This window comes from Clostridium sp. Marseille-P7770 (assembly GCF_902143525.1).
Taxonomy (GTDB): domain Bacteria; phylum Bacillota; class Clostridia; order Lachnospirales; family Lachnospiraceae; genus Pilosibacter.
Genome location: NZ_CABFVC010000008.1, coordinates 1 through 57671, shown reverse-complemented (window position 1 = coordinate 57671; position 57671 = coordinate 1). Strand labels below are relative to the sequence as shown.

General features: G+C 50.3%; 52 protein-coding genes and 1 other annotated feature (1 of these 53 running past the window's edge). Of the genes, 41 read left to right on the top strand and 11 right to left on the bottom strand.

Features of this window, described 5'->3' with window-relative positions; translation table 11 throughout:
• The 15 genes from rplK to FN001_RS15990 form a co-directional block, all read left to right on the top strand.
• Nucleotides 1-56, top strand: the final stretch of a protein-coding gene (gene rplK, locus FN001_RS16060; protein ID WP_015553097.1) for a 50S ribosomal protein L11. Its footprint begins 370 nt before the window's first position; only the last 56 of its 426 coding nucleotides appear in the window; its start codon lies beyond the left edge, outside the window; the stop codon is at nt 54-56.
• 93 nt (nt 57-149) lie between these two features.
• Complete coding sequence (rplA, locus tag FN001_RS16055; RefSeq protein ID WP_015553098.1) at nt 150-845, top strand: 50S ribosomal protein L1; 696 nt, start codon at nt 150-152, stop codon at nt 843-845.
• A gap of 136 nt (nt 846-981) precedes the next feature.
• Nucleotides 982-1119 (top strand) — a sequence feature (ribosomal protein L10 leader region).
• A 54-nt stretch (nt 1120-1173) separates the two neighbouring features.
• Nucleotides 1174-1686, top strand: coding sequence for a 50S ribosomal protein L10 (gene rplJ / locus FN001_RS16050; protein WP_015553099.1), 513 nt, complete (start codon nt 1174-1176; stop codon nt 1684-1686).
• A gap of 123 nt (nt 1687-1809) precedes the next feature.
• The gene (rplL, locus tag FN001_RS16045; protein ID WP_015553100.1) at nt 1810-2184 is read left to right on the top strand and encodes a 50S ribosomal protein L7/L12; all 375 of its coding nucleotides are present in this window, start codon (nt 1810-1812) and stop codon (nt 2182-2184) included.
• A gap of 210 nt (nt 2185-2394) precedes the next feature.
• Nucleotides 2395-3021, top strand: coding sequence for a D-sedoheptulose-7-phosphate isomerase (locus tag FN001_RS16040; protein ID WP_118531040.1), 627 nt, complete (start codon nt 2395-2397; stop codon nt 3019-3021).
• 129 nt (nt 3022-3150) lie between these two features.
• Nucleotides 3151-5424 carry a hypothetical protein gene (locus tag FN001_RS16035; RefSeq protein ID WP_142412509.1) on the top strand — a complete coding sequence of 758 codons (2274 nt, stop codon included), beginning with the start codon at nt 3151-3153 and terminating at the stop codon, nt 5422-5424.
• 11 nt (nt 5425-5435) lie between these two features.
• The gene (locus FN001_RS16030; RefSeq protein ID WP_142412508.1) at nt 5436-7397 is read left to right on the top strand and encodes a hypothetical protein; all 1962 of its coding nucleotides are present in this window, start codon (nt 5436-5438) and stop codon (nt 7395-7397) included.
• A gap of 126 nt (nt 7398-7523) precedes the next feature.
• Nucleotides 7524-9230, top strand: coding sequence for a hypothetical protein (locus FN001_RS16025; protein WP_142412507.1), 1707 nt, complete (start codon nt 7524-7526; stop codon nt 9228-9230).
• Nucleotides 9220-10722, top strand: a complete 1503-nt coding sequence (locus FN001_RS16020) for a hypothetical protein (RefSeq protein ID WP_142412506.1) — start codon at nt 9220-9222, stop codon at nt 10720-10722. Before FN001_RS16025 ends, FN001_RS16020 begins: the two co-directional genes overlap by 11 nt.
• Before the next feature lie 4 nt (nt 10723-10726).
• Nucleotides 10727-11500, top strand: coding sequence for a glucose-1-phosphate cytidylyltransferase (rfbF, locus tag FN001_RS16015; protein ID WP_142412505.1), 774 nt, complete (start codon nt 10727-10729; stop codon nt 11498-11500).
• 32 nt (nt 11501-11532) lie between these two features.
• Nucleotides 11533-12591, top strand: coding sequence for a CDP-glucose 4,6-dehydratase (gene rfbG / locus FN001_RS16010; RefSeq protein WP_142412504.1), 1059 nt, complete (start codon nt 11533-11535; stop codon nt 12589-12591).
• Between the two features lie 25 nt (nt 12592-12616).
• Complete coding sequence (gene rfbH, locus FN001_RS16005) at nt 12617-13957, top strand: lipopolysaccharide biosynthesis protein RfbH (protein WP_118297220.1); 1341 nt, start codon at nt 12617-12619, stop codon at nt 13955-13957.
• Nucleotides 13954-14802: a LicD family protein gene (locus tag FN001_RS16000; RefSeq protein ID WP_142412503.1), complete on the top strand. Its 849-nt coding sequence runs from the start codon at nt 13954-13956 to the stop codon at nt 14800-14802. Before rfbH ends, FN001_RS16000 begins: the two co-directional genes overlap by 4 nt.
• Entirely contained in the window at nt 14795-15772 is a 978-nt protein-coding gene (locus tag FN001_RS15995; RefSeq protein WP_142412502.1) for a glycosyltransferase family 2 protein, read from the top strand. Before FN001_RS16000 ends, FN001_RS15995 begins: the two co-directional genes overlap by 8 nt.
• 208 nt (nt 15773-15980) lie before the next feature.
• The gene (locus FN001_RS15990; RefSeq protein ID WP_118297217.1) at nt 15981-16619 is read left to right on the top strand and encodes a hypothetical protein; all 639 of its coding nucleotides are present in this window, start codon (nt 15981-15983) and stop codon (nt 16617-16619) included.
• 277 nt (nt 16620-16896) lie between these two features.
• On the opposite strand, the gene FN001_RS15985 is transcribed toward FN001_RS15990, so the two are convergent.
• Nucleotides 16897-17601 (bottom strand): gamma-glutamyl-gamma-aminobutyrate hydrolase family protein, encoded by a 705-nt coding sequence (locus tag FN001_RS15985; RefSeq protein WP_118531021.1) that lies wholly within the window; start codon nt 17599-17601, stop codon nt 16897-16899.
• A gap of 281 nt (nt 17602-17882) precedes the next feature.
• Nucleotides 17883-18872 carry a zinc dependent phospholipase C family protein gene (locus FN001_RS15980; protein WP_486463532.1) on the bottom strand — a complete coding sequence of 330 codons (990 nt, stop codon included), beginning with the start codon at nt 18870-18872 and terminating at the stop codon, nt 17883-17885.
• Between the two features lie 204 nt (nt 18873-19076).
• On the opposite strand from FN001_RS15980, the gene FN001_RS15975 reads away from it, so the two are divergent.
• From FN001_RS15975 to FN001_RS15940, 9 genes are all read left to right on the top strand, one after another.
• Nucleotides 19077-20435, top strand: a complete 1359-nt coding sequence (locus FN001_RS15975) for an alanine/glycine:cation symporter family protein (protein ID WP_142412500.1) — start codon at nt 19077-19079, stop codon at nt 20433-20435.
• Between the two features lie 397 nt (nt 20436-20832).
• A complete protein-coding gene (locus FN001_RS15970; RefSeq protein ID WP_142412499.1) occupies nt 20833-22638 on the top strand; it encodes a M20/M25/M40 family metallo-hydrolase in 1806 nt (601 codons plus the stop codon).
• 268 nt (nt 22639-22906) lie between these two features.
• A complete protein-coding gene (locus FN001_RS15965) occupies nt 22907-23683 on the top strand; it encodes an SIMPL domain-containing protein (RefSeq protein WP_182426785.1) in 777 nt (258 codons plus the stop codon).
• Between the two features lie 343 nt (nt 23684-24026).
• Nucleotides 24027-24557: a peptidylprolyl isomerase gene (locus FN001_RS15960; protein WP_021904634.1), complete on the top strand. Its 531-nt coding sequence runs from the start codon at nt 24027-24029 to the stop codon at nt 24555-24557.
• A 139-nt stretch (nt 24558-24696) separates the two neighbouring features.
• Nucleotides 24697-25401 carry a GNAT family N-acetyltransferase gene (locus tag FN001_RS15955; protein WP_142412497.1) on the top strand — a complete coding sequence of 235 codons (705 nt, stop codon included), beginning with the start codon at nt 24697-24699 and terminating at the stop codon, nt 25399-25401.
• A 237-nt stretch (nt 25402-25638) separates the two neighbouring features.
• A complete protein-coding gene (gene ispE, locus FN001_RS15950; protein ID WP_142412496.1) occupies nt 25639-26535 on the top strand; it encodes a 4-(cytidine 5'-diphospho)-2-C-methyl-D-erythritol kinase in 897 nt (298 codons plus the stop codon).
• A gap of 15 nt (nt 26536-26550) precedes the next feature.
• On the top strand, nt 26551-27261 hold the full coding sequence (locus FN001_RS15945) for a GntR family transcriptional regulator (RefSeq protein WP_142412495.1): 711 nt from the start codon (nt 26551-26553) through the stop codon (nt 27259-27261).
• A complete protein-coding gene (locus tag FN001_RS18540) occupies nt 27224-27418 on the top strand; it encodes a hypothetical protein (RefSeq protein WP_015553121.1) in 195 nt (64 codons plus the stop codon). The genes FN001_RS15945 and FN001_RS18540 overlap by 38 nt, the downstream gene beginning before the upstream one ends.
• A gap of 79 nt (nt 27419-27497) precedes the next feature.
• Nucleotides 27498-28535 (top strand): aldo/keto reductase, encoded by a 1038-nt coding sequence (locus FN001_RS15940; protein WP_243122057.1) that lies wholly within the window; start codon nt 27498-27500, stop codon nt 28533-28535.
• Nucleotides 28536-28889: 354 nt separating this feature from the next.
• Here FN001_RS15940 and FN001_RS15935 read toward each other — a convergent pair whose 3' ends face one another.
• A complete protein-coding gene (locus FN001_RS15935; RefSeq protein ID WP_142412494.1) occupies nt 28890-29909 on the bottom strand; it encodes a M42 family metallopeptidase in 1020 nt (339 codons plus the stop codon).
• A gap of 117 nt (nt 29910-30026) precedes the next feature.
• Nucleotides 30027-31427 (bottom strand): sodium-dependent transporter, encoded by a 1401-nt coding sequence (locus FN001_RS15930; RefSeq protein WP_142412493.1) that lies wholly within the window; start codon nt 31425-31427, stop codon nt 30027-30029.
• Nucleotides 31428-31647: 220 nt separating this feature from the next.
• On the opposite strand from FN001_RS15930, the gene FN001_RS15925 reads away from it, so the two are divergent.
• The 8 genes from FN001_RS15925 (at nt 31648) to FN001_RS18530 (ending at nt 37271) form a co-directional block, all read left to right on the top strand.
• A complete protein-coding gene (locus FN001_RS15925) occupies nt 31648-32376 on the top strand; it encodes a helix-turn-helix domain-containing protein (RefSeq protein ID WP_118322015.1) in 729 nt (242 codons plus the stop codon).
• 70 nt (nt 32377-32446) lie between these two features.
• On the top strand, nt 32447-32593 hold the full coding sequence (locus tag FN001_RS15920) for a CD1871A family CXXC motif-containing protein (RefSeq protein ID WP_118322016.1): 147 nt from the start codon (nt 32447-32449) through the stop codon (nt 32591-32593).
• Nucleotides 32586-33479, top strand: coding sequence for a 4Fe-4S binding protein (locus FN001_RS15915; RefSeq protein WP_142412492.1), 894 nt, complete (start codon nt 32586-32588; stop codon nt 33477-33479). Before FN001_RS15920 ends, FN001_RS15915 begins: the two co-directional genes overlap by 8 nt.
• Nucleotides 33476-34438: a TlpA disulfide reductase family protein gene (locus FN001_RS15910; RefSeq protein WP_142412491.1), complete on the top strand. Its 963-nt coding sequence runs from the start codon at nt 33476-33478 to the stop codon at nt 34436-34438. Before FN001_RS15915 ends, FN001_RS15910 begins: the two co-directional genes overlap by 4 nt.
• 63 nt (nt 34439-34501) lie before the next feature.
• A complete protein-coding gene (locus FN001_RS15905) occupies nt 34502-35302 on the top strand; it encodes a threonine/serine exporter family protein (protein WP_243122056.1) in 801 nt (266 codons plus the stop codon).
• Complete coding sequence (locus FN001_RS15900; RefSeq protein WP_118322019.1) at nt 35299-35748, top strand: threonine/serine exporter family protein; 450 nt, start codon at nt 35299-35301, stop codon at nt 35746-35748. Before FN001_RS15905 ends, FN001_RS15900 begins: the two co-directional genes overlap by 4 nt.
• A gap of 210 nt (nt 35749-35958) precedes the next feature.
• The gene (locus FN001_RS18535) at nt 35959-36690 is read left to right on the top strand and encodes a helix-turn-helix domain-containing protein (RefSeq protein ID WP_243122055.1); all 732 of its coding nucleotides are present in this window, start codon (nt 35959-35961) and stop codon (nt 36688-36690) included.
• 38 nt (nt 36691-36728) lie between these two features.
• Nucleotides 36729-37271, top strand: coding sequence for a hypothetical protein (locus tag FN001_RS18530; RefSeq protein WP_243122054.1), 543 nt, complete (start codon nt 36729-36731; stop codon nt 37269-37271).
• Nucleotides 37272-37959: 688 nt separating this feature from the next.
• Here FN001_RS18530 and sufU read toward each other — a convergent pair.
• The 5 genes from sufU to sufC are packed head-to-tail and all read right to left on the bottom strand — an operon-like array spanning nt 37960 to nt 42882.
• Nucleotides 37960-38418, bottom strand: coding sequence for a Fe-S cluster assembly sulfur transfer protein SufU (sufU, locus tag FN001_RS15885; RefSeq protein ID WP_142412490.1), 459 nt, complete (start codon nt 38416-38418; stop codon nt 37960-37962).
• Nucleotides 38411-39625: an aminotransferase class V-fold PLP-dependent enzyme gene (locus FN001_RS15880; RefSeq protein ID WP_142412489.1), complete on the bottom strand. Its 1215-nt coding sequence runs from the start codon at nt 39623-39625 to the stop codon at nt 38411-38413. Before FN001_RS15880 ends, sufU begins: the two co-directional genes overlap by 8 nt.
• Nucleotides 39612-40709 (bottom strand): SufB/SufD family protein, encoded by a 1098-nt coding sequence (locus FN001_RS15875; RefSeq protein ID WP_142412488.1) that lies wholly within the window; start codon nt 40707-40709, stop codon nt 39612-39614. Before FN001_RS15875 ends, FN001_RS15880 begins: the two co-directional genes overlap by 14 nt.
• Nucleotides 40706-42112 (bottom strand): Fe-S cluster assembly protein SufB, encoded by a 1407-nt coding sequence (sufB, locus tag FN001_RS15870; RefSeq protein WP_142412487.1) that lies wholly within the window; start codon nt 42110-42112, stop codon nt 40706-40708. The genes FN001_RS15875 and sufB overlap by 4 nt, the downstream gene beginning before the upstream one ends.
• Nucleotides 42112-42882: a Fe-S cluster assembly ATPase SufC gene (sufC, locus tag FN001_RS15865; protein ID WP_142412486.1), complete on the bottom strand. Its 771-nt coding sequence runs from the start codon at nt 42880-42882 to the stop codon at nt 42112-42114. The genes sufB and sufC overlap by 1 nt, the downstream gene beginning before the upstream one ends.
• A 504-nt stretch (nt 42883-43386) precedes the next feature.
• Between sufC and FN001_RS15860 the strand changes: the two genes are divergently transcribed.
• The 5 genes from FN001_RS15860 (at nt 43387) to FN001_RS15840 (ending at nt 51078) form a co-directional block, all read left to right on the top strand.
• On the top strand, nt 43387-44049 hold the full coding sequence (locus tag FN001_RS15860; protein ID WP_118297196.1) for a TetR/AcrR family transcriptional regulator: 663 nt from the start codon (nt 43387-43389) through the stop codon (nt 44047-44049).
• A gap of 57 nt (nt 44050-44106) precedes the next feature.
• Nucleotides 44107-45249: an efflux RND transporter periplasmic adaptor subunit gene (locus FN001_RS15855; protein WP_142412485.1), complete on the top strand. Its 1143-nt coding sequence runs from the start codon at nt 44107-44109 to the stop codon at nt 45247-45249.
• Nucleotides 45250-45264: 15 nt separating this feature from the next.
• The gene (locus FN001_RS15850; RefSeq protein ID WP_142412484.1) at nt 45265-48321 is read left to right on the top strand and encodes an efflux RND transporter permease subunit; all 3057 of its coding nucleotides are present in this window, start codon (nt 45265-45267) and stop codon (nt 48319-48321) included.
• Nucleotides 48322-48552: 231 nt separating this feature from the next.
• The gene (locus tag FN001_RS15845) at nt 48553-49791 is read left to right on the top strand and encodes a TolC family protein (RefSeq protein WP_185911969.1); all 1239 of its coding nucleotides are present in this window, start codon (nt 48553-48555) and stop codon (nt 49789-49791) included.
• Nucleotides 49792-49803: 12 nt separating this feature from the next.
• Entirely contained in the window at nt 49804-51078 is a 1275-nt protein-coding gene (locus tag FN001_RS15840; protein ID WP_142412482.1) for a TolC family protein, read from the top strand.
• A gap of 28 nt (nt 51079-51106) precedes the next feature.
• Here the strand turns inward: FN001_RS15840 and spoIIR are convergent, their stop codons facing one another.
• Complete coding sequence (spoIIR, locus tag FN001_RS15835; RefSeq protein WP_142412481.1) at nt 51107-51796, bottom strand: stage II sporulation protein R; 690 nt, start codon at nt 51794-51796, stop codon at nt 51107-51109.
• A gap of 261 nt (nt 51797-52057) precedes the next feature.
• Here spoIIR and FN001_RS15830 point away from each other — a divergent pair, with 261 nt between their 5' ends.
• The 3 genes from FN001_RS15830 to FN001_RS15820 all read left to right on the top strand — a co-directional run bounded on the left by FN001_RS15830 (nt 52058) and on the right by FN001_RS15820 (nt 54876).
• A complete protein-coding gene (locus tag FN001_RS15830; protein WP_142412480.1) occupies nt 52058-53119 on the top strand; it encodes a D-alanine--D-alanine ligase family protein in 1062 nt (353 codons plus the stop codon).
• Nucleotides 53120-53218: 99 nt separating this feature from the next.
• Complete coding sequence (locus FN001_RS15825; protein ID WP_182426782.1) at nt 53219-53671, top strand: YwiB family protein; 453 nt, start codon at nt 53219-53221, stop codon at nt 53669-53671.
• A gap of 263 nt (nt 53672-53934) precedes the next feature.
• Nucleotides 53935-54876 (top strand): AEC family transporter, encoded by a 942-nt coding sequence (locus FN001_RS15820; RefSeq protein WP_118530954.1) that lies wholly within the window; start codon nt 53935-53937, stop codon nt 54874-54876.
• 194 nt (nt 54877-55070) lie between these two features.
• Here the strand turns inward: FN001_RS15820 and FN001_RS15815 are convergent, their stop codons facing one another.
• Nucleotides 55071-55532, bottom strand: coding sequence for a hypothetical protein (locus FN001_RS15815; protein WP_118297187.1), 462 nt, complete (start codon nt 55530-55532; stop codon nt 55071-55073).
• A 438-nt stretch (nt 55533-55970) separates the two neighbouring features.
• On the opposite strand from FN001_RS15815, the gene FN001_RS15810 reads away from it, so the two are divergent.
• Complete coding sequence (locus FN001_RS15810) at nt 55971-57419, top strand: M20 family metallopeptidase (RefSeq protein WP_142412479.1); 1449 nt, start codon at nt 55971-55973, stop codon at nt 57417-57419.
• Nucleotides 57420-57671: the final 252 nt, after the last annotated feature.

Genomic DNA, 57671 nt, shown 5'->3' with positions numbered 1-57671 from the left:
CTACAAGCATGATCGCTGGTACTGCTCGTTCCATGGGTATCACCGTAACAGACTGATCGTAAGCAACTGAATGGAGGACGGACCTCCATATACAGCAACAATCACGTGGGAGGGAGGACTCCCGACACTACCACAGGAGGTTTTTTATAATGAAAAGAGGAAAAAGATACGTAGAAGCGGCAAAAGCTATCGACCGCGCTACTCTTTATGATACAGCAGATGCAATCGCATTAGTTAAAAAGTCTGCTGTTGCTAAATTTGATGAAACAATCGAGGCTCACTTAAGAACAGGCTGTGATGGCCGTCATGCTGATCAGCAGATCCGTGGTGCAGTAGTTCTGCCGCACGGAACAGGTAAGACTGTTCGTATCCTTGTATTCGCTAAAGGACCGAAGGCTGATGAGGCTCAGGCTGCAGGTGCTGACTTCGTTGGAGCAGAGGATTTAATCCCGAAGATCCAGAACGAAGGCTGGTTAGATTTTGATGTAGTTGTTGCTACACCGGATATGATGGGCGTTGTTGGACGTCTTGGCCGTGTACTCGGACCGAAGGGCTTAATGCCGAACCCGAAGGCTGGTACAGTAACAATGGACGTTACAAAGGCTATCAAAGAGATCAAAGCTGGTAAGATTGAGTACAGACTCGATAAGACAAACATCATTCACGTGCCAGTAGGTAAGGCTTCTTTCACAGAAGAACAGTTAGCGGACAACTTCCAGACGCTTATGGATGCAATCAACAAAGCAAAACCGAGCACAGTAAAGGGCGCTTACTTAAAGAGCGTTACTCTTACTTCCACAATGGGCCCGGGCGTTAAGTTAAACGTAGCTAAGTTAACAAACTAGTCGATTGTGTCATTTTAACTGTCAGACATTGATCTGGTTCTGCGCCCCAGCGGCGTACAGCCGGATTGACCGTCTGGCAGTATTTTAATGCAAAAAACTAAAAAAGTGATTGACAATCCAAATATATTATGATAAACTATTCGGGTATTGAATGCCGAAGACAGCAGGTGCCGTAAGGCGTAAGGTAAAAACACCTGCCGAGGGACGTACAAAACTCACACAGAATTTTGTAAACCTCTCGGTCTGCGGACAGAGAGGTTTTTCTGATAAGCGAAAAAATGCTGTGACGGCGAATCCAATACTAAATAAAACAGGAGGTAAACCATTCATGGCAAAAGTTGAATTAAAGCAGCCGGTAGTTGCTGAGATCGCTGAAGTCCTCAACGGAGCAAAGTCTGCTGTAGTCGTTGACTACCGTGGATTAACTGTTGAGCAGGATACTGCTCTTCGTAAACAGTTAAGAGAAGCTGGTGTTTCTTATAAAGTATATAAGAACACAATGATCCGCTTCGCTGCAAAGGGAACTGAGTTCGAAGCACTTGAGCCGCATCTTGAAGGCCCGACAGCACTTGCTGTTTCTAAAGAAGATGCAACAGCTCCGGCCAGAGTATTAGCTGAGTTCGCAAAGAAAGCTGACAAGCTTGAATTAAAAGGCGGCGTTGTAGAGGGAACATACTACGATGCAGCAGGTATCGGTGTAATCGCAAGCATCCCGTCCAGAGAGGTTCTTCTTGGAAGACTTCTTGGAAGCATGCAGTCCCCGATCACAAACTTCGCTCGTGTTCTCAACCAGATCGCAGAGAAGAACGGCGAAGGCGCAGAAGCTCCGGCAGAGGCTTAATCCTCATCCCGGTCCTGCAGGCGGAAACACGCATCGCGTGATCCCGTCAAAGGCAGCATAGATGCTGTATAAAAGTTGTGAAAAACAAACGTGAAATATAAATTATTATGGAGGTAAATTATAATGGCAAAGTTAACAACCGCTGAGTTTATCGAAGCTATCAAGGAATTATCCGTATTAGAGTTAAACGAATTAGTAAAGGCTTGTGAGGAAGAGTTCGGTGTATCCGCAGCAGCAGGCGTAGTAGTTGCAGCAGCAGGCGCTGGCGCAGCAGCAGAGGAAGAGAAGACTGAGTTCGACGTTGAGCTTACAGAAGTAGGCCCGAACAAGGTTAAAGTTATCAAAGTTGTTCGTGAAGTAACAGGTCTTGGCCTCAAGGAAGCTAAGGACGTTGTAGACGGCGCTCCGAAGGTTCTTAAGCAGGGTGCATCCAAAGACGAAGCTAACGACATCAAGACAAAACTTGAGGCTGAAGGCGCTAAGATTACTCTTAAGTAATCAACTTTTATACTTTGAATGTTTTGATCCGCAGGAAGGTGACTTCCTGCGGATTTTTTTAGTTCGAGAACAAATGTAAAAACTCTGTAAGATTCTGTATTGTAAGCAATTTGACGGTGGAAAGACCGGCGCTTATGTGTTAAAATGGATAGCATGAAAATGGCAATACCTGCCCATTATACAGGATCAGGCGGGTGAAAAGGAGAAAGAATGATTCAGGAATTAGTAAAGAGATATCCGGTCCTGGATGCCGTAAAGGACCAGATCGAAGAGGCATACAAGATCTTAGAGACATGCTATGAGAACGGCGGAAAACTTCTGATCGCAGGAAACGGCGGAAGTGCCGCAGATTCTGACCATATCGTCGGTGAGCTGATGAAAGGCTTCGTAAAACGCCGCCCGGTATCTGCGGAACTCGCAGAGGCTTTAAAGCAGACAGACCCGGAACGGGGAGCGGAACTCGCGAAGAAACTCCAGGGCGGACTTCCGGCCATCGCGCTCACAAACCATGCAGCGCTTTCCTCTGCATTCGCAAATGATGTGGACGGGATGCTTTCCTATGCCCAGCAGGTAAACGGCTATGGAAAAGCAGGGGATGTGTTCCTCGGGATCAGTACCTCCGGAAACGCGGAAAATGTGATGTATGCCGCAGTGACTGCAAAGGCGAAGGGAATGAAAGTGATCGGACTCACAGGAAAGACCGGCGGAAAACTTGCAAAGATCGCAGATGTCGCGATCATTGTACCGGAGCAGGAGACTTACAAGATCCAGGAACTCCACCTTCCGATCTACCATGCGCTCTGCCTGATGCTGGAAGACAGATTTTATGCGGAATAGTACCGATATGATAATACATGTCTGCATGATGTTGAAAAATCCTATGGATGCCTGCGGACGATATCCGGATGTACGAATGGGCAGACAGCAGGAATTATGCCGGAGAAGAACCGCAACCGGGGGGGAATTATGAAGAGACGGGAATGGGCCTCGTTAATTATTCTGGCGCTGGCGGCGGTGCCCGCGCTCTTAGTTGCGATCGGACAGGTTTATGTGACAGGAGTGGATGGGATCCGGCTTAGAAGACCGGAGACGATCGAACTTCTGGCAGAGATCATTGTGCTGTTTTTCCTATATCTGTTCGCGATATGGAAAATCGATCGAAACCGGCTCAGAGCAGGAGCAGCTCTCCTGATCACAGCCGGATTCCTCTGGATCCATCAGGCGTTCACGGCGATGTTCCTGTCCGGCGCCTATGTTCTGGTCCTTTTGATGCTCGGCGCGCGTCTTCGCAGAGGGATGGACAGAAATCATGTCTGGAGAGAGTATCATGTGATCAGCGGACTTGCGGATTTCCTTCTGGGAAGCGGATGTATGATCTTTTTATTCTGTATAGGATCCCTGCTTTTCGGGTGCGGGATCCAGAGCTTCCGTTTACTTACGGTGATCATTGCCGGATTTCTGATCGGTTTCCGGTTTATGGAATTAAGGACGGCAGGAGATGACGGAAAGCCGTGGAGGCAGATCCCGAAGGAGACGAAGATCTCTCTGGAAATGTCCGCCTGCATCGCGATCATTCTTGCGATGGTCCTCCTGCAGGCCGGAAGAATGAACATCTGCGCCGATTACGACTCGCTCCATTATGGCCTGCGGAGTGAGTATGTCCTGGATAACGGCGGCGGGATCTATGAAAATCTCGGAATGGTCAACGTGGTATACACGTACTCGAAGGGCCTGGAGACACTGCTTTTACCGATCTCCGGACTGCCGTCCTACGGCTTTTTCCTGAGTTTCCAGATCTGGATGACGCTTGGGACCCTGATCACCGCGGGCCAGATCGTGAAACTTTTTGTCGGAAGAAAGCATGCGGTGGGCTGTATGACGCTGCTCTCCTGCATACCCGGGATCATGAACATGTCCATCACTGCAAAGACAGACTCCATGACGGTATTTATGCAGCTTGTCATGCTTTTGTTTCTGCTTCTCTATATCAGGAGAAAGAAGGGCGCCTACCTGGTACTGGCGGTGGATGCCTACCTGATGACACTCGGGTTAAAGCCGACGGCGCTTGTATTTTCCACAGCGGCGGCAGGAACCGCCGGACTTTACATCCTGCTCACAAAACAGCTGAGATTTAAGTTCCGCGGAAGTGTCCTTCCATCCCTTGGCTTTATGATCCCGATGTGGCTTCTCATCTGGTACCGGACATGGCTGCACACGGGACTTCCGCTGACATCCGTGTTCAACTCGATCTGGGCGGCCCTCGGCTTTACCGTGCGGTATCCGTACCGGTTTGAGAGTCTGCCGTCAAACGGCGGGGCACTGATCTCCCTGGCGGGGCTCAAGCACATTTTAAAGAGGATTTACGGCATTCTCATGGCCCCGGTGGGCGAAGATATGGCACATGTGCGGATCGCCTGGGGATCGCCGCTGCTCCTGATCTTTCTTCTGATGGTCGGTCTGCCGGTGCTGGCGGATGTGAAGAAATTGGGACGGAAAGAAAAAAGCTCCCTGATCTGCCTGGCGCTGGTCTTTGTGACGAATGGGATCGTGAGTCTCGCGGCGCTTTATCTTTTATGGCAGGTGGATGGAAACTATTTCCTGCTTCTCTATGCACTTTCAGCGATCCTGGCGGTGATCACAGCAGGAAAATTAAAGAGCGGTTTCCTCCGCGGAACGATCTGCAGGATGCTGGTCCCGTTCCTTCTTTTTAATGTGACGATCACAGCCGTGAGCAACTGGGGTGGAACGCTGGGACTGACACCGGTGAAAATCTTCCATAAAGGATATTATGATCATATGGAAGAGTCCCATGAACTGCTCGTCTCATACGGAAATGAGAAGATCTGGGACGTGCTGGCGGAAAATCCGAGAAAACGCGTCGTCGTATTCGGGGAACAGCCGGAGATGCTGCGCTTCCCGTGCAGCACCCAGAGCTATACGGACATCGAGGGAAGCGGCGGAAACTTCAATCTGTCATCCAGCCCGGAGGCACTGGCAGAGTTCTTTACATTCGCGGGAGTGGATCATATCTATCTCGGAAGCGGATACTTAAAGCCCGGAACGGACGGATTCCGAAATGTGACAGGGCTTTTAAAACAGGGGTATCTCTCAGACCTCCTGTATGAAAATGGAAACGGGCTTGCAGTATTCTCACCAGAACCGAGAGAACTCTCCGCGGAGGAGAGCGAGGCGCTTCTGGCGGAGTTTACCGAAAAATACTGGTCCGGAGAACAGCAGTAAGGGGATAAGACATGAATTTACAGGAGAAAACCTCAGAGGCGTGGAAGAGGTGGAGCCCGGAGCTTCTGATCTTTGCGCTCCTTCTGGGATTTGGATTTTGGATCAATCGTGGAGTAGAACTGAAGGGACTTTATATGGATGATCTGTACCTCTGGTCCTGTTATGGGGACCAGTCGTTTACAGAGTATGTATTCCCGATGGGCAGCAGCCGGTTCCGCTTCCTGTTTTACCTGGCATCCTGGCTGGAACTTTTCTTTATCGGGGGACATGTGGAATGGATGGTTCCGTTCAACATCATCCTAAACGCGGGGATCGCGTACAGCATTTATCGGATGGCAGTGTCATTCAGCGATGGGAGAAAGATCTTAAGCTTTGCAGCCGGCATTCTCTACCTGTCTTCGAGAATGGCATATTATCAGATCGGACAGTTCTACGGTCTGATGGAAAGCCTGGCACTCTGGGCGGCGCTCGGGATGCTGTGGTTTCTGTACCGGTACGTGAATGAGAAAAAGGCGGGGGCGTTTCTCGCAGCCAACGTTCTGTACTTTGTGGTCAGCTTCATTCACGAGCGGTATATGGTGCTGCTGCCGCTTCTTCTCTTAACGGTGATCCTCGGCTTTGGAAAAGGTCTGGGAACGAAAACTGCAGCCGCGGAACCGGAGAAAAAAAGCGAACCGGAGCGCGCGGCAGAGCCGGGACGCAGCCGTGGAAGAGGACAGAGCCGCGGAGCGCAGGGTAAGAAAGATGCAGCAGCCCGTGCGGAAGCAACAGACACAGAAAGCAGTTTCCGCCTGCCAGGGATCCTGCTCATCTTGCTCCCGATCGTGGTATTTGGCGTGATCCAGATGATCCGTCTCCGCACGATCGGAACGCTGTCACCGGCAGGAACCGGCGGAACGGATGTGGCAGATACCTTCCAGCTCACGGATGCGATCAACCAGGCGATCAGCCAGGTGGGATTTGTGTTCGGAAGAAACTCCGGACCGGATTATCTCTGCATTGAGCCGTTTGTGGACAGCCCGGACGGGATCCGGAACCTGATCCTGGCAGCGGAAGCCGTTCTCGGAGCCGGTGTGCTGGCGGCCGTTATCGGTATGGTGAGAGATAGGGAAGAGATTGTCTGTCATTTAAAGAACACGATCCTGTTTCTTGGATTTATCGCGCTCTGCATCGGCAGCTCCAGCGTGACGATCCGTGTCGAGATGCGCTGGGTCTATGTGGCCTATGCGGCGGCGCTCCTGTTCTTTGCTTATCTGTCCCGTGTGATGGGAAAGGCGGGGATCCTGGTACTTTTATACGGCTGTCTGATATTCCCGGTTGAGACATATTACCGGGACAACTGGGATAACCTGTATTTATGGGCACCGCAGAGCCAGTACAATTCTCTGGCGGAAAAGACATACGGAACATACGGGGACGATATCTTCGACAAAGAGATCTATATCATCGGAAAAGATTTCGAGATCAGTGATTTTAATGAAGAAACATTCCTGAAAGTATACGCAAAAGGAAAAACAAAGGTCCCGAAACTTCAGTTTATCGACAGCGATATGGACCTCAAGGAGATCACGGACAATATGGTGATCCTGTGTGAGGACCCGGAGCACAATGTGTACAACGATGTGACGGAGATCGTGAAGCGGCAGCGGTTCGACACGCCGTTTGGAAGCTATGCGGACGGGTGGATCGATGAGAACGCAAAGATCGTTCTGACAAACGGGGAGAGCAGCAAACTGACCTTGAAGTGCTATTACCCCGGCAAACTTACAGGCGGCGAGACCTGTAAGATCAAGGTGAACGGACGGCAGATGGATGACCTTGTATTTACGGACAATACGATGTACTACGAAATCCCAGCCGCACCGTATCAGAGATTTACGCTGGAGTTTTCGTGCAACTTTTATGTGAAAGGTGCGCGGGAACACCGCGGGAAAGAAAATCTGGCAATGGTCGTGAAGGTAGTCGACCAGTAAGCAGCCGCGGCAGCAGCTGCGCGATATCCGAGGGAACCGCTTATCTGAAGGTTTCACGAAAAAAGTGCAGCGGCTGCCGGACATGATGATGCATGGCTGTTACGGAGAAAAAAGGAGAATCAGAAAATGAATGGACAGCAGTTGGCTCCCATGACCGTGGGATTTGCCATTGCAGTGGTCCTGATCCTCGTGATCGGATTTTTCCGGAGAAAGAGGAACATGATCGCCCATCTTGCTCCCGTAAAGCGGGAATTAAAGAAGGAAAAGCAATGGCTGCGGCGCGGGGAGTATAATGCGGCAATGGTAAAAGGCCGCCAGAATCTGGAATTGTTCTTAAAGCTTGTGGCAGAGTTTAACGGGATCGAGCTTGATAATTCCGCCCAGGCGATGGCGAATGCCCGGAGCAGTTCAGATGGAAGAGGACAGCGCGAGACTTACCGGACAAACGGAAGAAAGCGCCAGAGAGTCATGACATTCCAGCAATTTGGATGGTGGCTCGATGAGAACGGGTATCTGGACCGTGTCGGAAAGTGGGAATTAAATGAGATCCGCGTGATCGGAAACAAAGCGGTACATGAAAATTATGTTTCCAAGGAAGATGCCTGGAATCAGTATAATTACATGGAAGATCTCCTGCGGATCGTTGCGGACCGCCATGCGAACCGTCATAAAAAGCGGGGGCCGGAGATCAAAAAGAGCCAGACAGGACATTATGGGACAAATGTGAGAAAAACATACGGAGCGCAGACGAAAGCACGCGGTCAGAATCAGTCACAGGGACGCGGACAGTCAAAAGGACATAGCCAGAATCAGACTGGACGAAGCCAGTCAAAGAACGGTGGACAGGGAAGGCCGGAACGAGATCAGGCGAAGAGCGGCGAAGGAAAACATGAGCACGTTCAGACGAAAAGCAACCGTCAGGGACAGGCTCAGAGACGCGAAAACGGAAAGCAGTCCAACACAAAGCAGTCCGCCGCTAAGAATGGACAGAATATCAGAACAGGTGGAAATGCAGACTGGGATGCGAAGGAAAATAGAAAAGCGACAGATCAGCCGATGTCGAAAAAGGTTCCGGAAGAGCGGAAGGTAAAAAATCCACAGAAGAAAGAATCGCAAGTCGAAGCGAACAAACTTCAGCAGAGCAGGATTGTGAAGACCGAAGCGAACAAGCCTCAGCCAGGCAAAGAAGTGAAACCGGAAACAAATAAACATCAGCAGAATGAGAAAGCTGAGGCTGCTGTGAGTATCAAAGTACAGACAGCTGGAAAGTCAGAAGAGAGAAAGCCGCGATCCATCGTGACAGTGCAGCCGGTACAGCCGGTGACCCCAGCGGAAAAGACTGCAGGAAAACCGTTTCCGTTGATGCCGTTGGAGAAAAAAACAGAGGATGTACAGCAGGAGAAGTTAAGCTCTTCCGCAAAGAGACGCCAGAGAAGAAAGCGGGCACAGGCGGCAAGAGAGGCAGCCGGGACGTCTGGAATGAATCGTGAGTCCCGTGAGACTGCAGCACCGCAGACAAAGCCTGTCAGACCGGCAGAATCCCGCCCGGCTCGTCAGGAAGGGAACAGGACAGAACGCAGACCCCGTCAGGCCGCACCGGCGATATCCATGAGGATCGTGACACTCAGCCAGCCGGTGAGCGGACGTACAGCAGCTGATCAGATCAGGAACGAAAGTACAAGATCAGCAGTATCAAAAGCGGATAAACAACCGCAGACGGAAACACAGAAGACACAGAGTGAGAACACGGCGAAACAGGCGGCAAGACGCCGCAGACCGAGAAGAAGACCGGCAGCGAAGACCGCAGCAGGCGGAGGAGATCATGAAGAATAAGAAAAGTTATATCTACATCGGACTTCCGATCCTTGGGATCCTCTTTTATCTGGCATATTTAAAACGCTCCGCCATCGACATGGTGTATTCCGACTATATCCGGCTGATCAATTCCTATCTGCCGGACGTCTGGAATCCGGATAAGTTCTTTGTTGCGGATCTTCTCACGAGAATTCCGGTAAACTTTTTAGAACGCGGTCTGAATGTGATGATCTTCGGCTACAGCGTTACCGTGGACCGTGTGATGGGCGTTCTCGGATTCGGACTTTCCGCACTGGTGACCGGCTGGTACAGCAGGAAAAAAGAACTCTGTCCGGTCTGGTATGCGGCTATGATGATCGTCATGTTCAGCCTGAATAAGTGGGAGATGCTGTACAACGGAACCGGATGGGCGCATTTCCTGGCATTTGGATTGTTCTTCTGGAATTATGCGCTGCTTGACCGGGTATATGAAAAGGGCTTCAGGAATGCAAAGCGGTCGGAGCTGGTATTGCTCTTTGTGCTGCCGTTTGTGATCACGATTGGGGCAGCTGGTCCGTACTGCGCGATCTATACGGTGACGATCGTACTCGCATATCTTTTTATCTATGTGCGGGATGCCGTGTGTTTAAGACAGACCGGCAAACAGTCAGATCAGAAGAACAGAGCGGAAACAGGAAATGAAGAAAGCCGGAAAAAAGATAACGGAATCATCGCTGTAATATCTCCGAAACGTTCCGGGATCGGAACGGCCCGCACGATCGCCCTGATCGCGGCAGCAGTCATCCCGTTCCTCATCTATCTCTGGAGCAATTCCCAGGCGGTGTATGAGTATTCGGGTGCGGTGAATGTGCCGCTCTTTACGGCTTTCCGACAGGATCCGAAATTTTTTATTAAATTTCTGCTTAAGTCTTTTGCTTCCATGGTTTTTGGAGTAGAATTGATTGACAGGAACTTTGCGGGAATTCCGGGGAAAGTATGGTGTGCGGTCGGTGTGATCGTACTGGTTTCGTACTTCTTCGCACTGTGGATGAATTTTTATTACCGGATCGAGGAAAAGACGATCCTGCCGCTGATGCTTTTGGCGGGCGGCGGCATGAACCATCTGATGGTGCTCGTGAGCAGATATATCTTTATGCCGAACGATAAGTATGGAATGAGCTCCAGATACGCACTGCAGTACCAGATCGGTATCATCGGGATCTTCCTGACGTTTGCCCTGGCGGCAAAGTGCGGATTTTGCAGGAAAAAAGCCACACTGGCCATGCCTGCAAAGACTGTATCTATCGCTCTCGCAGCCATGTTCCTCATTGGAAACGTGATGACGACGACTGAGGAGTTCCGCTTCGGAAAATACCGGAAAGAACATAACCGGGATGAAGTAAAACAGATCTTATTAAATTTTGAAAATGAGTCAGACAACACACTGGAGGATGCGCTGGAATATCACAAACCGGGATGCCGGGCAGCGCTTACGATCCTAAAAGAAAACGGTTGGAATATATGGAGGTAGACCTATGAAAGTAGTTATCCTGGCAGGAGGATTCGGAACAAGGATCAGCGAGGAGAGCCATTTAAAACCAAAGCCAATGATCGAGATCGGTGAGAAGCCGATCCTCTGGCATATCATGAAATATTACTCCCAGTTCGGATACAATGAGTTTATCATCTGCCTGGGATATAAGCAGTATGTGGTAAAGGAATTCTTTGCAGACTATTTCCTTCACACATCCGACGTGACCTTCGATCTCGCAAACAACAGCATGAAGGTCCACAACAATTACTCCGAGCCCTGGAAGGTGACCCTGATCGATACAGGATTAAATACCATGACCGGCGGACGTGTAAAGCGCATCAGAGACTATGTCGGAAATGAGCCGTTCATGCTGACCTACGGTGACGGCCTTGCGAATATCGATCTGAAAGCGCTCGAAGAGTTCCACAGAAGCCACGGAAAGATCGCAACGATCACAGCCGTCAATATCGGACAGCGTTTCGGCGTCCTTGACCTCGAGGAGAGCGGAAAGATCAATTCCTTCCGCGAGAAGAATGATGACGACGGAAGTCTGATCAACGGCGGATACATGGTCATGAACCCGGGCGTATTCGACTACATCGAGGGCGATTCCACCGTATTCGAGCAGGAACCGTTAAGAAATCTTGCAAAGGACGGCGAGCTGATGGCATACCGCCATGAGGGATTCTGGAAGTGCATGGATACCCAGCGTGAGAAACAGCAGTTAGAGGCGATGTGGCAGTCCGGAAACGCGCCCTGGAAGATCTGGGAATAAGGAAATAAAGATCCGTAATTGGAGAAGATGAGATGAACTTAAAAGAAGTTTTTGACTTTTATAAAGGAAAAAATGTCCTGGTGACGGGACACACCGGTTTTAAGGGAACATGGCTTTCCAGGATCCTGGTAAATGCCGGAGCAAACGTCACAGGATATTCTTTAAATCCGCCGACAGATCCGGCGTTATTTGACATGGCCGGTCTTGATGGAAAGATGAATTCCGTCATCGGGGACATCCGGGACCTCGTCCATTTAAAACAGGTATTTGAGGAGACAAAGCCGGAGATCGTCCTGCATCTGGCTGCACAGCCGATCGTAAGGGATTCCTACAAGGATCCGGTCTACACCTATGAGACGAATGTCATGGGCACTGTCAATATTTTAGAGTGCGTCCGCCTGAACCCGTGTGTAAAGTCATTCCTGAACGTGACGACGGATAAGGTGTATGAGAACAGGGAGTGGGAGTACGGCTACCGCGAGGTGGACCGCCTGGACGGCTATGATCCGTATTCCAACAGCAAATCGTGCTCCGAGCTTGTGACACACAGCTATAAAAAGTCCTTCTTTGCGGACGGACACTGTGCGATCTCGACCTGTCGTGCCGGAAACGTGATCGGCGGAGGAGACTTTGCGAATGACCGGATCGTTCCGGACTGTGTCCGCGCAGCGATGGCGAAGAAGCCGATCATCGTCCGCAATCCGCATTCAACCCGCCCGTATCAGCATGTTTTAGAGCCGTTAGCGGCATATCTGATGGTCGCAAAGGCGCAGTATGAGGACGGGAAATATGCCGGTTACTACAACGTAGGACCGGATGACAAGGACTGTGTGACGACCGGTGAGCTTGTGGACATGTTCTGCAATGCCTGGGGAAACGGACTTTCCTGGGAGAATAAGAGCGACGGAGGTCCCCATGAGGCGAACTTCTTAAAGCTCGACTGTTCGAAGTTAAAGACTACATTCGGCTGGCACCCGCGTTACGGCGTGAAGGAAGCGATCGGACTCACGGTGGAGTGGTGCCAGGAGTATGAGAAGAACGGCGATGTTGCCGCTGTGATGGACAGACAGATCGCGGAGATGTTTCAGTAGAGGAATAGACAGGAAAGGAAAAATTATGTTTGAGAATAAGACAGAAGCAGAGGCAAGAAAAGAGATCCTTGACCTCGTAGCTGAATATGCCGATAAATTCCATAACCAGAAAAAGGAGTTCCATGAGGGAGACCGCATCCCGTATGCGTCCCGCGTGTACGACAGCAAAGAGATGGTAAACCTTGTGGACAGTTCCCTGGAGTTCTGGCTCACATCCGGACGCTACACGGATGAGTTCGAGAAGAAGCTTGCGGAGTACCTCCATGTGCGCTACTGTGCTCTTGTAAACTCTGGCTCTTCCGCAAACCTGGTAGCATTCATGACCCTGACCTCCCCGCTGCTCGGCGACCGCCGCGTAAAGCGCGGAGACGAGATCATCACTGTTGCGGCAGGTTTCCCGACGACCGTTACCCCGGCGATCCAGTACGGCGCTGTTCCGGTCTTCGTTGACGTGACGATCCCGCAGTACAACATCGATGTTACAAAGCTCGAGGAAGCACTTTCCGAGAAGACAAAGGCAGTCATGATTGCCCATACACTCGGAAATCCGTTCGACCTTGCGGCAGTCAAAGCGTTCTGCGAGAAGCACAACTTATGGCTCATCGAGGACAACTGTGATGCACTGGGATCCAGATATACGATCAACGGCGAGGAGAAATTCACCGGAACAGTCGGCGATATCGGAACTTCCAGCTTCTACCCGCCGCACCACATGACGATGGGCGAGGGAGGAGCTGTCTATACGGACAACCCGCTGTTAAATAAGATCATCCGCTCTTTCCGCGACTGGGGCCGCGACTGCGTCTGCCCGTCCGGACATGACAATATGTGCGGACATCGTTTCGACAGACAGTACGGAGAACTTCCGCTCGGCTATGACCACAAATATGTATACTCCCATTTCGGCTATAACCTGAAAGCGACAGACCTTCAGGCAGCGATTGGCTGCGCGCAGATCGAGAAATTCCCGACCTTCGTGGAGCGCAGAAGACACAACTTTGACCGTCTGAGAGCCGCTCTTGCGGAGACGGAAGACCGCCTGATCCTCCCGGTTCCGGCCGAGAACTCCAGACCGAGCTGGTTTGGTTTCCTGATCACATGCAAGAAGGGAACAGACCGGAATAAACTCGTCCAGTACATCGAGAGCAAAGGCATCCAGACGAGAATGCTGTTCGCCGGAAACCTGATCAAACATCCGTGCTTCGATGAAATGAGAGCGGAGAAAAAGGGCTACCGAGTTGTCGGCACACTCGAAAATACCGACCGGATCATGAGCGATACCTTCTGGGTAGGCGTTTATCCGGGAATGACAGACGAAAAGATCGACTATATGGCGAAAGTGATCAAAGAGGGGCTGTTACAGTGAGTGAAGAAAAATCCTTTGACCTGACGAAAGTCCATGAGGTCAATTTAAAACTTTTAAAGGAGATCGACCGGATCTGCAGAAAGTATAAGATCAAATATGCTCTGGACTCCGGTACACTCCTTGGCGCAGTCCGCCACGGCGGATTTATCCCGTGGGATGACGATGTGGATGTCATGTTCACGAGAAAGAACTATGAGATGTTCGCGAAGGTCGTAAGACGGGAACTGCCGGAGGACATGTCCTTCGTGGAGCCGAATGAATACCATGGAGGAAAGGCATTCTACGACTTTATCTCCCGAGTGACGTACAACAAGAGCCAGAAATTCGAGGACTCCGGAAAGATGGAGTTTTATGACGACAAGATCAGCCGCCTGAATGTGGATTTGTTCATCGTGGACGGACTCCCGGCAGGAAAGATCGCAAAGAAGCTCACAAAGCTCTCCCACTGCGTTCTCTACGGATTCGCCCTGGGACACCGCTATGAGATCGATTACAGCGACTATAAGGGCGTTATGAAGCTCTTTGTGGCGGTCCTTGCCAATATCGGAAAGCTGATCCCATTCCCGGTGATCTGGAAGCTCTGGAATGCTCTGTGCCGCTTTGACAGCAGAAAAGAGCGCCCGCTGTATTTCTACACGGGCTATGCGCCAAACTGGTTCTATGTGGAAATGAAGCGCGAGTGGGACGACGAGGTTGTCGAGATGCCGTTTGAGGACACGAAGTTCTATGTGCCGTCCGGCTGGGACGAACTTCTGACACAGCTCTACGGCGATTACATGAAACTTCCGCCGAAGGAAAAACAGATTCCGGAACATTCCGATATGGAGATCAAGATTTATGACTAAACTGCTTTCGGTCGTTGTATCGGTATACAACGAGGAGCTGGCGCTTCGTGAATTTTACGCGGAGACGGGGAAGATCTTAAAAACGCTGCCGGCGGACTGGGACTACGAGTTCCTGTTCGTGAACGACGGCAGCAGGGATCAGTCCCTTTCGATCCTCCGGGAGTTCGCGGCGTCGGACGAAAAAGTGAAGATCGTCAACTTTTCCAGGAACTTCGGGCATGAGGCAGCGATGATCGCGGGACTGGACTATGCGGGCGGTGACGGTATCGTCTGCATGGACGCGGACCTGCAGCATCCGCCGGAATGCCTGCCGGAGATCGTGGAAAAGTTTGATGAGGGATACGAAGTGATCAGCATGGTGCGCACGAAAAATAAGACGGCGGGTTTTGTAAAGAACTTTACATCCGCAGCGTTCTACAAGCTGATCAACCACCTCTCAGACGTGAAGTTTGAGGCCAATGCCTCAGACTTTTTCGCAGTGAGCAAAAATGCGGCGGAGGTCCTCCGGAACAACTACCGGGAGAAGGTCCGCTTCCTGCGCGGCTATGTGCAGAGCATCGGATTCGAGAAGACGACGATCGAGTACGAGGCGAGACCGCGGTTTGCGGGGGAGAGCAAGTACAGCATCAAAAGTCTGTTTAAATTTTCCATCAACACGATCCTCTGCTTTTCGGCCCTGCCGTTAAAACTCGGGATCTATTCCGGTGTGATCACGGCGCTTTTCGGCCTGATCATGGTGATCTATACGGTCTATACCTGGGAACTGTACGGGGCGCCGAACGGATATGCGACGATCGTTGTCCTGATCTCGTTCATGTTTTCCGTGCTGTTTGTGATCGTCGGGATCATCGGTGAGTATATCGCGATCCTGTTTGCTGAGATCAAGGACCGGCCGGTCTATATCGTGAGAGATACTGCTAATTTCGGGAAAAAACGAAAACAGGATACGGTTGGACAGGACCTTCAGTGAAAAAAGGAGATTTTCTCGGCCTGACAGGCGAAAAAGCCCCGGAAACACTGGAAAAACATTACAAAATCATGAATAATTTGTGTAAATTTGAGAAAAGGACTTCAAAAATAAAAAGGAATCGTATATAATACGTGAGTATGCCGATTTCCCGGGGGATTCTGTACAGCAGGATGAGAGACCCCGTTGAATTCAGAGGAGGAATTTTATTATGAAATTATTAAAGAGAATGGCTGTGCTGTCTTTAGTAGTTCTTGCCCTTGGCGGATGTACAAAGAGCAGCATTTCAACAGATGCACCGGTGTCCGGAAGTGAAGAGATCGATCCGGCAAAGACAGAGGCAGATGACGACGATGAGACACTGCCGAGAGACCAGAATTTCCTTGTAGAGGACGAGACAGTCGAGACAACAATGTACGACTGGGAGCAGGCACAGAGCGAGTGCGACGGACTGTTCAACGATACAACTGCATTCCCGCAGTCTGTAAAGATGGAGTTCACTTATGATGAGTCCGCTTTAAATATCGGTCTCACATGGACAGTTAAGAACGATACAACAAACGATGACGCGATGGATTACGCCGTAACTATGGTAAAACAGTTCAACGACATCATCGCAGCACAGAGCATGGATCTTGAGAACTCCAGCGCTGATTCCTTCGGAACACTCTGGAACCAGTTCTCCCTTGACGTGAAAGTCGTTACTGAGGGAGGAAAGACACTCGTAGATAAGAGCTACAAAGCCGGCGAGAAGATCGACCTCAAGAGCAGTGAGTCCGCAGCAGCAGGTCCGGAGGACGTTGCCGACGATTCACCGAAGAAGCTTGACGAGACAAAGGCTGCAAAATAATTGACCAAATAATTGAAATAATTACGAAAAGGTAATCAATTTAGAATCAGAAGACGGCGGAATGTTTTCTCACAAAGTCGGGGAAAACATTCTGCCATTTTTTATTTACACGAACAACGCGCCAAGGTCCGCGCTTGCACGAGACTTTGGCGACTGTCGCGATAACAAGGGGAAATTCGCGAAGCGTGTTTTCGCTTGTTTAAGACATGAAAAAATGACAAAGCGCCGCAGTTCTCATCATGGGAACAGATACGGCGCTTTTGGTGTGTTTGTACATTTATTTTGCACACTGCTTTACAAAATACTCGAACATCGGAAGAGAGTCCACGCACTCCTTCGGGTTCGTGACCGGACCGGTCATGCGCTCCGGATGCCACTGTACGGACCAGATCGGAAGAGATTCATGCTGGATCGCTTCTGTGAAGGTGTGACCGTTGGATTCGCCCCATGCGATCGCCTGGAAGCCGTCGCCGAGTTTGTCGAGTGCCTGGTGGTGGTAGCTGTTTACTTCCATGGACTCTCCGTAGAGGTTTCCGAGAATGGAATCACTCTTGATGCGCACCGGATGGCAGACTCCCTTGGAGTGGTCGCCGCCGAGCTGAGTCGGGATATCCTGGGTGAGTGTGCCGCCGAAGTATACGTTTAAGATCTGGATTCCACGGCAGATGCCCCAGATTGGTTTTTTGCGGTCCACGAACGCTTTGATGATCTTGTATTCGAGGTCATCGCGCTGCGGATCTGTGATAACGAAGTCAAACATTTTCTCCTGGCCATAGAGCTTTGGCTCAACGTCCTTGCCGCCGCTTAAGAGAAGACCGTCAGCAAGATCCGCATACTCCTCAGCGCAGTCATTGTTGACAGCGAGGATCGGGATACCGCCTGCGCGGCGGATATTCTCCGCATAGTTCTGGTTTAATGCCCATGTCGGTGTTCCGTTGGCTGCTGCACCGGTTCCACCGGTCAGTAAGATCAATGGTTTCATAATCTAACTCTCCTTTTTTCTTATTGCCCGCCTGCCCGCCCCCGGCAATGAAAATTTCCGGGAATATCCGGCTGTTTCATATACAGACAGGTCGGAAATTTGCTCTCCCGCAGTTGTAAAAAGTTCTGACAGCCGCGAGAAATATGATATACGGGTCAAAGAAGTCCGGTCCCGGTATCATGAGTATATGATAATTCTGCCGGTTTGGACAGAGATCATCCGCATGTATCATAAAAATTCATATCATCACGGCCGCTCAGAGCCGCCGTGGGTTTTTCGGATTATCCGACGTCGAGTCCGCTGTGGTACGAATAGTTTCCGAGCTCCGCGAGGAGCGCAGACATATCCGGCGGTCCGGCGGGGACATTCGCGATCAGGAATGCATTCAGGTAGTAGTAGACCGCATTGCATTTCTTTAAGGTCTGCTGGTACAGATCCGGGAAAGACGCCATGGAGGCGATGGAGTGATCCCATGGATTCGTCCAGACTTCATGATCCAGGTTCAGGATCTCATGGACCTTTGCGGAGAGCTTATCGGTCACCAGCTTTTTGGATGCGATCGGATGCTTTAAAAAGATGGATTCCACGGATCCGATCAGATGCGTCTTGTGACCCGCGGGATCGGACAGGATCCGGCTTCCGAAGCGGATCGCAAAGATGGACCGGGCAACCATTCCCTCCGTCACCTGAAAATTGTTCTTTTCTGTGATCTGGTAGTAGGTGCGGTTGATGCACCTGCTCAGGTATCTTGAGACAAACTGGCTTTCCTGTGTGTTCAGACAGAGAGAAGCGGCCTGATTGAATTCAGACGGCTTTTTGTGTTTGAACTTCCACAACAGGATCGCGTCGATATCATTCTCGAGCGCGGCATGGAGTCCATGACATTCGGACTTTTTCTTATCGGTCTGGAACTGGATCCTTCCGTAGACGAACGGGTGACAGATCGAATCGGCGATATAGTGGCACATGAACCCGGCGAGAAACGCCGCTGCCTCCTCTTTCTGCTGTCTTGAGCGGATCTCAGAGAGTTCAAGAAGACTGTTCTTAAAAAAGTCGTTCACCTGATACTCGTGCATATGGGAGCCAACATTGCGGTAGTCTCTGTGACGGAGGATCGGGACATTATAGAAAAAGATATCCGGTCCCTGGAGTCCAAGCTGGTACAGCCAGCGGTATTTGGATATCACATGTTTTAAATAATTGTTCGGGAGGTCATTGTAGGCTTTCACACCGAACAGATAGTGGGTCGTAAATCCCGGCACAGGGATCATCTCCTTTGAAAGAAAATGCCAAGGTCTCACGCCAGCGCGGACTTTGGCTCGTTGCCTGTGTATAAATGCTGCCAACGGCAGACACTACAGTTATTATAGCATACCTGTGTGAAAATGGGAATAAAACGTAGAGAGAAACTGAGAATGGCGTGTGATGGGAATGGGAGCAGGGAAACGTCATATCGTAGGAGACGGAGCTTTGAGATGAACATGATCGGGAAAATTCATGGGATCGTCTGGGGACCGTGGACGCCGGTCCTGTTTTTGATGGTGGGCTTTGTATACAGTGTGCGGATCCGGTTCTTTCAGATCAGGAAGATCCCGGACTGGTGGAATGCGACGATCGGGAATCTTTTGCATGACAGGAGTGAGCACAGGGGATCATTCCGGTCGGCATGTACGGCGCTGGCGGCCACGATCGGGACCGGGAATATCACCGGAGTCGCGGCGGCTGTGATCGCGGGCGGGCCTGGCGCCGTGTTCTGGATGTGGGTCTCCGCGTTCCTTGGAATGGCGACAGCCTACGGGGAGACAGTCCTGGGGATCCGGTACCGGGAAAAGGGTCGGGACGGCGGCTGGATCGCGGGGCCGATGATGTATCTGGAAAAACGGCTGGGATGTTTATGGGCGGCAGTTCTGTACGGATCGTTCTGCATTCCGGCGGCATTCGGGATGGGCAGCATGGTGCAGGCCAACGCGATCGCGGAGACCGTATCCTATGTGTACGGGATCCCGGAGGCGGCGGTGGGCATGATCGTTGTGACTCTTGCCGGGAGTGTGCTGGCGGGCGGCGGAAAGCGGATCTTTCTCGCGGCGGAGCGGCTTGTCCCATTGTCTGCCGGGATCTACACGGCGGCAGCGCTGGCGGTGATCGTTTTGTATGCAGGACGTATTCCGGGAGTCTTTTTGGCGATCATGGCGGATGCTTTTTCGTTCCGCAGTGCAGTGGGCGGGATCGCGGGGTACGGGATCTCGCAATGTGTCAGCTACGGGATCGCGCGGGGCGTGTTCTCAAATGAAGCCGGACTCGGAAGTCTTGCGGTCTTAAACGGAAGTGCGGAGACGGCGGAGGAGATCCAGGGGCAGTGGGCGATCTTTGAGGTGTTTTTTGATACGATCGTGAGCTGCACACTGACGGCGCTCGTGATCCTCTGTGTGGCGGGCAGAGGGGCGGCTTCGGAGTCTGGTGCGGAAAACGGGACGTCGCTCACGAGTCTCTGCTTCTTTACGGCGCTTGGAAGTCCGGGCGGGTATCTGGTGGCAGTCTGTGTGGTCCTGTTTGCATTTTCCACGATCATCGCCTGGTATTATATGGGGCGGCAGGCGGCGGAGTATCTTGGAGGGAAGATATCGGGCAGAATTCCGGCAATTTATACGGCGGGATATCTTCTGGCGGCGTTTCTGGGGTGCCTTGGGGCGATGGAGACGGTGTGGCAGGTGGCAGATATCTTTAACGGGCTCATGGCGGTGCCAAATCTGGCGGCGCTGGTTTTGCTTGTTGGGGAGATCGATGCGCCGGGAGAGAAGGAGCGGGATACGGGAAAGCGTGAGACGGCGGAATAAATACCGTGGTCGGCCGTGGGGCACAGCGGGAGGAGATGCTTTGGGTGAAAATAAGGGATTTCAGGTGTTCATATCTTGTTCAAAAAGTTTTCAAATTTCTTTTACACAATTCACACGATTTCTTCATGTTTTATGGATATCATATAACCATAAACAGAAAGACATCTGATACAGATGCTGCTTATAAGATTTTTTTCATAATACTCGAGCTGATAAGTGATTATCAGCTCTCCTCCCTTTTTCAAATAATCATTTTGTAGAAGAAAAGCACTCGGCGGGGTGCTTTTTTTCGTGTGTCGGCAAATCTTGAAAAATCCCGGAAAGTTTTAGTATAATGAAAGCATATTTCGTAAGAAAAACAAGACATCATATGTTCATATAAAGGAGAACGGACCGAATGGAAGAAAAGGTTTATGAATATTTAAAGGCGCTTGTGGCAGTTCCAGGAATTTCTGATACGGATGATGAGAAGATGGCGGCGGAAAGGATCGGGGAGATCTTAAAAGCGCAGTCGTATTTTCAGGTTTATCCGGAGAATTTTGGAGAGATCATGATCCCGGGGGATGCGAAAAAGCGTCCGCTGGTGTATGGACTGGTGCGGGGGAATAAGAGTTCCGGGCGGACGGTCATTTTTACCGGTCATTATGATGTGGTCGGTGTGGAGGACTATGGTCCGTTGAAACCGCTGGCGTTTTCGATGGAGGAGCTGAAGGCGGCGTTTGAAAGGGAGTACAGTGAGCGGATGAGCCGCAGGATGGCTGAGGTCCGGAGTTGTGAAGATGCGGGCGAAATGCACGGGAGAGAGGGCAGCAGTGCTGCAACGCTGCGTGCGGGTTCAGCGCATGATCCGGAGGAGGATTTCTGGAAGGATGTTGTGTCAGGGGAGTGGATCTTCGGGCGCGGTGCGGCGGATATGAAGGGCGGACTGGCGGCAGGTCTTGCAGTTCTTGACGAGATCGGAGAGCAGGTTCTTGACGGGACGGACAGATTGAATGGAAATATCCTGTTTCTGGCTGTGCCGGATGAGGAATCTTATTCGGCCGGTATGAGAGGTGCGGCAGGATTTCTCATGGATCTCAGGGAGCGGGAAGGACTTTCCTATGATCTTCTGATCGATCTTGAGCCGATGAGCCGGGATGAGGAAGGTCAGGAGGTATTTCTCGGATCGGTCGGGAAATGTATGCCGGTGGTCCTTGTACAGGGCAGGACGGCCCATGTGAGCAGATGTTTTGATGGGATCAATGCGGTCGGCGTTCTGGGGCGGATGTTTGAGAAGACGGAGCTCTCAGCGGAGTTTGCCGAGATGTTCGACGGGGAGGTCTGCATGCCGCCCACATGGCTGAATTTCCGTGACAGGAAGCGGGAGTATGATGTGTCAGTCCCGGCCAGGGCCGCCGGATATCTGAGCGTTCTGAGTTTTAGGTCGGGGTCGGAGGAGATCATCGAAAAGCTTCGGGAGTGCGGGTATGAAGCATTTTCCGGGTATATCGATAAGATGGAAGAAGAGCGGAAAAAACTGGAAGGGAAGCTGTGCGGAAGGCGAATCCTTAGAACAGAAAATGTTCCAGAAGATATTGAAAGGACAGCAGGCGGACAGGAAAAAAATCAGGATTTTGAAGTGCTCTCTTTTGCGGAACTTGCGGAACGCTGCCGGGAAAAGGATTCCGATGGATTTGAAAGATTTTTCCGGGAACAGAAAACCCAGATGGAGCAGAAGATCCAAAACGGAGAAACAAATTATCCGCAGGCGACGATCGAGCTGATGACCGAAGTTCTGGACTGGTCGGGGATCACGACACCTTTGATGGTATTTGGGTTTGCGCCGCCACTTTATCCTGCCTACCACAGCGACCAGATGGCGGGAAAAGAGGGCGTCGGGAGTTTTCTGTTCCGGAAGATCAAAAAGGTATCGGAAAATGCCGGCTGCCCGGTGAAGAAAGTCCACTATTTTACGGGAATTTCCGATCTGAGCTATTGTGGTGTCTGCGGGGAAATGGGTTTTTCCGGTTATGCGTCGGAGACTCCACTGTGGGGAGACGGTTACCGGGTCGATTTCAAGGAGATCGGGAAGTTGAATATCCCGGCGGTCCTCCTTGGCCCATGGGGAAAGGACATCCACAGACGGACAGAGCGCGTGAACCGAAAGAGTCTTCTTGTGGAGCTGCCGGAGATTTTGCTGGAGCTTGCTGAGACAGCAGTGTGAACGGATCTGCAGATCAGAAACCTCCTGACTGCAGACTCGTGACAGAAGACCGGTGGAGAAAGACTAGGAAAAATAAAGGATTTGTCTAAAAACTGTAAGAGAAAAGATAAGATACTTCCATAGTTTTCTGCTATACTCCTTCATATAAGATGATACAGGGCAGGGAAGGTGAAACGGAGAGCTCCGGGACCCCTGAGTAAGGACCATGTACATAAAAAGCCGGGAATTTATTTGTCAGGCGGACGTTTGGAGAAAAGGAGGAATCAGTATGAAAAAAAGAATGTTGACAGCGATCGGATTATCAGCCATGCTAGCAGTTTCTCTTGCGGGATGCAGTACGAGTGTATCGGTGCCGGATACGGTGAGAGTTGAGAACGTGGGAGACAGCGCGGACGGAAAGATCACGATGGACAGCAGCGAGACCGTGAAGATCGTCCCGGACATGGCAAAGATCGTGTTCGCGGTGACGAGTGAGGCAAAGAAGGCGGATGAGTGCCAGCAGAAGAATACGGAAGCTCTGAACTCTCTGACTGAATATCTGAAAGGACAGGGGATCGACGAAAAATCGATCACGACATCCGGGTACAGCCTGAATCCGCGGTATGACTGGAGCTCCGATACAAGAAAACTCATCGGATATGAGATGCAGACGGAAGTGACTGTCTCCGACGTGACGGTGGAGCAGGTTGGGACGCTGCTTTCTGGCGGAGTCAACGCCGGTGCAAATGAGATCTATTCCGTATCCTACTATTCCAGCGGATATGATGATGCGTATGCGGAAGCGTTAAAGAAAGCGGTCGAGCTGGCGAGAACAAAAGCACAGGCGCTCGCAGAGGCCAGCGGACGGACACTCGGAGATGTGGTCAGCATCGAGGAATATTCGGACAACCAGTACGGCAGATACATAGACGGCGGCGTGAACCTGCAGAAAGAAAGTGTGTCGATGGCAGCAGGAGCAGAGAATGCGGTTGAGGACATGAACGTGATGCCGGGAGAGATGGAAGTTGATGCGAATATCAAGATCGTGTTCTCCATGGTTGATTAAGAAGTAGTGTATTGGTGAGCATCCGATCAGGAGCACTCGGTAATTCAGGAAAGCTTCCGCTAAGCCTCCGTGTGACTGCTAAAGGCCGCGGGCTAAGAGGAACCAGATCCCTGAATTAAGGCGCTCCTGCTCGGAGTCTCACCGCTGCTGTATGGCATAGAGATAAAATGTTGCCATGAAAAATTGTGGACATCCGGGGCCATGCCCTGTATAATATAGGGTAATCGGCAGCCGGAAGATTCCTGGACGGCTGCAGCAAAAAAAGAATGAAGACGCAGCCAGCGGAAGAAGAAAATCTGTTTTCTGAGCCAGCGGTCGTGTCTGAGGAAAAAGGAGAAAGACAATGGCAGAAAAGAAAAATCCGGTCATTACCATCGAAATGACAAACGGCGATATCATCAAAGCTGAGCTTTACCCGGACGTTGCTCCGAATACGGTAAATAACTTTTTAAGTCTTGTAAATAAGGGATTCTATAACGGACTGATCTTCCACCGCGTGATCAAAGGCTTCATGATCCAGGGCGGATGCCCGGACGGCAACGGAATGGGCGGCCCGGGATACTGCATCAAGGGAGAGTTCTCCCACAACGGTTTCCAGAATGATCTGGCACATACCGAGGGCGTTCTCTCCATGGCCCGCGCGATGAACCCGAATTCCGCAGGTTCCCAGTTCTTCATCATGCACAAGGATGCTCCGTACTTAAACGGTGAGTATGCGGCATTCGGTCAGGTTATCGACGGTATGGACATCGTCAACAAGATCGCTGAGGTCCGCACCGATTACAGCGACCGCCCGATGAAGGAACAGAAAATCAAATCCATCACAGCAGAGACCTTCGGCGTAGAGTATCCGGAACCGGAGAAGTGCCGATAAAAATGGCAGTTGGATTCCAGACATGGAAAAGTACTGTTTTTGAGCTGTCATGCATTCGGAAGAAGCTGCCGGAGGAGATTCGGCAGGTGTGCAGGCGGAGCAGGAACAACTGCCGCAAATATAAAAAAGGAGACGTGCTATGCAGGAGACCCGTTATGCAGTTGTAGACGGTGAGGAAATTCCTGTCCTGCTCTCCGATGAAAACGAGGCTCTCCTGGCGGCAAAGGCTGCCGGGAGGGCCATTGTTGGCTTATGGAGAGAAGACACACAGGGGGATGAGTGGTGCGCGGCGGACACATTGATCGCGGATGTGGAGAATGCGGACGAAGAGTTTTTGGAGCGGATCGCGAGAAGGCATCTTGGGCTGCCGTGGGCGATCTGCGAGACGGATCGGCTTAAGATCCGGGAGATTGCGGAAGGCGATTATGAGAAGATCGTAGAGAACCATGTGGATGCCGGACTGGACACGGTGGAGAAGGTAGCCGATTACACAAAGCACCATTATGAGGTGTTTGAGTTTGGATTCTGGGCGGTCGAGGAAAAGAAAAGTGGAAATCTCACCGGTATCGTGGGATTCCGGATCCCGCAGGATGATGACATCGGGGATGTGGATTATTATGTCCTGTCCCTGGATGATGAGAATATCCTGGATGACACGCTGGAGCTGGGCTACCATATTTTCCCGGAATACCGGAGAAAAGGATACGCGAAAGAGGCATGCCGGGCGGCGATCGAATACGCTGAGGAAGAGTTTGGAACTGTCCAGTTTATCGTCAGGATCGGGAAGGAAAACATCGTGTCAAAGAAGGTCGCGGAAAGCCTGGGATTCGTGCGGACGGAATAAAGGTTTATTGAGGAAAAAAGTCATTAATTCTGCAAGATTTCTCTTGTCAAATGGTGTATCAATCATGTATATTAAACATTGTATACAAACAACACAAATACAATTTGATGATACCAGGGTAACAAGCTTAAAGGTTCGGCTCAAGCCTGCCTGCAGGAGAAGCTTTAAATTTGTTCCTGGGAATGCGAAGCATTCCGATGGTAGGACTTGCGTGTAGAAAATATAGAAGGTGATAACATGAAAGACCATTTAGACCTCAAAGCATATGCCAAGATCAACCTTGGCCTGGATGTGGTCCGGAAGAGAGAGGATGGGTACCACGAGGTCCGCATGATCATGCAGACCGTGAACCTGTACGACCGGATCGAGATGGACCGGACCGAAGACGGCGTGATCAGGACGGAGACGAATCTCCCGTTCGTTCCGGACGGAGAGGGAAACCTTGCGTGGCGCGCGGCGAAGCTGCTTCTCGATGAAAAGGGGATCAAGGACGGCGTGACCATAAAGATCCGCAAATATATTCCTGTTGCGGCCGGCATGGCCGGAGGCAGTACCGATGCGGCAGCCGTTTTAGTCGGTGTGAACCGGATGTTTGATCTTGGATTCACGAAAAAAGAGCTTATGGAGCGGGGTGTAAAGCTCGGCGCGGATGTTCCGTACTGTATCATGCGTGGAACGGCCCTGTCGGAGGGAATCGGTGAGATCCTGACAGAGCTCCCGGCACCGCCGCAGTGCCATCTCGTGATCGCGAAGCCGCAGATCTCCGTGTCAACGAAAGCGGTATACGGAAAACTGCGCGTGAATGAGCTTGCATCGGAGGAACACCCGGATATCGATGGCATGATGGCGGCGATCAAAAATGGTGACCTGGACGGTGTGATCGAACGTCTTGGAAATGTCCTGGAGACCGTGACGGTCCCGGATCATCCGGAGATCGCGGAAATCAAGGAAATAATGGTGGAGAACGGCGCCTGCGGCTCCCTGATGAGCGGCAGCGGGCCGACGGTATTCGGTATATACAGGGACAGGGAACTGGCAGAAAAGGCCTGTCAGGCCCTCAGGGAGGCGGATGACGGGCGTCTGACCCGCCAGGTGTACCTGACTGAATTCTACAACCGGAAGAAAGCCAGATAGAGGAGTAAAGACACGATGACAAATCATTTTGAAGTAAATATGGATGAATATCTGCCGCTCAGGGATGTCGTATTCAAGACCCTGCGTCAGGCAATCTTAAAAGGAGAACTGGAACCGGGCGAGCGCCTGATGGAGATCCAGCTTGCGGAGCGGCTTGGCGTGAGCCGTACCCCGATCCGAGAGGCGATCCGGAAACTGGAGCTGGAAGGTCTGGTCCTCATGATCCCGAGAAAGGGAGCGGAGGTTGCAAAGATCTCCGAGAGCAACCTTTGGGATGTTCTGGAGGTGCGCCGTTCCTTAGAGGAGCTTGCGATCGACCTCGCATGCCAGAGGATCACCGAGGAAGAGCTTGATGAGTTAAACAAAGCGGAAGTTGACTTCAAGGCTGCGATCGAGAACGGAGATGCGATGCAGATCGCCCAGACAGATGAGAGCTTCCATGAGATTATCTACAACAGCACGAAGAATCAGAAGCTGGTGCAGATCTTAAATAACCTGAGAGAGCAGATGTACCGCTACCGCCTGGAGTATATCAAGGATGCGGACAAGCGCCAGATCCTCATGGTGGAGCATGAACACATTTTAAAGGCACTGACACTGCGCCATATCCAGGAGGCGAAGATGGCTGTGCGGGAACACATCGATAATCAGGAGATCACGATTCTCAAGAATCTGAAGGAGCAGGAAAATGACATTCAAAGAAAAGTACCAGGCAGGAGAAATTGAATTTGAAGCGATCGACGACTATGTCGATGAGTGGAACAACAGCGATGACGAGAGAACGCTGGCGAAATTCCTCGGTCTCAACGCGGACGAAGAGGACGCGTGGATCGATGATGGGGATGAGGCTCTGAAGGAGATGCTGGACGCCGGGAAGCAGTAGCTTTAGTATGCTCGTAGCTTAAGGTCACAGATATGTGAAAAGGTTACGGGCAAACGTATAGGAAGAAAGGAGAGTCTTCATGACAACAGTTACACTTGGAAAGACCGGGATCACGGTGAATAAGAATGGATTCGGCGCGCTTCCGATCCAGAGAATCACGAAGGAAGAGGCCGCAAAGCTTTTGAGAAAGGCATATGACGGCGGAATTACATATTTCGATACGGCGAGAGCATACTCTGACAGTGAGGAAAAGATCGGATATGCCTTAAGTGATGTCAGAAACCATATCTATCTTGCGACAAAGACAGCGGCAACGACAGCAGAAGGCTTCTGGAAGGATCTCGAGACAAGCCTTCGTCTTTTAAAGACGGACTGTATCGATGTATACCAGTTCCACAACCCGGCAGTCTGTCCGAAGCCGGGCGATGAATCCGGCCTCTATGACGCTGCTTTAAAGGCAAGGGAACAGGGAAAGATCCGGTTCATCAGCATCACGAATCATCGCCTTGCGGTTGCAAACGAGGCGGTGGATTCCGGTCTGTACGCGACGTTGCAGTTCCCGTTCTGCTATCTCTGCAGCGAGAAGGATCTGGAGCTCATGGAAAAGTGTAAAAAGGCAGATATGGGCTTTATTGCCATGAAGGCATTGTCCGGCGGCCTGATCAACAATTCAAGAGCCGCTTACGCGTTTCAGGCGCAGTACGACAGCGTACTTCCGATCTGGGGTGTCCAGAAGGAACATGAGCTTGACGAATTTTTAAGCTATATCGACAATCCGCCGGTGATGGACGACGAGATCCGCGAACTGATCGAGAATGACAGAAAGCAGTTATTCGGAAGCTTCTGCCGTGCCTGCGGCTACTGTATGCCATGTCCGGCAGGGATCGAGATCAACACCTGCGCGAGAATGTCCCTGCTTCTCAGAAGATCCCCGTCCCACCTCCAGCTCACACCGGAGGTACAGGCGAAGATGATGAAGATCAAGGACTGCCTCCACTGCGGTCACTGCATGAGCAAATGCCCGTATGGACTGAATACACCGGAGTTGCTGCAGAGAAACCTGAAGGATTATGAGGAGATCCTTGCAGGCAAGGAGATCCTGCCGGGGAATTTCTAAGGATAGGAAATAGATAGACTTGGCGAAAAGAGGATGGGTGGCTGTCCTCTTTTTGCATATGATGAAAGCGGAACGTGCAAATTTGTCCCTGCAAATGCTTTTGCTATTCTTCGTATTCCCTGAGTCTTATTTTATGTCTTGATAAATATAAGCTTGATTTCCACCGGTTCCGGCGGGGTAACTTTTCAATATGAAATTGTTGTGATTCAGTCAGAGTATAGTTTTGTAGTATTCCAAATACTATCTCCGCGGGTATTATGACATTTTAGAAAAGGAATGTTAATACGAAGATGGAAATGAACGGTAACCAGTCAGCGCAGCAAGTGTACAGATCTGTTCACAGTTACAAAGAAGCTATCTTGTGACATAAGCCTTCAACAGCTCAAAGGTATTGTGAACTCCGTCCATATGGGAGCGTTCGTAATTATGGGAAGCATAGACTCCAGGACCGATGAGACCGTGACGGATATCATATCCGGCGCGCAGGGTAGTCTCCACATCGGAGCCATAATGTGGATAAACATCAATGGCATAATCCAGCTTTTTCTCCTTCGCAAGGTTGGAAAGAGCCGTGATCAGATCATAGTTATAAGGGCCACCGGAATCTTTGGCACAGATCGAAACCATCCGTTCGGTGCAGCCAAGGTCGCTGCCGACACAACCCATATCGACAGAAATCATCTCCTCTGTATCATCCGGTACGACACTTCCGCCGTGCCCTACTTCTTCATATACTGTAAATAATAAAGAAACCTTGCGGTTCAGCTTCCAGGCATCTTCGCGTACTGCTCTGGCGAGACCCAGCAGGATAGCGGCGGAAAGCTTGTCATCAAGAAAACGGCTCTTGATGTATCCGCTTTCTGTCACAACAGTGCGCGGGTCCATGGCGATGATGTCACCGGTCTGGATCCCAAGCGCCAGAGTATCCTGATCGGAAGCGACATTTTCATCCAGCAGGATCTCCATATTTTCTTCGATCAGCTCGGTCTTCTGATCAGCAACGTGGGAAGAAGGCTCCTTGTTCAGCACTACACCGGTGTAAACTCTGCCGTCACGGGTGTGGATCGTGCAGTTCTCGCCGTCCGCCGTGGACCACTGATGACCTCCGATGGTTGTGGGCCGCAGACGTCCGTTTTCCTTGATGGAGCGAACCATAGCCCCCAGTGTATCAACATGGGCTGCCAGTACCAGAGGAGAGCCGGAACCACCCAGGGTAACGAATACGTTCCCCTTATTGCTGCGCTCCGGGGAATACCCTAGAGAAGATAATTCGGACAACAGGTAATCAGTCACTTTTGCTGTAAAGCTGGACGGACTCGGGATAGAAGTTAAGGTGTATAACTGCTCTTTGATAAAATTCATATGAGAGTTCATGTCTACATTCCTCCTGAAGGATATTTCTGATTACTATTGTAGCGAACCGGAGAAGAAAGGTCAACAAAGGACCTGACGAAAAGAAGAACGATCCGGCTCACCGCCAACCGATAACGATCAGGAAATGAGGTCTGCAAATCCGGTGGATACCAGGAATAAGACGAGCATTACGACCGGTACGACATAGCGGATCATGAAACGGTACAGACCGGCGCGCTTGAAGGATTCTCCGTTTCGTTCCACTTCACCGATGATCCAGTCAGGTCCGATCACCCAGCCGATCAAAATACTGGTCAGGAGGGAGATGAACGGCATCAGGAAGCTGTTGCTGAGATAGTCCATAACATCGAGCAGCTGTGCGATGGATCCGTTTGGAAGCTTCAGCTCGAAATAAAGCTTGTTGTAACCAAGACAGATCAGTACGGCAGTAATGAGTGAATAAATACCAACGGCGCCGCACATGCTCTTACGCGGTTTGTGATATAATTCCATGCAGTTTGCGACCAATGTTTCCATAACGGATACGCAGGAGGTCAGCGCCGCGAATCCCATCATCAAAAAGAATGCGATCGCTGCAGGACGTCCGAATACTCCCATGGAATTAAAAACCTTAGGCAACGAGATAAAGATCAGGCTTGGACCGGAAGCCATTCCGTCATTTCCGAGGAATACGAATACGGCCGGGATGATCATCATTCCCGCAAGGAATGCAACACCTGTATCAAAAAGCTCGATCTGATTGGTCGCCTTGTTTAAATCGATCTCATTTTTTACATAAGAGCCGTAGGTGATCATGATTCCCATGGATACGCTTAAGGAGAAGAATAACTGGCTCATCGCGTCCAGAAGGATCTCTAAAAAGCGTTTTACGGTCAATCCATGAAAGTCCGGCTTTAAATAAATAAAGAGCCCCTGTATACCGGTACGGACTGTACCATCGGCATCTGTATGGGACAAGGTCAGGCAGAAGATTGCAATGACCACGATCAAAAGGATCAGTCCCGGCATGATGATGCTGGAAAACTTTTCGATTCCTTTTTCAACACCGCGAAATACGATCCACGCAGTGAGTGCAAGGAAAATCAGCATAAATACGATCGGTGCGACATCGGATGTGATGAAGGAGGTAAAATAACCATCCGCCGCAGCTTCTGTTCCGTCAGAAACAAGATAAATAAAAAAATACTTTGCGATCCATCCGCCGATCACAGAATAGTAAGTCATGATCAGGGCCGGAACCAGAAACGTTAAGCGTCCCAGAAATTTCCATTTCGGATCAAGTGCTTCGAAGGCTCTCAGTGCATTTTTCTTTGTCTTTCGTCCGATCGCAACGTCAGTTGTCAGCAACACAAAGCCAAAGGTCAATACGAGCACAAGATAGATCAAGAGAAACAGACCGCCCCCATCCTTCGCACAGAGATACGGAAATCTCCAGATATTTCCGACACCTACAGCACTTCCGGCAGCCGCTAACACAAATCCGATGGACCCGGAAAAACTACTTCCTTTTTCTTTCATTTTAAATCCCCTTTTCCAATACATGTTTATCAAACGCTGGCGCCCCACAGCCAATAGCTCTATTCTATATGAAAAAAGATAAAGTGCAAATCGGAGAAATTTCTTTACGGGAAATTTTGCACGCAAAAAGTTTCGTATCGCTTTACAAATCACCGGGTTCTCCGATATAATTGTTTGAGAAATCAAGGAATAAGAAGAATGGATAGTTTAAGGAAACAATATGAGTGAATTTACCTGTTATGTAGGAGAACAGATACGAAGATACCGGAAAGCCGGAAATATGACATTGCAGGATCTGGCAGATGCCATCCATAAAAGCAGAGCAACTATATGCAAATATGAAAACGGGGAAATCTCCGTTGACGTTGAAACATTATATGAGATCAGCCAGGTTCTTCAGGTATCGATCTCCCAACTCACCACATATCTTCCGGAATCTGAGAATGAACCGGTCAGCATCCCGGGGAGAGGACAAAAGAGCCCGTTCTTCCAGGCGCAGAGATTATACTTTTACTTTTATGATGGACGATCCCAGCGCACAAAGGACGGTGTCATTGATATATATGAAAAGAGAGGCGAAACCGGAAAATACGAGGCGACCCTGACAATCTGTACGGTTTCTGCCAATGGAAGAAGCAGCGAGATCTTTTACACCGGAAGAGTCGTTTACAGCGATATGCTGATCCGTTTTTCCTTCGTCAATCAGTATAATCCGCTGGAGGAGGATCTTTTGTATATTTTCAATCCTCTGGAGCGGAGAGATTATACGATGGGACTTCTGTGCGGAATCTCAAGTGCGGATCTCATGCCATGCGCATACAAATGTATGGTCACGTTAACGCCGCAGGAGCATTCGGAACGCTTTCGAAGCCAGCTGCTTTTCACAAAAAAGGACCTGAAACGTCTGGAACAGCTCAATATGCTGCTGGTAGATAATATCGAGCAGTAGAGATTCAGACGGGAATGGAAACAGGAAAACAGGGAGACAATAGGATATCAAAGGAGAAGGAGAGAAGAGATTGTTGCGAACAAAAAAGGCATTTTTTCAAGGAGCTCTGTTGATCGCCGGTATGGTCATGCTGTGCGTCGGCGTGATGCGGGGAGAGGCGGATACCGTGTTAAGTAAGGCGATCAGGCTGTGTTTGGAGTGTGTAGGAATTGGATAACAGAAAACATATCATATCAAAGATACTGAGCCGGTTTCGCGGCTGGATCCAGGCAGCGGCGGCGCTTCTTACGAACCCTCACCTGCCGAATTTTTTCAAAGGCGGGATCTATCAGGGAAAGGCAAAGGCAGTCTGCGTGCCGGGGCTGAACTGCTATTCCTGTCCGGCGGCAGCCGGGGCATGTCCGATCGGTTCCTTTCAGGCGGTGGTCGGCTCATCGAAATTCAGCTTTTCCTATTATGTAACAGGATTTCTGATCCTGTTTGGTGTCCTTTTAGGGCGCTTCATATGCGGATTTCTGTGCCCCTTTGGCTGGCTGCAGGATCTTCTTCACAAAATTCCGGGGAAAAAGCTGTCTACGGAAAGACTTAAGCCCCTGACTTATCTTAAATATGCCGTGCTGTTTTTTACTGTGATCGCACTGCCGGCGCTTGTTGTAAATGATGTGGGAATGGGAGACCCATTCTTTTGCAAGTATCTCTGCCCGCAGGGAGTTTTAGAGGGGGCAATTCCTTTGTCAGTTGTTAATCCGGGGATTCGGTCGGCATTGGGACATCTGTTTACCGGAAAGCTTATGATCCTGATCGGAGTTTTCGTTCTAAGTGTGCTGTTTTATCGGCCGTTCTGCAAATGGATCTGTCCCCTCGGTGCGTTTTATGCGCTGATGAACAAGGTATCCCTGCTGGGGATCAATGTGGATGAACATAGATGCATCTCTTGCGGAGCATGCAGAAGAGTCTGTCAGATGGATGTTGATGTCACAAGCTCACCCAATCACACGGAATGTATCCGATGCGGAAAGTGTATCAATGCCTGTCCCACGGACGCCGTCAGCTTTTGCTACAGTTTTGCGTCCGACTCAAATAGAAATGGAGAAATGAAATGAAACGATCAAATATGACAATGTTCCTGCTCATTCTTGTGCTGGCATTTGGCCTCACAGCGTGCGGGGAAGCAAAAAATAACAGGGAAACTGCCTCCGGGCAGACATCAGAGAGCGGGACGTTACTGTCCGCGGAGCCGGGAGATGCCAAAGAAGCAGCAGATCTGTATCAAAAGCTGATGCAGAAGGAGGAGGAAATTCAGTCAGCCAATGCAACGCTCTGGGAAAAGCTGTTCCTGACAATCGATAAAGACCAGGTGGTAAGTGGAGACAATAATAATTACGGTGATTTTCTTCTGAAGGCGATCGAAGCTGCAAAGGATCAATTTACAACAAATGAGTTGAAAATTCTGAATGACGGAGCGGGACAGATCCGGGAGATCGAGGAAAAGCTGATGGCTCTGGAGGAGAAATATCCGGATTGCGTCAAGATGCCGGGGGAAGGTGAGAGTGCTGCGGCAGGAAGTGCTGAGAGCAGTCAGGAAAAGTTCCCGGACTTTCAGGGAAAGGATCTCGATGGCAAGGAGGTAAACAGCAGTGAACTCTTTTCCGGCAATACCGTAACCGTCGTGAATTTCTGGTTTACGACCTGCAAGCCCTGTGTCGGAGAGCTTGCGGATCTGGATGCGCTGAATCAGGAGCTGGCGCAAAAGGGCGGTGCGGTCGTAGGAATCAATGCATTTACGCTGGACGGCGATGAGGGTGCGATTGCCGAGGCGAAGGAGATCCTGTCAAAAAAGGGAGCAGCCTATCAGAATCTCTGGTTTGACTCCGATAGCGATGCCGGTCGTTTTACCGCCGGACTGTATGCATTCCCAACGACCTATGTCGTTGATCAGAACGGGAACATCGTGGGACAGCCGATCGTAGGCGCGGTCACATCCCCGGAGCAGACGAAGGCGCTTAATGCCCTGATCGAGCAGGCACTTGCTACTTGTAAAAGAAATCCCCGCCCCGTATAATAAAAGTCAGGGAATGGAAACATGATTTCCAGGAAAACATTTGAATGGAAAAGGTGAAAAAAGGTGCAGACAGACCAGAAAACAGGCACACAGGCGGCGGACCTGATGACGGGGGAAGAGGTGCTGACCTGCGCGATCAATATTGGGGAGCAGCTTTTGGTGAGTGGGGCGGAGATCAGCCGTGTGGAGGACACGATCCAGAGGATCTGCAATGCGTACGGGATCCGGCAGAGCCATATTTTCTCCATCGCTTCATGTATTATCGTGACGCTGGAGACGAAGGAGCGGCAGTGGATCACGCAGACGCGTAGAATTCTGAGCTACGGGACGGACATGTGGAAGCTTGACCGGCTGAATGATCTTTCCAGACGGATCTGCGCGACACAGCCGTCCTTTGAGGTGATCGACCGGGAGTACGAGAAGATATTGAAGGGGCCGACCTATTCCCCGGCGGTGCAGTGCGCGGTCTATGCGATGACTGCGGGGGCGTTTGCGGTATTTTTCGGGGGGAATCTCTGGGACGGATTTGCGTCGCTGTTTGTGGGGGCGCTGATCCGGGTGACGTTGTACGCGTTCGCGGCGATCCATATGAAGGCGATCTTCTCAAATATCCTCTGCTCCCTGATCTCCGGCATCGCGTGTATTCTCGTATGCTATATCGGACTTGGGAGGCATGTGGAGATGATCATGATCGGAAATATCATGCTGCTGATCCCGGGTGTTCTGATGACGAACTCGTTCAGGGATTTTATCAGCGGGGACATGATCAGCGGACTTCTTCATTTCTCGGAGGCGATGATCACGGCGGTCTGTGTGGCGGTCGGGTTTATCATGTCTAAAATGCTTCTTGGAGGGATGTTATGATTCAGAATGTGATGTCCGTTATCACGGCGTTTTTTGGTTCCCTGGGATTTTCTATCATTTATAACATCCGGGGGCAGAGGCTCTGGATCCCGTCTATCGGCGGCGCTGTCTTTTGGGCAGTTTATCTGGCGTTTCTGCATTTTGTGGATAATGAATATCTGGGATTTTTCGTGGTTGCGATTTTGATCACGATCTACTCGGAGATCTGGGCGAGAGTTCTGAAGACACCGGCGACGACGATTTTGATGCCGACGGTCATTCCGCTGATCCCGGGAGGTTCGCTGTACTATGCGATGGATGCGGCGCTCCGCCATGATGCTCCGGAGTTCATCCTGAAGGCCCAGAAAGCCATCGGGCTTGCGGTTGCGCTTGCGGCCGGAATCATGATCGTTACGTCGTTAAGGCGGCCGATCGAAGCGCTTGTGCATGTTATAAAGAGAAAGTGATTGGCGAACAAATGTTCGCGATATATAATAGTGATGTGGGAAAGCAGAATACATGAGTTAAATGCAATACTAAATTCCAGAATGCAAGAGTTAATTCCATATGTCTTGAATTTAGTCTTGCATATATATTTGCGCTATTGATTGCCACGCCTATTGCTCTATATAATGTACATGCAGCTGATTGCCTGCCTGTGCAGATTGGAGTGACAAATGAGAAAACAAGGCAATCAGAAACATTTAACATTTGAGCAGCGTGTGGATATTGAAAAAGGGCTTACCGAGAATAAGAGTTTTGCTGAGATTGCAAAACTCATCGGTAAAGATCCTTCCACTGTATCCAAAGAGGTGCGGCGCCACTCTCACGAAAAAGAACGTCCGGATGCAGGTTATACAAATCCACCCTGCACGAACAGAAAAGGCTGCAAGATGATCTGTCTATGCGAAGAACAGTGCGGAACCCTCTGTAAAGTCTGCAATAGACCTTCCAAACGCTGTATTGATTTCTGCCCGCAGTACGAAACACCAACGTGCGAAAAACTTCGGAAACCGCCTTATGTGTGCAATGGATGTGGAAAAAAGGGACATTGCCTTATGCCGAGGAAATTTTATTCCTCAAAGTATGCTCACGATGAATATCGCAGTCTTCTTGTGGAATGCAGAGCTGGTATCAATCAAACACCTGAAAGCATTCAGACAATGAATGATCTGCTGGTTCCGCTGGTTAAGGAAAAACATCAGTCAATCAACCATATATACGCTACTCATGCAGAAGAGTTAGGATGCTCCAGAAGAACCCTTTACTCTTACATTGATGCGTGTGTATTTGATGTCCGCAATGGTGATTTAAGACGCTCTGTACGTTATAAAAAACGTAAAAAGCTACAAAGAGCAGTGCCCGGGACCGTAGTTACCGTCAGGGTCATAATTACGAAGATTTCCTAAAATATCTGAAAGAACATCCTGGTACGAACGTGGTTGAAATGGATTGCGTTGAAGGTAAAAAAGGAGAAGGAAAAACACTGCTGACTTTAACATTCAGGAACTGCAATCTCATGCTGATGTTCCTCTTGGAACATCAAGACCGGGAGTGTGTACTGAAAGTGCTGACACATCTTGAAAAAATCCTCGGTCAGGAGTCTTTCAAACGATTGTTTCCAATAATTCTTACAGATGGCGGAAGTGAATTCTCTGCCAGGGAAGAAATGGAAACTTTCTGTGATGGCTCGCCAAGTACGGTGGTGTTTTACTGTGATCCGTACAGTTTCTGGCAAAAAGGAGCATGTGAAAAGAACCATGAATATATCCGATATATCATTCAGAAAGGGAATTCGTTCGCAGATCTAAATGATAAAAAGGTCCAGTTAATGATGAACCATATCAACAATGAAAAAAGAGACAGTCTTAATGGGCACAGCCCATATGAACTATCTCTTTTACTCCTGGACAATAAGCTGCATGACGCATTAGGATTGGTTTCAATTGCACCTGATGACGTTATGGTCTGCCCAGATCTGATAAAATAAGTAGATAAGCACAGGCAGATTTCACTGCACCAGAATTTAGTCTTGCACATGAGGCATGTGGAATTTAGTCCTGCACACTATTTTCAGATGCCCTGTTGGCATGTCCAAAAACGCAAAGACTGGGTGCTTATAAATCCATTATAAGGCAAATATATGAAGTTGTTAAGGAATAAAATGGAATTTAGTTCTGCAATTTACAGGGGAGATCCATGCCCGGAATTTAGTTTTTCATTTAAGTAACAGAATACATGAAAGGCGGCCTGCCCTCCGGTTTCGGAGGGACTAACCCTCCAGACGAAAGAAAGGAGGGCGATGCCAATGTACGTTACATATTCGGATTTAATCCAGATAGGTATCTTCATTGTCGCTCTCGTTGGATTGTGTTACACAATCTTCGGAAAAAGAAAATAGCCGCCACTACTGCAATAGTGACGGCTGTTACAATGTAACAAACTAAACTATGAAGGGTAGGCCACATGTATCTGACTTTCCCTTTTGTATTTATAGTGTAGCATATTGGGAAATTGAATTCAAGTCTTTATTTATTTTCCGTCATCACCGACATTCCCGGCGTTACTGCTTACGCTTTGCGTAAACAGTAACGGGATTTTGCCGATGCTTCGCATCCTAAATCGGCAAAATCCGCATCCAAGACATTATTTTACGGTATTTTCGGTGCCGAAAATACCTACTTGGAATAGCTGTCTGGAATCATTTTCCCTTCAGCTGCCTTCTTAAACATCTCCTCCATCGTATGCCAGCCCAGCACCGCGCACTTGACCCGCGCCGGCATATGGGATACATCCTGTAAGATGGAAGCTTCCTCCAGAGGTTCCAGCTCATCGCCCTTTGCAGTTCCTTTGATCATCTCAAGAAACAGGTTTGCGAGGCGTAGCGCCTCATCCTTTTTCCTTCCAATGATCAAATCTAACATCATATCTGCGGAAGCCTGGGAGATGGCGCAGCCATCCCCGACGAACGCCCCGTCAACGATCTCATCGTTTTCAACTTTTAATTTCAGCCAGATATCATCGCCGCAGCTCGGGTTTACGCCCTCAAGGACAAGATTTGCATCCGGCAGATCATGCTTGTGGGTCGGATGAAGGTTGTGCTCGATTAAAATTTCATTATAAAATGTATTACTCATATCCCATTTTTCTCCTTAATCCGCCAAGACTTGTGAGGAACGCCCGGATCTCATCCTCGGTATTGTAGAATGCGAGACTCACACGGGTCGTAGAGGCGGTCCCAAGGTACTGTAAGAGCGGCTGCGCGCAGTGATGACCGGCGCGGACGCAGATATTATCGGCATTTAAGATCTCAGCGACATCATGCGGATGAACCCCGTCAACGGCGAAGGAGAGGATCCCGTGATGATTGTCTGGATCGGAACTTCCGAGAACACGGATCCCCGGGATCTTTGTCATGCCCTCATAAGCGATCCTTGTGAGCTTGTTTTCCTGTTCCTCGATCGCATCAAAACCGATCGTGTTCATGTAGCGGATCGCCTCGGCAAGTGCATAAGCGCCGCCGGCATTGACGGTTCCCGCCTCAAATTTATGCGGAACTTCTGCCCAGACAGCACCTTCTCTTGTGACGGATTCGATCATCTCGCCGCCGGTGAGAAATGGCGGGAGCTGCTCTAACAGCTCTTTCTTTCCGTAGAGAGCGCCGATCCCCATCGGAGCCAGCATCTTATGTCCGGAGAAGGAGAGAAAATCGACTCCGAGGTCCTGGACATCGACTTTGATGTGCGGAACGCTCTGTGCGCCGTCGCCGACCAGGATCACACCGTGGCGGTGGCAGATCTCAGCGAAGGTCTTTAAGTCATTCTTGCATCCGAGCACGTTGGAAATCTGGGTGATCGCCGCGATCTTTGTGTGCGGGGTGATCATGTTCTCGAGGCGCTCTGCCGGGATCGTGCCGTCCATGTCGCATTCCAGGTATTTCACGGTCGCACCGTAACGCTTTGCGGCCTGCTGCCATGGAAGAATGTTGCTGTGATGTTCCATGATGCTGACAATGATCTCGTCACCCGGTTTTAACAGGTACTCGGAGAGTGTGTAAGCGGCGAGATTCAAGCTCTCAGTCGCATTTCTCGTGAAAATGATCTCTTCCGGACAGGATGCGTGGAGAAAATCAGCGACCGTTTTTCTTGCTTCTTCATAACATTCCGTTGCTTCTTCGCTCAGCTCATAGAGACCGCGGAACGGGTTTGCATTGTATTTCTCATAAAACCGCTTTTCAGCATCCAGGACAGCTGCGGGCTTCTGGGAAGTTGCCGCATTGTCCAGGTAAATGATGTCACGGTTTTTGAGAAGCGGGAAATCTTCCCGGATCTTAGATACGTCCATTGGTGGCCTCACTTTCTAAATAAGAGGCAACATCTGCCTTTGTCTTTTCATCAGGTACCAGACGGAGAACGGCGTCGATCCGTGCCTTCGCCATCATCTTGTAGATCTTTGGAAGCTCCATGCCGCGGCTTTCCAGATAGAAGACCATGTCATCGTCGAGCTTTCCGATCGTTGCACCGTGGTTTCCTTCGACATCTTCCTCCGCGCAGAGGATCAGCGGAATCGTCTGGTTTACAACGTCATCGTCGAGAAGAAGAACGTCCTCTTTCTCGTTTCCGACAGCGCCTGCCGCGCCTTTCTTAAAGTCGATCGTTCCGCGGAAGAGTTTCTTCGAATTTTCATGAAGCACGCCGTCGGTCTTGATCTCGCTGACGGATTTCTTTCCTTCGTGGAGAGCGACGTAGTTCATATCAAGGACTGCATCGTTTCCGACCGTGTAGGCGATGTCCGCGGTGAACGTACTCTTTTTGCCGACGAGATCTGCCTTACAGCCGTTGTATACATGATCACCGGAGAGGAAGAGGTGGATCACGGAGAATTTTGCTCCGTCAGCAACCTTCGCACCGATGTCGTTTAAGACGGTTTTTGCATTGTCATTGCGGATGATCTGGACGAGAGTCACTTCGGCATCTTTTTCGAGGATCAGTTTTGTCTGGACGCCGGAGAGAGCAGTGTGGTCTGCACCCGAAGCATCGTCGGCCTCAGCCGCCATATCCATGATGACGGTCATCTTACTTCCTTCTTTTGCGAAGATTCCGAACGTATTTAAGCTGTGCTCGGAAGCGCCGTATGTGAAGCCGATGCGCACCGGTGTCTCTGCGAGGTCTCCATCCGTCGAGAGCAGGACGGCACCGGCTGCGGACTCTCTGACGAGAACATCCATATCCGGTCCCATTCCGCCTGCGACCTCCCGGAACTGATCCGGAAGTCCGGCAGGGCAGTTTGTTTTTGAGATCCCCGCCGGGATCTCAGCTTTTATTTCATGCGCTCCGGATACAGTGATCCCGGAGATCGCGGTTTCATTCATTTTGAGCCAGTTCCATGTCTTTGAAGGGAGCTGGTTGATCTTCATATTCTCCATCATCCAATACTTCCTTTCATTTCCAGGTGGATCAGATTGTTCATCTCCACCGCGTATTCAAGCGGAAGCTCCTTTGAAACATTGTCTGCGAAGCCGCTGACGATCAGGGCTCTCGCGTCCTCCTCGGAGATTCCGCGGGACATCAGATAGAAGACGGCATCGTCGCTGATGCGTCCGATCTTTGCCTCGTGTCCGACGTCGGCATCCTTTGTGCGGATATCCATCGCCGGGATCGTGTCGGAGCGGGAGATATCGTCGAGCATCAGGGACTGGCAGGAAACAGCGGATTTGCTGCCCTTTGCCTTTGCGGATACGACAACGGAGCTTCGGAAGGTGCTGATCCCGCCGTCCTTGGAGATCGATCTCGTATTTACATAGGAAGAAGTCTTCGGAGCGTTGTGGACCACCTTACATCCAGTATCGAGGTTCTGTCCCTTACCGGCGAATGTGATCCCGGTAAATTCGGATCTTGCGCCCTCACCGTTTAACACGCTCATCGGGTAGAGGTAAGAAACATGGGAACCGAAGGAACCGGATACCCACTCGATGACTCCGCCCTCCTCGACCTTCGCCCGCTTTGTGTTTAAGTTGTACATATTTTTCGACCAGTTCTCGATCGTAGAGTAGCGGAGCTTCGCATTCTTTCCGACATAAAGCTCAACGCATCCGGCGTGAAGATTGGCCACATTGTACTTCGGAGCGGAACATCCCTCGATGAAATGTAAGGATGCACCCTCATCGACGATGATCAGGGTGTGCTCAAACTGTCCGGCACCTGCGGCATTTAAACGGAAGTAGGACTGCAGCGGGATCTCAACGGAAACTCCCTTCGGAACATAGACGAAGGAGCCGCCGGACCATACCGCACCGTGCAGAGCGGCAAATTTGTGGTCATGAGGCGTCACGAGCTTCATGAAGTGTTCTTTTACCATATCGGCGTATTCGCCGGTCAGGGCGCTCTCCATATCTGTGTAGATGACGCCCTGCTCCGCAACTTCCTTGCGGACGTTGTGGTAGACGAGCTCGGAGTCATACTGGGCACCGACGCCTGCGAGAGAGGTGCGCTCCGCCTGCGGGATCCCGAGCTTTTCAAAGGTATCCTTGATCTCCTCCGGGACCTCGGACCAGTCCCCTTTCATCTTTGTGTTGGCACGGACGTAGGTCGCGATGTTGTCCATATTTAAGCCTTCGATGGACGGGCCCCAGTCCGGAACCTTCATTTCATTATATACTTTTAAGGAATTTAACCGGAAATCATGCATCCACTCCGGGTCATGTTTCTCCTCGGAGATCTTTTCCACAATGTCCTCGGTAAGACCGGATCTGATGCGGTACGCATCTTTTTCCTCATTGCGGAAGTCGTACATGTTGCGGTCAACGTCCTCAACATACGTCTTTTCCTTCATTAGTTGTTCTCTCCCTTCTCGTTCGCGGAAGCGATAAACTGTTCGAAGCCGTTCTCGTTGATCTCATCGACGAGAGAGCCGTCACCCTCTGCGACAAGATGTCCATCGACGAGGACATGGGTCTTGTCCACATGGAGAGATTCGAGAATTCTGGTGCTGTGGGTGATGATGAGAAGGGCGCCGTCCTTGCTCTTCTGGTATTCCTCGATTCCCTTGGAAACAGTGCGGACCGCATCGACATCAAGACCGGAGTCTGTCTCATCGAGGATCGCCAGGGACGGATTTAAGAGGAGAAGCTGTAAGATCTCGGCTTTCTTCTTCTCACCGCCGGAGAAACCGACGTTCAGATCACGGAAACCATAGGACGGATCCATATCGAGGACCTCCATCGCTTTCTGGAGTTCTTTATTGAAATCCCAGATGCGGACATTCTTTCCGGTTCTTGCGGAGAGAGCGCTGCGGATGAAGTTGGAGAGGGAGATTCCCGGAACTTCAAGCGGATTCTGGAAGGAGAGGAACATGCCGAGCTTTGCACGCTTGTCAGCGGCTTCTTTCGTGATGTTCTCGCCTCCGAAGAAGATCTCACCGTCTGTCACATGATAGTTCGGGTTCCCCATCAGGGTGCAGCCGAGTGTGGATTTTCCGGCACCGTTCGGTCCCATGAGTACGTGGGTCTCGCCTTTGTTGATCGTTAAGTTGATCCCGTGAAGAATGGATTTCTCTTCCACATCCACGGAGAGATTTTTTACATTTAATAATGGTTCTGACATATCGGATTCCTCCATGTATTTTATATAAGGTAAAAATGTAAGTTTCAGCAATTTCCGGACAGATATGAACCGGCACCGGAGCTGATCTCCGGGATACGTTCCGTCTGCCGGGACTAAACCTAGTCGCTTACTAGGTGATGCAATGATATTATACCTGTATTGAGAAAAATATGCAAGAAGCAATTCCTACAAACATGCTATGAATTGGTATTTATTCCTGTACAATCCGATATTTCCGGGAAAATCTGCAGGATTCATGAAACTGCAACAATCGGAAAACAATTCTGAAACATGGGCATGGTAGGCTGAGCAAAACAGCGGAAATCACAGACGGGATCGGACCGGAGGCAGGAGTTTCTATACAGAAATTTTGCAAACCTTACGAAAATATAAAATCATTATAAACTGGAAAAACAGATATTGACAGAATGACAGGGTGTCACTATAATGGTGACGGGTTGTCACTTTTTGAACCCGTTTTTATAGAAGAGGGGAGATGGAATTATGCCGACCGAACGGTTTATGCGGCTTCCGAAGGAAAAGATCGAAGCAATTCGGGCTGCAGCGGCAAAGGAATTTATGAGGGTAACTCCGGAGGAAGTGTCGATCAACCGGATCGTTCATGACGCGGATATATCGAGAGGAAGCTTTTACACATATTTTGAAGATAAACAGGATCTGTTAAAATGGCTGATCTGCAACCAGGCGGAACAGCATTTTACATCGTACATCACGATGCTGGACGAAAACGGCGGAGACCTATGGGAGGTCCTGGAGCAGATCTTTGATCTCGGGATGGACCGGCTTGAGGATTCAGGGTTGTCTGCGATCTTTCACAACCTGGTCAACAGCGCAAGACTGGTAGAATTATTCAAAGGCGGACCGGATTCGAACCCGGAGGCGATGGAGGCAAACCGGAAATTTTTAAAACTGTTGTATGAACATGTCAACAAAGAGAAATGTGATCTGGATCATCAGGAGTTTTTCGAGCTGATCGAGATGCACATGATCGTATTCATCATGTCACTCAAACGTTTTTTCCGGGACGGTGAGTCGAGAACGGAAGCTTCCGAATATTACAAACGTCATATCCATATGCTCCATTATGGCATATGTGGATATAAAACAGAGGGCAGCAGGAAGAAAACAGACGAGGGACGTTCATAAAAACAGAACAACCGGAGTCGTACCACAGCAGCATGTTGCAGAAAATGAGGAGGAACCATGAAGAAAGCAGGTAAGATCGTAATCGGACTTGTATGCGTCGGCGCATTTGGAGTCCTGATGTTCACAAGATTTACGAAAAAAGAAGAGCCGATCGAGGCCGTTCCGAACCCGACCGTCGTCGTCCAGACACCGGAAACAGGAAATATTGAACTTTCCACAGGACTGACAGGTACCGTGGAACCGGCAGATCAGGTATACATTATCCCGAAGGGAAGCGGAGAAGTACTGGAGGTTTATGTAAATCAGGGCGATACCGTACAGAAGGGACAGAAGCTGTTCCGCATCGACAACAAGCAGTTAGACGCGGCAAGGATCACGTTAAATACGACTCAGGTATCCTTAAATGATGCCCAGACATCTGTAAACAGGATGAAGGCGCTCTACGAGAGCGGGGATATTTCCGCTCAGGCCTACGAGCAGGCGGTAAGCGGTCTGTCCATGGCGAAGCTCCAGTATGATTCCGCAAAATTAAACTATGATACCCAGAGCGAGAACACGGTCGTTACCGCGCCGATCACCGGCGTCTTAGAACAGTTTGGCGTGCAGGTACATGATATGTCTGCGGGCGGTTCTGTCGCAGGCGTTGTATCCGGTGCAGGCGGAAAAACACTGACCTTCAACGTGTCGGAGCGTGTCATGAAGGGATTAAATATCGGTGATCCTGTGACAGTGGAGAAGAACGGAACGGACTACAGCGGCGCGATCTCTGAGATCGGCAGCATGGTGGACGCGTCCACAGGACTCTTCAAGGTGAAAGCGACCCTGGGTGACGCGGACGGACTTGCCAGCGGAACGATGGTAAAGGTTTATGTGACAGCAGAGAAGGCGGACAACGTCATGGTCGTTCCGGCAGATTGTGTGAACTACAGCAATGGAGACGCCTACGTCTATACATATGATGCCGCGACAGCAACGGCGAAAAAGACTCCGGTGGAAGACGGACTCATCGATTCTGACAAGATTCAGATCGTTTCCGGACTTTCCTACGACGACGAGGTCATCACAAGCTGGTCCAAGGAGCTTTATGACGGCGCCGCGGTAAATATTCAGGGCAGTGATGACAGTGCGGAAACGACAGCCGACAGCAGTGAGACAACAGCAGAAGAGACTACAGAAGCCGCGGAAACGGCAGCAAAATAAGGAGGCACAAGGAACATGGGACTTACCAAAAAGGTCTTAAAACGGCCGGTCACAACCGTTCTTGTTGTGCTCTGCCTGATCGTATTCGGTCTCAGCTCGATCTTTTCATCCCAGCTTGAGCTGATCCCGGAAATGGATATGCCGATGCTGATCGTCAGCGCGGTCTACCCGGGAGCAAGCCCGGATGACGTGGATCAGCTTGTGATCAGTAAGATAGAGGATGAGATCGGAACGCTTTCCGGTGTCGATTCCGTCACCAGCATGTCTTCGGAAAACTTCGGAATGGTCCTGGTCCAGTATGACTATGACCAGGATATCGATAAAGCTTACGATGACTTAAAGAAAAAGCTGGATGGGATCAAGTCGGATCTCCCGGATGATGTCGATACCCCGACGATCATCGAGATGGATATCAACAGTACGCCGTCCATCACCCTCGCGGTCAACAATGACAGCGTGGATAACCTCTATAACTACGTAAATGACGATATCGTTCCGGAGATCGAAAAGCTGACCTCCGTAGCCAGTGTCGATGTATCCGGTGGCCAGGAGGCTTACATCAAGGCGGAGCTGATCCCGGAAAAATTAAGCCAGTATCATGTAAACATGAATACCATTATTGCGGCTTTAAAGTCTGCGGACTTTTCCATGCCGATCGGAAGTACCTCCGTTGGAAACAAGGATCTTTCCGTGACATCCGGAACATCCTTTGACACGATGGAGCTTTTAAAGAAGATCCCGATCACACTGGGCAACGGAAACATCATCTATATGGAAGATGTTGCCAATATCTACAATACCGTTGAGGCGAAGGACAGTATCGGACGTTACGACGGCAAGGACACGATGACGATCGGCGTCAAGAAAAATCAGGACAGCGACCACATTACCGTTTCCAAGGCAGTCCAGGAGACAATGGAAACGTTAAAAGCACAGGATCCGTCTCTGGAGTATGTTGTTGTCAACGATTACAGTGATCAGATCAGCGATTCCTTAAAAAGCGTATTCCAGACCATGATCATGGCAGTCATTATCGCGATGCTCATCATCTGGCTGTTCTTCGGGGATATCAAGGCATCCCTGATCGTTGGAACCTCCATCCCGGTATCAATTTTAGCGGCCCTCATCCTCATGAAGACCATGGGCTTTACGTTAAACGTCATCACCCTGTCGAGTCTGGTTCTCGGCGTCGGAATGATGGTCGATAACTCGATCGTAGTTCTGGAAAGCTGCTTCCGTTTTACGGATAAGGGCGGCGGCTTTGTTGAAACGAGAAAAGCCGCGATCGATGGTACGGCAGCCGTTCTGGAATCCATTATCGGCGGTACCGCTACGACCTGTGTCGTATTTATCCCGTTAGCCCTGATCTCCGGAATGAGCGGACAGATGTTCAAGCCGTTGGGCTTCACGATCGTATTCTGTATGATCGCGTCCCTGATCTCCGCGATGACGCTTGTACCGCTCTGCTACGTGTACTACCGTCCGAAGGAGAAGGAAAATACCCCGGCCTCCGGCATCATGAGAGCTCTGCAGAACGGATACCGTTCCCTGATGGAGAAGCTTTTAAAGAAAAAAGCGATGGTCATGGGAACCGCCGTTGTGCTTGTGATCTTCTCCCTGTTCCTTGCGACAAAGTTAAAGACAGAGCTTATGCCGGCAGATGATCAGGGAACGATCGCGGTGACGATCGAGACCCAGCCGGGTCTTAAGATCGAGGAGGTCGATAAGATTCTCCAGAGAGCAGAAGACTATGTGACTCAGGATCCGGATCTTGATTCCTACATGCTCTCCTACGGAAGTTCCGGACTTTCCATGAATATGGGCGGAAGCGGAGCGACCCTGACGGCATATTTAAAGGATGACAGAAGCAGAAAGACGGATCAGGTGCTCAAGGAATGGAAACGCGATATGCAGAAATGGTCGGATTGTTCGGTCAGTCTGGAAAGCCAGAGCTCTCTGGGCAGTGGGATGTCCATGGGAAATGCGGAGGATCTCGAATATGTTCTTGTCAGCACACAGTACGATGACTTAAAGAAAGTATCGGATGAGATCGTTTCCGAGCTCCAGAAGCGCCCGGATGCGACAAACATCCACTCTTCCCTTGAAAACAGCGCTCCACTTGTAAAGATCAATGTGGATCCGGTCAAGGCGGCAGCGGAGGGACTTTCCCCGACCGCCGTTGCTTCCCAGGTATACATGATGGTCAGCGGAACGACGGCAACGACCCTGAATGTTGACGGAAATGATATCGATGTAAAGGTTGAGTACGCGGATGATGAGTACGATACGATCGATAAGCTCCAGGGAATCGTTCTTCCGACAGCGACCGGCGGATCCGTAGCCCTTATGGATATCGCGGATATCGGCTTCAAGGACAGCCCGCAGAGTATCACAAAGAGTGATAAGCAGTATCAGGTGACGATCACCGGTACGCTGACAGAGGGAGCGGACAGCACCACGAAGGATAAGATCCAGAAGGAGGTCATCGATAAGTACTTATCCGGCACGATCTCCATGCAGGAAAACACATCCACAAAGATGATGAACGAAGAGTTTGCGTCCCTGGGACAGGCGATCGCCACAGCCGTATTCCTTGTATTTATTGTAATGGCTGCACAGTTCGAGTCACCGAAGTTCTCCATCATGGTGATGACAACGATCCCGTTCGCCCTGATCGGTTCCTTCCTGTTCTTATGGTTAGTGGACTGCCCGATCAGCATGACTTCCCTGTTAGGCTTCTTAATGTTAGTCGGAACGGTAGTAAACAACGGTATTTTGTACGTCGATACGGCGAACCAGTACCGGGCAACGATGGACTTTAAGGAGGCGGTCATTGAAGCCGGTGCGACCCGTATGCGCCCGATGTTCATGACAACACTCACGACGATCGTGGCAATGATCCCGATGGCGGCGGCTTACGGAAATGCCGGTAAGACGATGCAGGGACTCGCCCTTGTGGATGTCGGTGGACTGATCGTCTCTACAGCGATGGCACTTCTTGTTCTTCCGGTCTTCTATGTGATCATGAGCGGAAAGAATCAGGATAAAAAAGAGATCATTGACGTAGATTAAAGCTTTGAACATTGAAAGCGGATCCCTGCAGAGCCTGCAAGAGACGGACGCTGCCCGGTCGGGAGGCAGTCAGACGGAATGCGGAACGCTCTGCGGGGCTTCCTGCTTTTGGAGGCGGCAGCCAGGGGATAAAAATTGCCACCGGATTGCCGTATTTAGAAAGAAAATGTAAGAGAAACGTTATTGCGTTTCTGTGATGAAATCGTTATGCTCATAGATGGAGGGAAACCTATGAGACGAAATAAATGGAAAAAGGCAGGTCTGACCGTGCTCTCAGCCGTTTTTATGGGAAGTTTTTCCCTGGCGGCAGCGGATACCGGAATTCCTGCGTTAGCTGCGACGAAGGACGTCGCGGTCACAGAATATGACGAAGCAGCGCTTGAAAAGTTTAAGGACAACACGCTGGAATACTGGGAACTCCCCGGACTCATTGAGCGCTACGATACCGATTATCAGAACCAGCTGCAGAAGTATTATTACAATCCGGGCGGATCCACGGGTCTTACGAAGGATCAGATGTCAGCGATGGCGGCGGATCTGCGCGTGGAGGCGGATGAAATGGAGCGGGATGCGAATGATGTTCAGTATGACGAGACAGTATCCCGCGATGTGTATAAAGGATATAAAGCAAATATGCATGCTCTGCGGGCATACGCGCAGCAGCTGGAGGATACCGCAAAGGGAAAGGGAGCCGGTGGTTCCTCTGCACTCCGCGGACTCCGCATCACGAGAAATGAGAAGACAAAAACCGCGAGGGAAGCAATGCGGACCTATGAGACCTTAAAGGACCAGTATGAGATCGCCCTTTTAAATCAGGAGATCGCAAAGCAGAATTACGAGGCGGCGTTAAAGAAAAAGGATCTTGGAATGATGTCGAAGGAGGATGTTCTGACCGTGGAGGACGCACTGAATTCCGCGAACGGAAGTGCTCTTCAGGCAGCGTCCGGCCTCAATACCCAGAAACAGACGCTGATCACAATGTTGGGCTGGGATTACAACGCTGATCCGGAGATCGCGAAGGTTCCGGAGCCGGATCTTTCCGTGATCGCGTCCTTTGATCCGAAGAAGGATGAGGCGAAGGCCATCGAGATGAACTACACTCTGTATGATACAAGGATGACGAGTTCCAAATCGGCGGGCGGAGCAGTCACGAAGGCAAGAAATATCAAGGATCAGGAAGATTCCGTCCGTTCTTCTCTGGATCTTATGTATAAGGACCTGAAACAGAAACAGAAAGCCTATGAGGCATCGGAAACGCTCTATGAGGCGGCAAAGGCCGATAAAGCGGCTGCTGACCGGAAGAATGAGCTGGGGATGTTGAGCCGTCAGGAATACCTTCAGGCAGAGTCTGCATGGCTTTCCAGTGAAGCATCCCACACGGCGGCGAAGCTGGACCTCACAGGAGCGATCGAAAATTATCAGTGGGCGCTTGAGGGACTTCTTGATATCGGTTCCTCATCACAGAGCTAAAGGAGAAGCAGAATGAAAAGAAATTTGACAGGACGTGTGATCCCGGCGGCACTTGCGCTTGCGCTTGCGGCAGCGCCTGTGACTTCGTTTGCAAAGACAAAGGCGGTCGAGGCGACTGGAGTCGCGGATGAGAATGGATTTGTATCCCAGCCGGGAAATGAGTACGATGATGCGACGATGAAGAAGCTCGCGGATAATGTGCTGGAATATGACGAGATCGGGAAGCTTGTTGAGGTGTACAGCCCGACGTTTAAGACGTTGAAGGAGACTTATTCCGACAAAAAGGATGCGTCCAAGGATGTTGCAAAATTGAAATCCCAGTTATCAGACAAATCGGCATCGATCCTGGATGCCGCGGATCAGATGAACGGGATGACAGACCAGATGAAGGACCTGATCGGCATGCTCCCGACGGCTCCGACGACGTATGCCCAGTTGGTTTACAATTCCGAGCTCCTGGACTATCAGGCGGAGCAGGTACTTTTAATGGGTGACAGTCTGACCCAGATCTCCCCGGAGCAGATGCATATCAAGGTGATCGATGCGAACCGTGCAGCGCTGGAGGCCGGCGCCCAGAGTGCCATGATCGGTTATAAGCAGCTGCTGCTTAATGAGGAGAGTTTAGAGAGCGGTCTTACGCTTCTGGCCGCAGTTTATCAGTCGACCCAGAATCAGGCGGCCAACGGCCTTGCGACCCAGAGCCAGGTTCTTTCCGCAAGACAGCAGCTGGAGTCTACTCAGGCGACAAAGCTGACACTGACGGCGAATGAGCAGAAGCTTCGCCAGACACTCTGCACGATGCTCGGCTGGAAGTACGACGCAGTGCCGGAGATCAGGGATGTTCCGGCGGCAGATCTTACAAGGATCGACGGAATGAACCCGGAGAAGGACAAACAGGCGGCGCAGGACAATAACTTTACGATCCGATACAACGTGCTGGACCTCGACAACAAGGACGCAGGCTCCGTCGAGTACCAGAATTTACAGCGCACGATCAAGCAGGAGAAGGAAGAAGTCTCCTCCTCCCTCGTAAATCTCTATAACGATGTTCTCCAGAAGAGGAACGAGCTCCAGACCGCAAAGGCAGCTTACGAGCTGGAAAAGACGAAGATGGAGACTGCCGAGAGAAAATGGCAGTTAGGGACCATCGGACGTCTTGAGTATATGCAGCAGCAGAACGCCTTAAAGACAAAGGAGATCGCAGTGAAAACAGGTGATCTCGCGCTGTTTCAGGCGATGGAGACCTATGACTGGGCGGTAAAAGGAAATTTAAAGCTCAGCCAGTAATCCGGGAGCGGCCAAAGAAGGCCGTCCTTTATGAAAACAGTTCGGCGATCCGGAAACGGATCTTTACAGTGGGTAGGGAAAGAGTTTCCTGCTCACTTTTTTTTGCAGACGATTCCTCATCAGACGGCGAGCGTTGTGGTCTGGAGCGCAGCAACGCTTCATAATCGTTCTCCGGGATCAGGCTTTTCAACGTCTCCTTCGATCCTTCCGGCATTGATGCATGAATGCTGTCCGTGTAGCATAGGGATGGATACAGGACGCACCAGAAGTTGTGTCCGGCACCGTTTCCGATGGTCACCCGGACGGCTTCATACATTCCGGCGGGAAATGTCATGTCCCCGTAGGTGCGCACCGGAAACCTGCAGGTCTCGATCCCCACACGTACACCGTAATCATACCCGAAACTGTGGATAAAGTCTTCTGCGGCGGCTTCCAGTGTGGAAGATTCAGAAAGAATATATGATTTCAGTTCCTCTTTTCCGGCGATCTGCTTTACGGCGGCATCGTCCCGGATCTTTTCCAGCAGAAGATCCTTTATGTAGAGCTTTAATGCCTGATCTCTGGCGGAATCGCTATTCGCGAGGACATGAAAACGCAGGATTTTCGGGGCAATATCCGCAGCCAGCGCCTCATCCCGTGCCCGGATCCCGGACATGGCGAGGAGAAAACAGATGAAAAAACATAAAATGGAGAGGGAAAATTGGTTGGTTCGATTCATGACACGCCCTTCTTTTTACTTTTATAAACATATATTTTCTGAACAGAAAATTCCTACCCGTGAAAAGTAACGTGAATTTTTCCGCTTCAGAATTGCTTTTATTTCCTATTTGTAATTATTCCCAGTTGTGCTATAATCTAAACGATAACATGAGAAAACTGCCCGTCCAGTGCCTGTACATCTGAAAACACATTCGGGTGCACAGGCGCTGACCGGGATTTTTAGAAATTTATTAGAAAAGCAGAGAGGAATCAAATCATCATGGAAAAGAAAAATATCGTTGTCCTGTTTGGCGGACAGTCATCAGAACATGTGGTATCCTGTATGTCTGTACAGAATGTGGCAGCAAACATCGATCAGGAGAAATATAACGTCATCCTTGTCGGAATCACAGAGGAGGGTCACTGGTTAAAGGTAGATTCTTTAGCTCAGATCAAGGACGATACCTGGAGAGAGGCAAAGGCGGGCGCAGTCCTGTCCCCGGACGCAAAGGAGAAATGTCTCATTGTCACAGAAAACGGAAAATTCGAGAAAGTTCCGGTTGATGTTGTATTCCCGGTCCTTCACGGACTTTACGGGGAAGACGGAACGGTTCAGGGAATCCTGGAACTTGCGAAGATCCCGTATGTCGGCTGCGGCGTTCTCGCTTCCGCAGTCTCCATGGATAAGCTTTCCACAAAGCGCATGGTAAACGGACTCGGAATCTGCCAGGCGGCATATGTTCCGGTATTGAAGGAAGAGTTAAAGGATATGGATGCTATTGTCGCAAAGATCGAGAAAGAGATCCCGTATCCGGTATTCGTAAAACCGTCAAATGCAGGTTCTTCCAGAGGCGTGACCCGCGCGGATAACAGGGAAGAGTTGATCGCAGGCTTAAAGGAAGCAGCAGCAAATGACCGCAGAATGCTTGTCGAGGAGATGATCGTCGGCCGTGAGATCGAGTGCGGCGTATTCGGTGACGGCGCTTCCACTAAGGCATCTGGAGTCGGTGAGATTCTGGCTGCGGCTGAGTTCTATGATTTTGATGCAAAGTATTACAATGCAGAGTCTAAGACGGTTGTTGATCCGGAACTTCCGAACGGAGCAACCGAGCGCGTCCGTGAGGCGGCGGTCAAGATCTTCAATGCGGTGGACGGCTACGGCTTATCCCGCGTGGATTTCTTTGTGAAGGCAGACGGAACGGTCGTATTCAATGAGATCAACACGCTTCCGGGCTTCACCGCCATCAGTATGTACCCGATGTTATGGGAGGCAAGAGGCGTAAATAAGAAGCAGCTGATCGATGATCTGATCAACCATGCTTTTAAGAGATACGAGAGATAAAACGACTGGATCATTCAGAAAGTCCAGATGTTATCAGTCACGCAGACGATTCCGGATCATGGTGAGATCTGCGAAAACAATATATCAGGGGAGTTTTATATGACAAAGGATATTCTTGTCCGTGTCCGGGGAACTCAGACGATCGGTGAGGAGGAGGACACGGTCGAGATGATCACCCCGGGGACGTATTATGAGAAGAACGGCAAGCAGTATTTCATCTACGATGAATCGCTTGACGAGACGGGGGAGCCGACCCACAATACGGTGAAGATCATGGAAAACCGGATCGAAGTGACAAAAAGGGGACTTGTGGACAGCCACATGATCTTTGAGCCGGGAAAACGGACGACGGCAAATTACCGGACTCCGATGGGACTGTTTCTGATGGGGATCACAACTTCGTTTCTCGAGATTGCGGAGGACGAGGAATCAATCCTTCTGAAGATCAAATATTCGATGGAGATGAACGGGCAGTACGCATTTGACTGCAGTACGGAGATCCTGGCATCTTCAAAAAAGGATGAGGTTCTGGGAATCGTGGTAAAAGACTAAGAATGTTACTTGTTACTTTTCACGGATGGGAATTTCCTGAAAAGAAGTTCTTTGCACATTGCGGTTTGCACAGCGGTCCAGTATTCTGGCATCGTGCCGGACCGGAAAGAAAATGGGGGTTGCAGCTATAGCGGATGGAACGGCGCGGAAGATGAGATCCGGGCTGTTCACATAATTAAATAAGAAAGGGCGCAGCTGACTAGCGATCTGTATGCTCGCAGATCCAACAGTACAGTCCGGCTGTGAGAGGATTCAAAAGAGGTATGGAGAGTTTTTTAGTCGCGGTCAACGCAGTCATCCCGTTTTTCTGTTATCTGGCTCTTGGATACACGATGAAGATCAAAGGTGTTGTATCGGAAGAATTTCTGCAGAAGCTGAACCAGATGGTTTTCCGGGTATTTTATCCGTTCATGACTTTCTACAATATCTATAAGGCGGATGCGGAATCTCTGCCGCGTCCGCTGCTGCTGATCTTTACAGGTGCCAGCATCCTGATCGTGGAGGCGATCCTGATCGTGATCGTTCCGAAGATCGTAAAGGAGAACCCGAGAAGAGGCGTTATCATTCAGGCAATCTTCCGAAGCAACTTCGTATTGTTCGGACTCCCGCTCACGATCGCAGTATTCGGAGACTCCGCGGCATCTATCGCCGCGATGATGGTAACCGTTGTCGTATCGATCTACAACACGACTTCCGTGTTTATTCTTGAGATGTTCAACGGAGAGGGAAAATCGGATATCAAAAAGACCCTGAAGGCGGTGGTGACAAACCCGTTGCTGCAGGGTGCGGTTGTCGGACTGATCTTCTTTTTCCTTGGGATCAAGCTTCCGGGAAGTCTTGTGACTCCGATCGCAGCATTTTCCAATATGACTTCCCCACTGGCGATCTATGTACTCGGCGGAACGCTGCAGTTCCGTGCGATCCGGAAGAACCTCAAGTACCTGGTTCCGACGCTTACCTGCAAGCTGTTTTTTCTTCCGGCGATCATTATTGCGATCGCATACGCATTTGGCCTTCGTGGTCTTGAGTTATTCCTTCTGATCGCAGTCTACGCGACACCGGTCGCTGCGGCTTCCTATCCGATGGCCCAGAACATGGGCGGAGACGGAGAACTCGCCGGACAGTTTGTCGTGATCAGTACGGCGGTGTCCATGTTTACATTATTCCTGTGGATCTTCTTTATGAAGTCGGTAGGACTGATCTAAGTAAATGATAAGATGTATGAAATACCCGATGAAACATGAGCTTTTTACGCTCGTGTCTCACCGGGTATTTTGCTGTCGGTATGTCTGAAAGGCAGGGGAAGGAAGAAGCCGGCAGATAGAAAAAGATCCGCCCATCGGATGGCTTGTCCAGCCATTCCGTGAGCGGATCTTTTGTTTCGTCTGTTCTTGTCGATTTAGTCTTTTTTGAAAATTCCTTTGATACGCTGACCGAGAGTTTTCTTTTTCGGAAGCGGGATCAGTCCTCCGCGCGGAACGGATTTGATCTCTGTGATGTAGAGACCGCTGATCACAACTTTGACCTCAGTCTTTAACGGGAGCTGAAGGAAAACTTTCTCATCGGCGATCATGGTCATGATCTTTGTGCCGATCTTTGCTTTTACTACCGGAACCTTCATCCGCTTTGCATACCATGGAGTCTGCTCATAAACGATCGGCGGGAGTCCGGCCTCTTTTATTTTCAACTTTTTCTTGTCGATCGCCATCAGACTTACGGTCTGTTTAGCGGCATCGATCGCGCTCTGCTGTTCTACCTGGCGTTTTTCCATTTTACGGCCGAGGAAGTAGAGCACAGCGAGGACAACGACAAGGATCAGGAGAATGACAAGAATGACATTTGCTACGATACTCCAGTTCATGTGGATACCTCCAGTGTGTTCACGTTCGCCCTGTATCACAGGGCATTACCAGTAAATTATACCATCGCAGGTATAAAAGCGCAAGCAGTTTTCAAGAAGAGGATGTGCCAACAGTAAGAAGCCCCACCTGCAAAATTAAATTCCACCCCTCTTCGCGCAGTCAGAACAGAAAATATGTGCGGCAGGGAAAGCTGAGAAAACCAAAATAAATAGAGGGAAAATTTGTGAACATCCGAAATGATACATTTACTTTAGGCACAAAACATGAAAAAGGTTGCGCATTGACGGATGCGATAGTATAATTATTGATAACTGGTTGGGATTCATATAAAAATTCAGAACAACTCGAAAATTAAATTTTGAGAGCTGCCTGATCGGAAAAGGAAAGGGCAGCGTGGACAACAGCCGGAAATCATGTACAAGAAAGGTGATATGGAGATGGGAAAACAGACAGCTTGGGAAGAAATTGATAAGAAATCCAGCGAGATCTTTACCGCCAGCGACGAGATCTGGGGCTGCGCGGAGACTGCCTTCACGGAAGAAAAGTCGATGAAGATCCTCTGCGATGTTCTGAAAGCAGAAGGTTTTACAGTTGAGACAGGTCTTGCGGACGTAAAGACAGCATTTAAGGGCACGTTTGGTTCCGGAAAACCTGTGATCGGTATCTTAGGCGAGTTCGATGCCCTGTCCGGACTGGATCAGGAAGCGGGAGCTACCGAGAAGATCGTTGTGCATGATGGCGCCAGCGGACACGGCTGCGGACATAACATGCTCGGCACAGCGTCCCTCTCCGCGGCGATCGGAATCAAAAAATATCTGGAAGAAAGCGGAAAACCGGGAACCGTGATCTATTTTGGCTGCCCGGGTGAGGAAGGCGGATCCGGAAAGGCATTTATGGCGAAAGGCGGAGTGTTCGCAAACCTTGACGCCGCGATCACATGGCATCCGGGAGATTTAACGCAGGCCGATACGGGAAGCTCCCTCGCCAACTATCAGGTAGCGTATAAATTCTATGGAAAGAGCGCCCACGCAGGCGGAGCACCGCATCTTGGACGAAGCGCCCTTGATGCGCTGGAGCTTATGAACATGGGTGTACAGTTCTTAAGAGAGCATGTGGTTCCGGAGGCGAGAATCCATTATGCGATCACAAACACCGGCGGATACTCCCCGAACGTTGTACAGCCTTACGCGGAAGTTCTGTATCTGATCCGTGCCCCGAAGAACAGTCAGGTGGAGGAAATCTATCAGCGTGTCAACAAGATCGCTGAGGGTGCTGCCCATATGACAGAGACCCGTGTGGAAATCGATTTCGTAAAGGGCTGCTCGAACCTCATGAGCAACAAGGTGATCGCGAAGGAACTCTGGGACAATCTTGTGGAGCTTGGCGCTCCGGAGTACACGGAAGAGGAGATGAAGTTTGCCAAAGCCATCAGTGAGGGCGTTGGCGACAGCCGTTTTGAGTCCTTAGAAAAGATCGCAAAGAACTGCAAGGACAAAGCAGCTAAGGCGGAAGTCCTTTCTCATAAGGGCGAGAGCATGTACCGCTTTGTCGCTCCATTCAACCCGGACGGAATCATGTCCTTCGGTTCCACGGACGTTGGTGATGTGAGCTGGAACTGCCCGACTGCCCAGGCCTACGTTGCTACATGGGCGGCTGGAACACCGGGCCACTCCTGGCAGGTCGTTTCCCAGGGCAAGAGCGGACTGGCACACAAGGGACTGATCTACGCGGCGAAGGCAATGGCAGGCGCAGCGATCGATATGTATGAGGATCCGGAGATCATCGCGAAGGCGAAAGCGGAGATGGAGGAGGAGCTGGATGGCGACACCTATCACTGCCCGATCCCGGACGGCTGCAAGCCGAGAGCGATTGGAATGAAGATGTAAAAAATTGATGGATGCGATTGAGCGTGAATAGATCTTTTCGGCGAACGTGAAAGGAATGACGCATTGTAATCGTACATAAAAAGTGGGGAGAAGTTCCGTAAAATGGAACTTCTCCCCGTTTTTTATTATGGACTTTAGTCTGTTGAGCCCATTGGAGTTTTTCGCTGATCCGAAAAATGGAGATGGGCGAAACAATAAACCACCCGCTATGCGGGTGCGCGTCGATTGTTATACAAAAAATTACCTTTCCGT

Coding starts and splice junctions, on each gene's coding strand:
- rplA (WP_015553098.1), top strand. CDS start 150: ATGAAAAGAGGAAAAAGATACGTAGAAGCGGCAAAAGCTATCGACCGC.
- rplJ (WP_015553099.1), top strand. CDS start 1,174: ATGGCAAAAGTTGAATTAAAGCAGCCGGTAGTTGCTGAGATCGCTGAA.
- rplL (WP_015553100.1), top strand. CDS start 1,810: ATGGCAAAGTTAACAACCGCTGAGTTTATCGAAGCTATCAAGGAATTA.
- FN001_RS16040 (WP_118531040.1), top strand. CDS start 2,395: ATGATTCAGGAATTAGTAAAGAGATATCCGGTCCTGGATGCCGTAAAG.
- FN001_RS16035 (WP_142412509.1), top strand. CDS start 3,151: ATGAAGAGACGGGAATGGGCCTCGTTAATTATTCTGGCGCTGGCGGCG.
- FN001_RS16030 (WP_142412508.1), top strand. CDS start 5,436: ATGAATTTACAGGAGAAAACCTCAGAGGCGTGGAAGAGGTGGAGCCCG.
- FN001_RS16025 (WP_142412507.1), top strand. CDS start 7,524: ATGAATGGACAGCAGTTGGCTCCCATGACCGTGGGATTTGCCATTGCA.
- FN001_RS16020 (WP_142412506.1), top strand. CDS start 9,220: ATGAAGAATAAGAAAAGTTATATCTACATCGGACTTCCGATCCTTGGG.
- rfbF (WP_142412505.1), top strand. CDS start 10,727: ATGAAAGTAGTTATCCTGGCAGGAGGATTCGGAACAAGGATCAGCGAG.
- rfbG (WP_142412504.1), top strand. CDS start 11,533: ATGAACTTAAAAGAAGTTTTTGACTTTTATAAAGGAAAAAATGTCCTG.
- rfbH (WP_118297220.1), top strand. CDS start 12,617: ATGTTTGAGAATAAGACAGAAGCAGAGGCAAGAAAAGAGATCCTTGAC.
- FN001_RS15995 (WP_142412502.1), top strand. CDS start 14,795: ATGACTAAACTGCTTTCGGTCGTTGTATCGGTATACAACGAGGAGCTG.
- FN001_RS15990 (WP_118297217.1), top strand. CDS start 15,981: ATGAAATTATTAAAGAGAATGGCTGTGCTGTCTTTAGTAGTTCTTGCC.
- FN001_RS15985 (WP_118531021.1), bottom strand. CDS start 17,601: ATGAAACCATTGATCTTACTGACCGGTGGAACCGGTGCAGCAGCCAAC.
- FN001_RS15980 (WP_486463532.1), bottom strand. CDS start 18,872: ATGATCCCTGTGCCGGGATTTACGACCCACTATCTGTTCGGTGTGAAA.
- FN001_RS15975 (WP_142412500.1), top strand. CDS start 19,077: ATGAACATGATCGGGAAAATTCATGGGATCGTCTGGGGACCGTGGACG.
- FN001_RS15970 (WP_142412499.1), top strand. CDS start 20,833: ATGGAAGAAAAGGTTTATGAATATTTAAAGGCGCTTGTGGCAGTTCCA.
- FN001_RS15965 (WP_182426785.1), top strand. CDS start 22,907: ATGAAAAAAAGAATGTTGACAGCGATCGGATTATCAGCCATGCTAGCA.
- FN001_RS15960 (WP_021904634.1), top strand. CDS start 24,027: ATGGCAGAAAAGAAAAATCCGGTCATTACCATCGAAATGACAAACGGC.
- FN001_RS15955 (WP_142412497.1), top strand. CDS start 24,697: ATGCAGGAGACCCGTTATGCAGTTGTAGACGGTGAGGAAATTCCTGTC.
- ispE (WP_142412496.1), top strand. CDS start 25,639: ATGAAAGACCATTTAGACCTCAAAGCATATGCCAAGATCAACCTTGGC.
- FN001_RS15945 (WP_142412495.1), top strand. CDS start 26,551: ATGACAAATCATTTTGAAGTAAATATGGATGAATATCTGCCGCTCAGG.
- FN001_RS18540 (WP_015553121.1), top strand. CDS start 27,224: ATGACATTCAAAGAAAAGTACCAGGCAGGAGAAATTGAATTTGAAGCG.
- FN001_RS15940 (WP_243122057.1), top strand. CDS start 27,498: ATGACAACAGTTACACTTGGAAAGACCGGGATCACGGTGAATAAGAAT.
- FN001_RS15935 (WP_142412494.1), bottom strand. CDS start 29,909: ATGAACTCTCATATGAATTTTATCAAAGAGCAGTTATACACCTTAACT.
- FN001_RS15930 (WP_142412493.1), bottom strand. CDS start 31,427: ATGAAAGAAAAAGGAAGTAGTTTTTCCGGGTCCATCGGATTTGTGTTA.
- FN001_RS15925 (WP_118322015.1), top strand. CDS start 31,648: ATGAGTGAATTTACCTGTTATGTAGGAGAACAGATACGAAGATACCGG.
- FN001_RS15910 (WP_142412491.1), top strand. CDS start 33,476: ATGAAACGATCAAATATGACAATGTTCCTGCTCATTCTTGTGCTGGCA.
- FN001_RS15900 (WP_118322019.1), top strand. CDS start 35,299: ATGATTCAGAATGTGATGTCCGTTATCACGGCGTTTTTTGGTTCCCTG.
- FN001_RS18535 (WP_243122055.1), top strand. CDS start 35,959: ATGAGAAAACAAGGCAATCAGAAACATTTAACATTTGAGCAGCGTGTG.
- FN001_RS18530 (WP_243122054.1), top strand. CDS start 36,729: ATGGATTGCGTTGAAGGTAAAAAAGGAGAAGGAAAAACACTGCTGACT.
- sufU (WP_142412490.1), bottom strand. CDS start 38,418: ATGAGTAATACATTTTATAATGAAATTTTAATCGAGCACAACCTTCAT.
- FN001_RS15880 (WP_142412489.1), bottom strand. CDS start 39,625: ATGGACGTATCTAAGATCCGGGAAGATTTCCCGCTTCTCAAAAACCGT.
- FN001_RS15875 (WP_142412488.1), bottom strand. CDS start 40,709: ATGATGGAGAATATGAAGATCAACCAGCTCCCTTCAAAGACATGGAAC.
- sufB (WP_142412487.1), bottom strand. CDS start 42,112: ATGAAGGAAAAGACGTATGTTGAGGACGTTGACCGCAACATGTACGAC.
- sufC (WP_142412486.1), bottom strand. CDS start 42,882: ATGTCAGAACCATTATTAAATGTAAAAAATCTCTCCGTGGATGTGGAA.
- FN001_RS15860 (WP_118297196.1), top strand. CDS start 43,387: ATGCCGACCGAACGGTTTATGCGGCTTCCGAAGGAAAAGATCGAAGCA.
- FN001_RS15855 (WP_142412485.1), top strand. CDS start 44,107: ATGAAGAAAGCAGGTAAGATCGTAATCGGACTTGTATGCGTCGGCGCA.
- FN001_RS15850 (WP_142412484.1), top strand. CDS start 45,265: ATGGGACTTACCAAAAAGGTCTTAAAACGGCCGGTCACAACCGTTCTT.
- FN001_RS15845 (WP_185911969.1), top strand. CDS start 48,553: ATGAGACGAAATAAATGGAAAAAGGCAGGTCTGACCGTGCTCTCAGCC.
- FN001_RS15840 (WP_142412482.1), top strand. CDS start 49,804: ATGAAAAGAAATTTGACAGGACGTGTGATCCCGGCGGCACTTGCGCTT.
- spoIIR (WP_142412481.1), bottom strand. CDS start 51,796: ATGAATCGAACCAACCAATTTTCCCTCTCCATTTTATGTTTTTTCATC.
- FN001_RS15830 (WP_142412480.1), top strand. CDS start 52,058: ATGGAAAAGAAAAATATCGTTGTCCTGTTTGGCGGACAGTCATCAGAA.
- FN001_RS15825 (WP_182426782.1), top strand. CDS start 53,219: ATGACAAAGGATATTCTTGTCCGTGTCCGGGGAACTCAGACGATCGGT.
- FN001_RS15820 (WP_118530954.1), top strand. CDS start 53,935: ATGGAGAGTTTTTTAGTCGCGGTCAACGCAGTCATCCCGTTTTTCTGT.
- FN001_RS15815 (WP_118297187.1), bottom strand. CDS start 55,532: ATGAACTGGAGTATCGTAGCAAATGTCATTCTTGTCATTCTCCTGATC.
- FN001_RS15810 (WP_142412479.1), top strand. CDS start 55,971: ATGGGAAAACAGACAGCTTGGGAAGAAATTGATAAGAAATCCAGCGAG.